Origin of the sequence: Pseudomonas sp. S4_EA_1b, assembly GCF_016307435.1 — a bacterium.
In the GTDB taxonomy this organism is placed as follows: domain Bacteria; phylum Pseudomonadota; class Gammaproteobacteria; order Pseudomonadales; family Pseudomonadaceae; genus Aquipseudomonas; species Aquipseudomonas rhodesiae.
This window is the reverse complement of sequence record NZ_JAEILC010000068.1, coordinates 1-55,580: the sequence shown is the minus strand read 5'-3', so window position 1 is coordinate 55,580 and position 55,580 is coordinate 1. Positions and strand designations below refer to the sequence as shown.

58 protein-coding genes and 3 pseudogenes (1 of these 61 running past the window's edge) are annotated in these 55,580 nt (G+C 62.4%); 25 read left to right on the top strand and 36 right to left on the bottom strand.

Annotated elements, in window-relative coordinates:
• The 6 genes in view from YA0848_RS21440 to dsbD are tightly spaced (at most 57 nt apart) and all read right to left on the bottom strand, a layout consistent with a single transcriptional unit that may run on beyond the window.
• On the bottom strand, positions 1-159 hold the start of the coding sequence (locus tag YA0848_RS21440) for a DsrE family protein (protein WP_031668797.1). Its footprint begins 165 nt before the window's first position; 159 of the gene's 324 nt are visible here — the first part of the coding sequence; it begins with the start codon at positions 157-159; its stop codon lies beyond the left edge, outside the window.
• A 36-nt stretch (positions 160-195) separates the two neighbouring features.
• On the bottom strand, positions 196-1,566 hold the full coding sequence (locus tag YA0848_RS21435) for a dihydrolipoyl dehydrogenase (RefSeq protein ID WP_023082234.1): 1,371 nt from the start codon (positions 1,564-1,566) through the stop codon (positions 196-198).
• Between the two features lie 57 nt (positions 1,567-1,623).
• Positions 1,624-2,424 (bottom strand): sulfite exporter TauE/SafE family protein, encoded by an 801-nt coding sequence (locus YA0848_RS21430; RefSeq protein WP_023082235.1) that lies wholly within the window; start codon positions 2,422-2,424, stop codon positions 1,624-1,626.
• Between the two features lie 49 nt (positions 2,425-2,473).
• Positions 2,474-3,277 (bottom strand): thiol:disulfide interchange protein DsbG, encoded by an 804-nt coding sequence (dsbG, locus tag YA0848_RS21425; protein WP_023082236.1) that lies wholly within the window; start codon positions 3,275-3,277, stop codon positions 2,474-2,476.
• A gap of 7 nt (positions 3,278-3,284) precedes the next feature.
• Positions 3,285-4,124 (bottom strand): TlpA disulfide reductase family protein, encoded by an 840-nt coding sequence (locus YA0848_RS21420; RefSeq protein ID WP_023082237.1) that lies wholly within the window; start codon positions 4,122-4,124, stop codon positions 3,285-3,287.
• Positions 4,121-5,989: a protein-disulfide reductase DsbD gene (gene dsbD / locus YA0848_RS21415; RefSeq protein WP_031668798.1), complete on the bottom strand. Its 1,869-nt coding sequence runs from the start codon at positions 5,987-5,989 to the stop codon at positions 4,121-4,123. The genes YA0848_RS21420 and dsbD overlap by 4 nt, the downstream gene beginning before the upstream one ends.
• Before the next feature lie 146 nt (positions 5,990-6,135).
• On the opposite strand from dsbD, the gene YA0848_RS21410 reads away from it, so the two are divergent.
• Positions 6,136-6,804 carry a response regulator gene (locus YA0848_RS21410; RefSeq protein ID WP_023082239.1) on the top strand — a complete coding sequence of 223 codons (669 nt, stop codon included), beginning with the start codon at positions 6,136-6,138 and terminating at the stop codon, positions 6,802-6,804.
• Positions 6,801-8,129: an ATP-binding protein gene (locus tag YA0848_RS21405; protein WP_023082240.1), complete on the top strand. Its 1,329-nt coding sequence runs from the start codon at positions 6,801-6,803 to the stop codon at positions 8,127-8,129. Before YA0848_RS21410 ends, YA0848_RS21405 begins: the two co-directional genes overlap by 4 nt.
• A 64-nt stretch (positions 8,130-8,193) precedes the next feature.
• Here the strand turns inward: YA0848_RS21405 and trxB are convergent, their stop codons facing one another.
• The 4 genes from trxB to YA0848_RS21385 form a co-directional block, all read right to left on the bottom strand.
• Positions 8,194-9,138: a thioredoxin-disulfide reductase gene (gene trxB / locus YA0848_RS21400; RefSeq protein ID WP_041106370.1), complete on the bottom strand. Its 945-nt coding sequence runs from the start codon at positions 9,136-9,138 to the stop codon at positions 8,194-8,196.
• Positions 9,139-9,179: 41 nt separating this feature from the next.
• Positions 9,180-9,698: a carboxymuconolactone decarboxylase family protein gene (locus tag YA0848_RS21395; RefSeq protein WP_023082242.1), complete on the bottom strand. Its 519-nt coding sequence runs from the start codon at positions 9,696-9,698 to the stop codon at positions 9,180-9,182.
• Between the two features lie 82 nt (positions 9,699-9,780).
• Positions 9,781-10,101 carry a thioredoxin gene (trxA, locus tag YA0848_RS21390; RefSeq protein WP_023082243.1) on the bottom strand — a complete coding sequence of 107 codons (321 nt, stop codon included), beginning with the start codon at positions 10,099-10,101 and terminating at the stop codon, positions 9,781-9,783.
• Positions 10,102-10,335: 234 nt separating this feature from the next.
• Entirely contained in the window at positions 10,336-10,722 is a 387-nt protein-coding gene (locus tag YA0848_RS21385; RefSeq protein WP_023082244.1) for a DUF1360 domain-containing protein, read from the bottom strand.
• A 122-nt stretch (positions 10,723-10,844) separates the two neighbouring features.
• Between YA0848_RS21385 and YA0848_RS21380 the strand changes: the two genes are divergently transcribed.
• Positions 10,845-11,540, top strand: coding sequence for an ArsR/SmtB family transcription factor (locus YA0848_RS21380; RefSeq protein ID WP_023082245.1), 696 nt, complete (start codon positions 10,845-10,847; stop codon positions 11,538-11,540).
• Between the two features lie 122 nt (positions 11,541-11,662).
• On the opposite strand, the gene YA0848_RS21375 is transcribed toward YA0848_RS21380, so the two are convergent.
• From YA0848_RS21375 to YA0848_RS21320, 12 genes are all read right to left on the bottom strand, one after another.
• On the bottom strand, positions 11,663-11,806 hold the full coding sequence (locus YA0848_RS21375) for a DUF2474 domain-containing protein (RefSeq protein WP_079279707.1): 144 nt from the start codon (positions 11,804-11,806) through the stop codon (positions 11,663-11,665).
• Positions 11,806-12,813 carry a cytochrome d ubiquinol oxidase subunit II gene (cydB, locus tag YA0848_RS21370; RefSeq protein WP_031668800.1) on the bottom strand — a complete coding sequence of 336 codons (1,008 nt, stop codon included), beginning with the start codon at positions 12,811-12,813 and terminating at the stop codon, positions 11,806-11,808. Before cydB ends, YA0848_RS21375 begins: the two co-directional genes overlap by 1 nt.
• A gap of 5 nt (positions 12,814-12,818) precedes the next feature.
• Positions 12,819-14,261: a cytochrome ubiquinol oxidase subunit I gene (locus YA0848_RS21365; RefSeq protein WP_023082247.1), complete on the bottom strand. Its 1,443-nt coding sequence runs from the start codon at positions 14,259-14,261 to the stop codon at positions 12,819-12,821.
• A gap of 104 nt (positions 14,262-14,365) precedes the next feature.
• Positions 14,366-15,601, bottom strand: a complete 1,236-nt coding sequence (locus tag YA0848_RS21360) for an MFS transporter (protein ID WP_023082248.1) — start codon at positions 15,599-15,601, stop codon at positions 14,366-14,368.
• Between the two features lie 145 nt (positions 15,602-15,746).
• Positions 15,747-16,646: an MBL fold metallo-hydrolase gene (locus tag YA0848_RS21355; RefSeq protein ID WP_023082249.1), complete on the bottom strand. Its 900-nt coding sequence runs from the start codon at positions 16,644-16,646 to the stop codon at positions 15,747-15,749.
• A gap of 82 nt (positions 16,647-16,728) precedes the next feature.
• Positions 16,729-17,757, bottom strand: coding sequence for an alcohol dehydrogenase (locus tag YA0848_RS21350; RefSeq protein WP_023082250.1), 1,029 nt, complete (start codon positions 17,755-17,757; stop codon positions 16,729-16,731).
• 45 nt (positions 17,758-17,802) lie between these two features.
• Complete coding sequence (locus YA0848_RS21345; RefSeq protein WP_023082251.1) at positions 17,803-18,981, bottom strand: MalY/PatB family protein; 1,179 nt, start codon at positions 18,979-18,981, stop codon at positions 17,803-17,805.
• 14 nt (positions 18,982-18,995) lie between these two features.
• Complete coding sequence (locus YA0848_RS21340; protein WP_023082252.1) at positions 18,996-20,144, bottom strand: flavin monoamine oxidase family protein; 1,149 nt, start codon at positions 20,142-20,144, stop codon at positions 18,996-18,998.
• A gap of 3 nt (positions 20,145-20,147) precedes the next feature.
• Positions 20,148-20,816 (bottom strand): cupin domain-containing protein, encoded by a 669-nt coding sequence (locus tag YA0848_RS21335; protein WP_023082253.1) that lies wholly within the window; start codon positions 20,814-20,816, stop codon positions 20,148-20,150.
• Positions 20,817-20,890: 74 nt separating this feature from the next.
• Positions 20,891-21,232 (bottom strand): carboxymuconolactone decarboxylase family protein, encoded by a 342-nt coding sequence (locus YA0848_RS21330; protein ID WP_198712314.1) that lies wholly within the window; start codon positions 21,230-21,232, stop codon positions 20,891-20,893.
• A gap of 69 nt (positions 21,233-21,301) precedes the next feature.
• Positions 21,302-21,583, bottom strand: a complete 282-nt coding sequence (locus YA0848_RS21325; RefSeq protein WP_023082255.1) for a hypothetical protein — start codon at positions 21,581-21,583, stop codon at positions 21,302-21,304.
• Positions 21,584-21,660: 77 nt separating this feature from the next.
• Positions 21,661-22,434, bottom strand: coding sequence for an SDR family NAD(P)-dependent oxidoreductase (locus YA0848_RS21320; RefSeq protein WP_023082256.1), 774 nt, complete (start codon positions 22,432-22,434; stop codon positions 21,661-21,663).
• A gap of 220 nt (positions 22,435-22,654) precedes the next feature.
• Between YA0848_RS21320 and gcvA the strand changes: the two genes are divergently transcribed.
• The 5 genes from gcvA to YA0848_RS21295 all read left to right on the top strand — a co-directional run bounded on the left by gcvA (position 22,655) and on the right by YA0848_RS21295 (position 26,659).
• Entirely contained in the window at positions 22,655-23,569 is a 915-nt protein-coding gene (gene gcvA / locus YA0848_RS21315) for a transcriptional regulator GcvA (protein ID WP_023082257.1), read from the top strand.
• A 35-nt stretch (positions 23,570-23,604) separates the two neighbouring features.
• Positions 23,605-24,444, top strand: coding sequence for an archaetidylserine decarboxylase (asd, locus tag YA0848_RS21310; protein ID WP_031668801.1), 840 nt, complete (start codon positions 23,605-23,607; stop codon positions 24,442-24,444).
• A gap of 227 nt (positions 24,445-24,671) precedes the next feature.
• Entirely contained in the window at positions 24,672-25,679 is a 1,008-nt protein-coding gene (gene tehA, locus YA0848_RS21305; protein WP_232925152.1) for a dicarboxylate transporter/tellurite-resistance protein TehA, read from the top strand.
• 136 nt (positions 25,680-25,815) lie between these two features.
• Positions 25,816-26,115 carry an ArsR/SmtB family transcription factor gene (locus tag YA0848_RS21300; protein ID WP_228381273.1) on the top strand — a complete coding sequence of 100 codons (300 nt, stop codon included), beginning with the start codon at positions 25,816-25,818 and terminating at the stop codon, positions 26,113-26,115.
• A gap of 19 nt (positions 26,116-26,134) precedes the next feature.
• On the top strand, positions 26,135-26,659 hold the full coding sequence (locus YA0848_RS21295) for a rhodanese family protein (protein WP_023082261.1): 525 nt from the start codon (positions 26,135-26,137) through the stop codon (positions 26,657-26,659).
• A gap of 77 nt (positions 26,660-26,736) precedes the next feature.
• Here the strand turns inward: YA0848_RS21295 and cueR are convergent.
• The 3 genes and pseudogenes from cueR to YA0848_RS21280 all read right to left on the bottom strand — a co-directional run bounded on the left by cueR (position 26,737) and on the right by YA0848_RS21280 (position 30,714).
• Positions 26,737-27,194: pseudogene (cueR, locus tag YA0848_RS21290) on the bottom strand (Cu(I)-responsive transcriptional regulator).
• Positions 27,195-27,196: 2 nt separating this feature from the next.
• The gene (locus YA0848_RS21285) at positions 27,197-29,641 is read right to left on the bottom strand and encodes a heavy metal translocating P-type ATPase (protein WP_023082264.1); all 2,445 of its coding nucleotides are present in this window, start codon (positions 29,639-29,641) and stop codon (positions 27,197-27,199) included.
• Positions 29,638-30,714: an MBL fold metallo-hydrolase gene (locus tag YA0848_RS21280; protein WP_023082265.1), complete on the bottom strand. Its 1,077-nt coding sequence runs from the start codon at positions 30,712-30,714 to the stop codon at positions 29,638-29,640. Before YA0848_RS21280 ends, YA0848_RS21285 begins: the two co-directional genes overlap by 4 nt.
• Before the next feature lie 252 nt (positions 30,715-30,966).
• On the opposite strand from YA0848_RS21280, the gene YA0848_RS21275 reads away from it, so the two are divergent.
• From YA0848_RS21275 to YA0848_RS21250, 6 genes are all read left to right on the top strand, one after another.
• Positions 30,967-31,239, top strand: a complete 273-nt coding sequence (locus YA0848_RS21275) for a hypothetical protein (protein ID WP_198712312.1) — start codon at positions 30,967-30,969, stop codon at positions 31,237-31,239.
• Complete coding sequence (locus YA0848_RS21270; RefSeq protein WP_023082266.1) at positions 31,236-32,690, top strand: TolC family protein; 1,455 nt, start codon at positions 31,236-31,238, stop codon at positions 32,688-32,690. Before YA0848_RS21275 ends, YA0848_RS21270 begins: the two co-directional genes overlap by 4 nt.
• A 41-nt stretch (positions 32,691-32,731) precedes the next feature.
• Entirely contained in the window at positions 32,732-34,135 is a 1,404-nt protein-coding gene (locus YA0848_RS21265) for a multicopper oxidase family protein (protein ID WP_031668804.1), read from the top strand.
• Positions 34,136-34,189: 54 nt separating this feature from the next.
• Positions 34,190-34,537 (top strand): copper-binding protein, encoded by a 348-nt coding sequence (locus tag YA0848_RS21260; protein ID WP_023082268.1) that lies wholly within the window; start codon positions 34,190-34,192, stop codon positions 34,535-34,537.
• 19 nt (positions 34,538-34,556) lie between these two features.
• Positions 34,557-34,925, top strand: coding sequence for an MAPEG family protein (locus tag YA0848_RS21255; RefSeq protein ID WP_023082269.1), 369 nt, complete (start codon positions 34,557-34,559; stop codon positions 34,923-34,925).
• A gap of 296 nt (positions 34,926-35,221) precedes the next feature.
• The gene (locus YA0848_RS21250; protein WP_198712313.1) at positions 35,222-36,925 is read left to right on the top strand and encodes a GMC oxidoreductase; all 1,704 of its coding nucleotides are present in this window, start codon (positions 35,222-35,224) and stop codon (positions 36,923-36,925) included.
• Positions 36,926-37,077: 152 nt separating this feature from the next.
• Here YA0848_RS21250 and YA0848_RS36710 read toward each other — a convergent pair.
• From YA0848_RS36710 to YA0848_RS36700, 3 genes and pseudogenes are all read right to left on the bottom strand, one after another.
• Positions 37,078-37,602: pseudogene (locus YA0848_RS36710) on the bottom strand (methyl-accepting chemotaxis protein); the annotation flags it as partial.
• Between the two features lie 351 nt (positions 37,603-37,953).
• Positions 37,954-38,655, bottom strand: a pseudogene (locus YA0848_RS36705) (PAS domain-containing protein); the annotation flags it as partial.
• Positions 38,656-38,968: 313 nt separating this feature from the next.
• Positions 38,969-39,385 (bottom strand): hypothetical protein, encoded by a 417-nt coding sequence (locus YA0848_RS36700; protein WP_442967208.1) that lies wholly within the window; start codon positions 39,383-39,385, stop codon positions 38,969-38,971.
• Between YA0848_RS36700 and YA0848_RS21240 the strand changes: the two genes are divergently transcribed.
• The 4 genes from YA0848_RS21240 to YA0848_RS21225 are packed head-to-tail and all read left to right on the top strand — an operon-like array spanning position 39,348 to position 43,305.
• On the top strand, positions 39,348-40,505 hold the full coding sequence (locus YA0848_RS21240) for a transposase (protein ID WP_442967207.1): 1,158 nt from the start codon (positions 39,348-39,350) through the stop codon (positions 40,503-40,505). The genes YA0848_RS36700 and YA0848_RS21240 overlap by 38 nt on opposite strands.
• A 2-nt stretch (positions 40,506-40,507) precedes the next feature.
• Entirely contained in the window at positions 40,508-41,416 is a 909-nt protein-coding gene (locus YA0848_RS21235) for a TniB family NTP-binding protein (protein WP_003465065.1), read from the top strand.
• Positions 41,413-42,630 carry a TniQ family protein gene (locus tag YA0848_RS21230; RefSeq protein WP_003465063.1) on the top strand — a complete coding sequence of 406 codons (1,218 nt, stop codon included), beginning with the start codon at positions 41,413-41,415 and terminating at the stop codon, positions 42,628-42,630. Before YA0848_RS21235 ends, YA0848_RS21230 begins: the two co-directional genes overlap by 4 nt.
• A 60-nt stretch (positions 42,631-42,690) precedes the next feature.
• Positions 42,691-43,305 carry a recombinase family protein gene (locus YA0848_RS21225; protein WP_000904941.1) on the top strand — a complete coding sequence of 205 codons (615 nt, stop codon included), beginning with the start codon at positions 42,691-42,693 and terminating at the stop codon, positions 43,303-43,305.
• A gap of 52 nt (positions 43,306-43,357) precedes the next feature.
• Here the strand turns inward: YA0848_RS21225 and merE are convergent, their stop codons facing one another.
• From merE to merT, 6 genes are read right to left on the bottom strand one after another with little or no spacing between them, the layout of a single operon-like run.
• Complete coding sequence (gene merE, locus YA0848_RS21220) at positions 43,358-43,594, bottom strand: broad-spectrum mercury transporter MerE (RefSeq protein WP_001087809.1); 237 nt, start codon at positions 43,592-43,594, stop codon at positions 43,358-43,360.
• A complete protein-coding gene (merD, locus tag YA0848_RS21215; RefSeq protein WP_003465059.1) occupies positions 43,591-43,956 on the bottom strand; it encodes a mercury resistance co-regulator MerD in 366 nt (121 codons plus the stop codon). The genes merE and merD overlap by 4 nt, the downstream gene beginning before the upstream one ends.
• Positions 43,957-43,972: 16 nt before the next feature.
• On the bottom strand, positions 43,973-45,619 hold the full coding sequence (gene merA / locus YA0848_RS21210) for a mercury(II) reductase (RefSeq protein ID WP_000136268.1): 1,647 nt from the start codon (positions 45,617-45,619) through the stop codon (positions 43,973-43,975).
• Positions 45,616-45,861, bottom strand: a complete 246-nt coding sequence (merF, locus tag YA0848_RS21205; protein ID WP_000654684.1) for a mercury resistance system transport protein MerF — start codon at positions 45,859-45,861, stop codon at positions 45,616-45,618. Before merF ends, merA begins: the two co-directional genes overlap by 4 nt.
• Positions 45,862-45,863: 2 nt before the next feature.
• A complete protein-coding gene (gene merP, locus YA0848_RS21200) occupies positions 45,864-46,139 on the bottom strand; it encodes a mercury resistance system periplasmic binding protein MerP (RefSeq protein ID WP_000735441.1) in 276 nt (91 codons plus the stop codon).
• Between the two features lie 15 nt (positions 46,140-46,154).
• Positions 46,155-46,505 (bottom strand): mercuric ion transporter MerT, encoded by a 351-nt coding sequence (gene merT, locus YA0848_RS21195; protein WP_001294667.1) that lies wholly within the window; start codon positions 46,503-46,505, stop codon positions 46,155-46,157.
• 71 nt (positions 46,506-46,576) lie between these two features.
• Between merT and merR the strand changes: the two genes are divergently transcribed.
• The 4 genes from merR to YA0848_RS21175 all read left to right on the top strand — a co-directional run bounded on the left by merR (position 46,577) and on the right by YA0848_RS21175 (position 50,413).
• A complete protein-coding gene (merR, locus tag YA0848_RS21190) occupies positions 46,577-47,011 on the top strand; it encodes an Hg(II)-responsive transcriptional regulator (RefSeq protein ID WP_000429838.1) in 435 nt (144 codons plus the stop codon).
• A gap of 217 nt (positions 47,012-47,228) precedes the next feature.
• Positions 47,229-47,804 (top strand): recombinase family protein, encoded by a 576-nt coding sequence (locus tag YA0848_RS21185; protein WP_023095638.1) that lies wholly within the window; start codon positions 47,229-47,231, stop codon positions 47,802-47,804.
• 4 nt (positions 47,805-47,808) lie between these two features.
• Complete coding sequence (locus YA0848_RS21180; RefSeq protein ID WP_196637347.1) at positions 47,809-49,446, top strand: DDE-type integrase/transposase/recombinase; 1,638 nt, start codon at positions 47,809-47,811, stop codon at positions 49,444-49,446.
• The gene (locus YA0848_RS21175) at positions 49,436-50,413 is read left to right on the top strand and encodes an ExeA family protein (protein ID WP_023095636.1); all 978 of its coding nucleotides are present in this window, start codon (positions 49,436-49,438) and stop codon (positions 50,411-50,413) included. The genes YA0848_RS21180 and YA0848_RS21175 overlap by 11 nt, the downstream gene beginning before the upstream one ends.
• A gap of 326 nt (positions 50,414-50,739) precedes the next feature.
• On the opposite strand, the gene YA0848_RS21170 is transcribed toward YA0848_RS21175, so the two are convergent.
• Positions 50,740-50,961 (bottom strand): BPSL0761 family protein, encoded by a 222-nt coding sequence (locus YA0848_RS21170; RefSeq protein WP_010792965.1) that lies wholly within the window; start codon positions 50,959-50,961, stop codon positions 50,740-50,742.
• 38 nt (positions 50,962-50,999) lie between these two features.
• Positions 51,000-52,001: a DNA-binding protein gene (locus YA0848_RS21165; protein WP_003111051.1), complete on the bottom strand. Its 1,002-nt coding sequence runs from the start codon at positions 51,999-52,001 to the stop codon at positions 51,000-51,002.
• A gap of 180 nt (positions 52,002-52,181) precedes the next feature.
• Between YA0848_RS21165 and YA0848_RS21160 the strand changes: the two genes are divergently transcribed.
• The 3 genes from YA0848_RS21160 (at position 52,182) to YA0848_RS21150 (ending at position 55,264) form a co-directional block, all read left to right on the top strand.
• Positions 52,182-53,153: a site-specific integrase gene (locus YA0848_RS21160; RefSeq protein ID WP_232925151.1), complete on the top strand. Its 972-nt coding sequence runs from the start codon at positions 52,182-52,184 to the stop codon at positions 53,151-53,153.
• Between the two features lie 29 nt (positions 53,154-53,182).
• On the top strand, positions 53,183-53,926 hold the full coding sequence (locus tag YA0848_RS21155; RefSeq protein ID WP_003111049.1) for a DUF5131 family protein: 744 nt from the start codon (positions 53,183-53,185) through the stop codon (positions 53,924-53,926).
• 78 nt (positions 53,927-54,004) lie between these two features.
• The gene (locus YA0848_RS21150) at positions 54,005-55,264 is read left to right on the top strand and encodes a three-Cys-motif partner protein TcmP (RefSeq protein ID WP_079868481.1); all 1,260 of its coding nucleotides are present in this window, start codon (positions 54,005-54,007) and stop codon (positions 55,262-55,264) included.
• Positions 55,265-55,580: the final 316 nt, after the last annotated feature.

Sequence of the window (55,580 nt, the reverse complement as noted above, 5' to 3'; positions counted from 1 at the left end):
CGCGGACTCGACAGCCTCTGCGTTAAGGACGATGCGTAGTTCGGTCTCGGGCGCGTCGCGCAGGAGATTGACTGCATTCTTGCGCGCGCGCTCCAGTGCTGGCGGAGTCGGCGCATGCAGAATCACTTTCAATGCTTGGTTCTGGATGTCTTGGCTCATGATGGTTCAGGCGTGATAGCGAGGAAAGAGGTTCGGTTACGGGTTTAGCTGCTGCAATGCCGACTTCAATGCGCTTTGCAGCATCTCCTCGATGGAGGGGTGGTAGAACGGCATTGCCAGTAGATCATTGACACTCTGCTTCGCCTGGATTGCCCAAGCCAGCAAGTGCGCCAGGTGTTCGCCCTGCGTGAGCAGCATGCTGGCCCCGAGCACGGCGCCGCTGTCCGGGGCGACGTAGATGCGCAGTAGGTTGTCTTGGGCGTCCAGTATTTTGGAGCGCCCGTTGCCCCCGCCTTGCGCCACGCCGATGATGGCGCCGCGCTGCTGTGCAGCCTCATGCGAAAGGCCGACCGAACACACGTCCGGGTCGGTGAACAGGATCGCGATCGGCACCCGGCGCGCGGGTACCGACCAGGCTTGACCGTGCAGGCCGGCCAGTGCGGCGTGCGCGGCCATTTGCCCCTCGTCCGCCGCCTCGTGCATCAGCGGTCGGTCGGGTTGGACATCGCCGGCGAAGTACACAGGCACGTCCGCTGCGCGCATGGTCTGCGGGTCGACGTGTGGACGTCCATGTTCATCCAGAGCAATCCCCGCAGCACCGAGGTGCAGTGCTTCAGTGTTGGGAGTGCGCCCGGTCACGACCAGAAGGCGATCGACGCAGGCGCTGTGATCGCCCTGGCGCATGCGTATCTGCTCGCCTGCGTCGTCGATCTCGACCGACCCGCCCAGCCACATCGGAAGCTCCTGGCTGAACCTCTGGCGGGCGGCAGCTTGCACCTCTGGATCGAGGATTCCGCCAATGGTCTCGCGCTGGTCGGCCGCGATCACCTGAACATCCAGGCGCGACAGCGCGAGGCCCAGTTCTAGACCGATCGCGCCCAGGCCCAGAATACCCATGCGCTTGGGCAGCACGTCCTGCTCGAACAGGGAATCGGTGGTCAGGATGCGGTCGGACACGCCCTCCAGGAAGCGCGGGATGATGGGGCGGGAGCCGGTTGCCACGATCACGGCGTCGGCCTCGACAACATAGGGGCCGGCCTGCAAGACACCGGGAGCAATGAAGCGCGCCTCGGCCATGATCAGCTGGTCTCCTGCCGCGTTGCGCGTCCGTTGCGCAGCACCGCTGGCCAGCGCGTCCCGCGTTTGCCTAGCGTGGAGCCACAATGCTTGCGGGCCATGTGGTTGCAACAGTGCGCTGCCTTCGGGCAGGCCTTTCGCGGTCGACCACCGCATGCCCGCATGCAGAGCTGCCTTGGACGGCATGCAGCCCACGCGGGCGCAGGTTGTCCCCAACGGCCCGCGATCGATGAGGACTACGTTCTTGCCCGCGGCCCTCGCTGCATGAAATGCCGTGATCCCCGCGGTGCCCGCGCCGATGATCGCGATATCCACTTTCAATGTCTGCATGATGTTCCCATACCAAAGTCAACCGCCACCGGAGCCGTCTCCAGGTGGCGCGTGTGCCTACGAAAAATTGCGGACGACCATCAAGGCCGCGACCAGCACGCATGTCAGGGCGAATCCGCGCTGCAGCTCCCTTGCTGGGATGCGCGGCGCGACCAGTCGCCCGATCCCCATGCCGCCAACCGCCGCGAGCGAGAACGCCCAGGCACCTTGGGTCATGGTGAACCCTTGTGCCCAGGCCATCGAGACGGTTGCCGCAGATATCAGCGCGATCACCATCAACGACGTCGCCACGATGCTATGCACGCGCAGCTCGCTGAAGTAGGTCAGTGCGGGCACGATGATGAAGCCGCCGCCCACTCCCAGCATGCCTGTGGACACGCCAGACACAGCGCCGATCGCGACGAGTGTCAGAAACATCCGCGAGGTCCAGACGAAGCGGCCTGTCTCGGCGGAAACCTGGCACGCCTTGCCAGGAGGCGCGGTTGCCCCGGGCTCCGAGGCGTGGCCTTGCGACGAGCGGAACATGCGGTGGGCCACGATCACCATGACGGCGGCGAATATTGCGGCAAGCCAGGTGTCCGGCAAATGGTGGGCCAGGCGTATTCCCAAGGGAGATGCGACGACCCCCGATGCCGCGAGGACGGCCGCAGCCTTGTAGCGAACAATGCCTTGGCGAAGGCCTTGCAGCGCCCCGACTGCTGCGGCAGCCCCCACCGCGATCAGCGCCACGGGAGCGGCCTGCCGCATGGCCATGCCCAATCCGAAGACCAGGGCCGGCACGGCCAGGATGCCGCCGCCGGCGCCGGTCAGGCCCAATAGCGCGCCGATGAGCACCCCCAGCAGCGCCCCGATCAGCATGGCGCCACCGTCCTGTTGCAGGTTGCCTTTCTCACCTTCGGCCGCGTCATCAGCGAGGACCGAGCACCTCGGCCATGGCCTCTGGGCGGGGCATGCCGTTGTACTTCTTGAGTGCACCGCTCTCATCGCGGACGACGATCCCCGGCGTTCCGCGGAACCCCAGCGTCAGCATGAGCATCTGGTGGTCTTCCAGAATCTTGCGCACGTCGGCCGGGACGGTCTTGGCCGGCGTGATGCCGCCCCGGTCGAACTTGTTCTCGTTCTCCAGCAGCGCCGCGGAGCGGTCAGGCGCACCAAGGATGGCGGCCGCCTTGTTCGGACTGTCCTGGCTGATGATGCCGACCAGCACGTGGCGCAACTGAACCTTGCCGGCATCCACCCAGGGCCGGGCGGCTTCCCAGAAACGATGGCAGTACGGGCAGTTGGCGTCGCTGAACGTGTAGATCACGCGAGGGGCGTCGGCCTTGCCATCGAGCACCCAGGTGGATGACTCCAACTGCGCCCACGCGCGGTCTCCCATGGGCTTGGCGACCAGCTCCTGTAGCTTGGCATCGTCGATCCGATCGCCCTTGGCGTCCAGCCGCGTGCCGACGATGACATGGCCGTCCTTGGTGAGGTAGGCCGCGATCGGCTGGTCGCCCGCGACTGCGGCAAAGGCGCGCACTTCTTTACCCGCGTCGAACTCCGTCATCACGGTCAGGCCCTGATCCTCCAGCGCCTTGACGGCGGGGGGCAGATTGGCGGGCGGAGTATTAGCGGGTGGCGTATTGGCGTTCTCCGCCTGGCTGCAACCCACCATCAGCATGAAGCAGAGCCCGAGAGGGATTCGATAGCGTGTGTGGTGTTGGAACATGGGGCTGTTACTCCTGGTTTGTGCTGTTGGGGCTGGACTCTTGCGCGTAGCGGCGCGTGATGGTGTTCTTGAGGCTGGCCATGGTCAGCTCGCCCATATGCGTATCCACCAAGCGCCCATCGCTATCGAAAAAGAGCGTGGTGGGCAGCCCGCGCGCGCCCATCACCCGCATCGTGTCGGATGCCGGGTCACGCAGCACGTGGTTGAACACCAGTCCTTCTTGTTCGAGAAAACTCTGGATGACCGAGGCCTGCTCGCCTTGGTTGACCATGACGAAGGCGATCCCCGGAAAAACTGACTGCGCTTGCTGTAGTACCGGCATTTCCCTTCGGCACGGGGGGCACCAGGTCGCCCACAAATTGACGACGACAGGCCGACCGGCATACGAATTCAGGGCAATCGGTTGTCCGTCGAGCATGGCCAGTTGCACATCTGGCAAGGGAGGTGCGGAACGCCGCAGCAGCTCGACCACGCCGCCCGCAGCCCCCCACGCCACGATCCCGGCAAAGACACCTGCGAAGACTGGCATCCGCAGCGCCCGGATCGAGCGCGTGCGCCAACCGGCGAACAGCAATGCCGCCAGTAGGCCGGCCCACCATAGGAATCCCCCATCACCGATCGAGATCATTGACCAGGGAGCCTGGGCATAGTCCTTCCACCAGCGCGCGATGTAGCCGAGCCTGGCAGCGATCAAACCTACGAGCAGCGCATCGAGAAGCAGGCTGCCTGCGGCTTTGTAGGGCGAGTCGGGCAACCGGCGCGCCAGCATGCGTGCCACGGTCCAGGCCAGCAAGGCGGAGACGGCGACGATCACCACGTCGATGGAAAACGGGCCAATCCCGATCATGGCGCCCCCGCGGCGTCGAGCCGTTCCAGGAAGCCACCTGCGTGGATTTCGCCGACGACGCGCTGTGCCCGACGTTCCTGGCCATCAGGCCCGACCAGAATCAGCGTGGGCGGCCCTTGCACCTGCCAATGCCTGAGCAGCGCCTGATCTTCCGCGTCGTTGCGGGTCACATCCGGGCGCACGATCTGCACCTGTGCCAGACGGGCGGCCACGGCCGGATTGCCGAAGACATTGCGCTCGATCACGTGGCAACTCACGCACCAGTCGGCATAGAAGTCGATCAACGTCCATTGGCCGCGCGCGCCGGCCTCGGCGATGCGGGCATCCACGTCCGCGGCGGATTTCGCCTGAACGTAGGTCATCTCGGCAGCGGCGGGCGCGGCGGCGGCTCCGCGCAGATGCGCCAGAGGCTGCAAGGCAGACTCTCCGCCTGACGCGGCACCGACGAGCATCAATACGGACCACAGCCCGGCGAACACGGCCACGGAACGCAGCGTCCAGGCCAGCCGATGCCGGGCCGCGACGGCCTGGCCCCAGGCAACCAGGCCGACCGCGATGGACAAGATCCACGCACCCCACAGCACCAGGCTCGCCGTGCCGGGCAGGAACCGGGCCAGCATCATGACCGCCATGCCAACCATGACGTAGCCGAAGATGATCCGCACCCGCTCCATCCACGCGCCGGGCCGCGGGAGGACCCGGGCACCGAACACGGCGATGGCCAGCAGCGGCAGGCCCATTCCCATGCCCAGCGCGAACAGTGCAAGCCCGCCATACAAGGCGCTGCCGGTCTGTCCGATATACAGCAGCGCACCCGCCAGGGGCGCGGTCATGCACGGCCCCACGAGCAACGCCGACAGAAAGCCCAGTGCCGCGGCCCCGGCGATGCGCCCGCCGGTCTTCCCTCTTCCAGCCGATTCGACGCGATTGACCAGGGCCGCCGGCAGGCGCAACTCGAACAGGCCGAACAGCGAGCTTGCCAGGATGAGGAACAGCGCGGCGAAGGCGCCCAACAGCCACGGGGATTGCAACGTGGCCTGGAGGTTGGCGCCGGCGAGTCCGGCCGCCACGCCCACGGCCGCATAGGTTCCCGCCATCGCCAAGACATAGGCCGAGGACAGGAGCAGCGCGCGCCGCGGATTGGCCTGGCTGCCGACGACCAGCGTCGAGACGATGGGGATCATCGGCAGTGTGCAGGGGGTGAACGCCAGCAGCAAGCCGAAACCGAAGAACAACAGGGTTCCGGCCACCGGCCCGAGCGTCGCGAGCTTCTGCGCCGCAGCCTGATCCTCGGCCATATCCAACGCGGCACCGGCATCGTCCGGTTTGGCGGTCGGCATCGTCGGCGATGACGCTTGAGGGCTGGCGACATCAGCCGCCGGCGACAAGGTTGTGCCGTTCGCAGGTGGAGACGGAATGCTCGCTACGGCGGGAAGCGTCACCGCGATTGTTTGGGGCGGATAGCAGATGCCCGCCTCGGCACACCCTTGCCAGTGCAGCGTCAGCGGGCCGGAAACCGTTGACGGCCAGCGAAGGCGGAGCGCATCGCCCGTATAGATTTCGGTGTCGCCAAAAAATTCATCATGCTTGGGCGTTCCAGCAGGCAGACTCAGGTCGATTTCTTGGCCCTGTCCATCGACCAACTTGATGGAGTGCCGATAGACGTAGTAGTCATCGGCGATACGTCCTTCCATCGAAAAGGCATCGCCCTGCTGTTGTACCGGGCGAAGCTGGAGCACCTCGGCGACGTCCAGAAACTGCGGATCATTGCTGGCCCAAGGGAGCAGGCTGGAATTCGCCCACGCAACGCCGATCGCAGAGCAACATATCAACAAGGCCGCGAGTACGCGCCGGTATAGGGACAAATCGAATCCTCCAAGCAAGGTCACTTGGAATGATGCGGCTGTCCGATTAAGCGAAACTAAAGTGGACGGGCACCCATTTCATTCGCTGACACACCCGTAACTCTTGGCCTAACATGCTATTTCGGTGAGAGTGAAATGGAGCAGCAATGCGGGTGTTACTGGTCGAGGATGATGAGCTGATCGGCAAGGGGATCGTGGCAGGCCTGCGCAAGCACGGCATTGAGGTTCATCACGCCTGTACCGCGCACGAAGCGGAGGCCATGCAGAAGGAAAACACCTTCCACGCCCTGGTGCTCGATCTCGGCCTTCCCGACCGCGATGGCATGGACCTGCTGGCCAGCATGCGGGCGTTTGAACCTCATCTTCCCGTGTTAATTCTCACCGCGCGCGACGCGATCGAGCACCGGCTGAAGGGCCTGCACGGCGGGGCGGACGACTACGTGGTCAAGCCATTCGATCTGCGCGAACTCGCGGCCAGACTGCATGCGCTGGTCAGGCGAACTCAGGGCCGCGCCGCCCAGGTCATCGTCGCCGGCCCCTTGCGCCTGGAGCCGGAGAGCGGGCTGGCTTGGCTTCATGGCGAGTCCGTCACGTTGTCGCGCCGGGAGGTCGATCTTCTCGCACACCTCGCCAGTGCGGATGGCCGCTGGGTGTCGCCGGACTTCCTCAATGAACGCATCTACGGGCTCTGCGAGGAAGTCAGCAGCAACGCCATCAACGTGCATATCCACAACATCCGGCGCAAGCTGGGAGCCGAAGCGATCGAGACCTCGCGCGGGCTGGGCTACCGCCTGGGATGGAGGCCTTCATCATGAGCCTGCGTCTTCGGGCGGTGTTGATCGCGAGCCTCTCGCTGATCCTGCTGTGGGTGGTCGCCGCCGCCCTGATGATGCGCGGTGTTCATTCCAATCTCGACCGGACCCTCGATGGACGCCTGGCCATGTCCGCGCGCATGGTTTCGGGGCTGCTCGAACGTGCGGCGCTGGCCCCGAACGCCGCCCCATCCGGCTTCACCGAGGCGGTGCGCGTCAGCGGCAAGGAAGGCATTGCATGCGAAATCCGGTCGCTGCAAGGTGAGGTTCTGGCAAGAACGACCACTGGGCCGCATTCGGAGTTCGAGTCCCTACCGGCCGGCTTCAGCACTCGGGAAGTATTGGGGCACCAGTGGCGGGTGTATGTCCTGCGTGCCAATGGCTACCAGATCACTACGGCAGATCGCGTCGATCAGCGGGACACCTTGATCAACGATCTGCTGTACGCCGCTGGCGTGCCATTTCTGATTGCCTTTCTGGGGGGGCTGGTTGCACTTTGGATCGGTATCGGGCGGGGGCTGGCGCCCTTGAAAGCCCTGTCGCAGCAACTACGCGACAAGCACGCGGACGACACGTCACCGATCGCGGTGGATCATTCGCCGTCGGAACTGCGACCGGTGCTGGACGCCATGAACGGCCTTCTGCGGCGCTTGGCGCGGGCGCTCTCGAACCAACGGGCATTCACGGATGCTGCAGCACACGAGCTGCGCACCCCGTTGACGGTGATCGACACCCATCTTCAAGTGGCGCGGGTCAGCGAGGGAGAAGACGTCGGGTCTTCGCTGGACAGTGCGGACCAAGGCGTGAAGCGCCTGCGGCGCACGTTGGACCAGATGATGGTGCTGGCACGCGCCGAAGCACCGATCCATGACGGTGACGAGTGCGCTTCGGTCATGGATGTAGTCCACGGCATCATCGAGCGTAGCGGCGACGATGCTGGCGGGCGGCTGACGCTGCTGACCGAGGGTAGTGACGCGGGCAGCCCCATTCCACGATCCATGCTGGAGATCGCGATCCGCAACCTGGTGGACAACGCATTGCGTTACTCGCCACCGGACAGCGCCGTCGAGTTGCGGGTACGCTTCGATGCCTCGGCGCGGGCCTGCCTGCTGGAAGTGGCGGACCGTGGTCCAGGCCTGAGCGCGGAGCAGACCACGCAAATCGGACAACGCTTTTGGCGCGGCGACCAGGGGCGTCAGCGCAGCGACGGTGCTGGCTTGGGTATTTCGATCGTCCGCGCCATCGTCGAACGCTTCGGCGGGCGGCTGGAGATGATGCCCAGAGACAACGGCGGCCTGGTCGCCGAGCTTCTCGTTCCGTTGCGCTGAGCAAACGGCTCCGGCAGAGCCGCCTCCCATAGCCAGGCGGTTCTACCGGACGTTCCCGATGCCTCTATGCCGGGCTCAGAAAACGCTCTGCATCGAGTGCCGCCATGCAACCGAAGCCAGCCGAGGTGATGGCTTGTCGGTAGTGCTGGTCGGCGACGTCGCCGGCGGCGAACACGCCTTCCACCGAGGTCTGGGTGGCGTTGCCGCCCAGGCCGGCGCGGATCTCCAGGTAGCCGTTGTTCATCGCCAGCTGGCCGTCGAACAGGCTGGTGTTGGGATGGTGGCCGATGGCGACGAAGAAGCCATGGGCCTCGATGTCCCGAGTGCTGCCGTCGATCACCGACTTCACCCGCACGCCGGTGACGCCGGCGTCATTGCCAAGCACCTCGTCCACCTGATGGTGCCAGACGGTCTCGATCCTGCCGGCCTCGACCTTGGCGAACAGCTTGTCCTGCATGATCTTCTCCGCGCGCAGGGTGTCGCGGCGATGCACCAGGTAGACCTTGCGGGCGATGTTGGACAGGTACAGCGCCTCTTCCACGGCGGTGTTACCGCCGCCGACCACAACCACGTCCTGGTCCTTGTAGAAGAATCCGTCGCAGGTGGCGCAGGCGGACACGCCGCGGCCCTTGAACGACTCCTCGGACGGGATGCCCAGGTACTTGGCGGTGGCGCCGGTGGCGATGACCAGCGCGTCGCAAGTGTACTCGGCGCTGTCGCCGACCAGTCGGAACGGCCGCTGCGACAGGTCGGCGGTATGGATATGGTCAAACACCACCTCGGTGTCGAAGCGCTCGGCATGGGCCTGCATACGCGCCATCAGGTCCGGGCCCATAAGGCCGTGGGCATCGCCGGGCCAGTTGTCCACCTCGGTGGTGGTCATCAGTTGGCCGCCCTGCTGCAGGCCGGTGATCACCAGGGGCTTCAGGTTGGCGCGGGCGGCGTAGACCGCGGCGGTCCAGCCAGCGGGACCGGAGCCGAGAATGATGAGTTGGCGATGTGTTTTCATGGCTGTAATAAGTGATCCATATAAGTGGCTGACCGAAGCACTCAGATTGCGAGAGCGACCAGAAAGCGGGACACCATGTTGTATGCAGCGACCGTCGCAACGGCTTCGACAGTCTGCTGCTCCCCAAAGAGTTCCTTGAGCTTCTCGATGACAACTTCATCCACTTCGACATTGCGGGTGGATTGGTCCGTCAGTTCGAGCAGCGCTCGCTCCTTGTTATCGAATAGCGAGGAAATACCATCGGCACGCAGGACATCGCATTTCTGCTGCGTGCCTCCGGCTTGCAGGTAGGCGGGCTGGTGAACATTCCACTCGAATTCGGCTCGGTTGAGCACCGCCACGCGACACATGATGAGTTCACGGTATTCGAGCGGGAGCTCAAACTCCGCTCGCACGCGACCGAGCAAGCCGTTCCAGCCCATTGCGAGCGGGAAGCTTTTGAGCAGTACGCGGTCAATGCCGATCAGCTCGCCATTCGGGCGACGCGCCCGCATGCTTTGCAGAAGCTCGGCTGGGGCTTCATCGCCGTCTTGCCACGGTTTCACTCTGACATGGGGCATTGGTGCTTCTCTCTTGGGAGTGCTCGGGATCTACATGCGTATGGCGGCCCGGGCGGTGATGCGAGCGGCCGGGCCACGACGGTCAACGAAGATGGTTGTTGATGAAGCGGATGACGTTGGGCTTCGGGGCAGCGCCGGTCAGCCGGTCAACCACCTGCCCATCCTTGAACAGCAACACGGTCGGGATGCTCTGCACGCCGTACCGGCCCGCCAATTCCGGCGAACCATCGATATCGACTTCACCGAACTGCGCGGTGCCTTGCATGTCCTGCGCCACGTCCTTGAAGACCGGGGACATCACCCTGCAGGGACCACACCATTCCGCCCAAAAGCGGACCGCGTATAGACCGGGCGATTGACCGAGCGCGGTATCGAAATTCTCGTTTGTCAGTTCTTGAAGCATGGGTTGGGGCTCCTGAGTTGCGAAAGAATCACCGGCACGGCCGGCGCGGGACACTTGGAAGAGAACCGCGGTGACGCGGCAGGGATGGACGTAACCGGCGGGTTGCGGGCACGGGCCGCGCCATTGCAACTGGAAGCCGGGGAGATATCTGCTGGCCGAATCATCATTGGGGGATGTCTGAAGCATGAAACCAACTCCTGAATTGCTGGCGCGGGATGCGGCTACGGCGGTCGGTTACTTGGGCGCAAACATCTCCTTGAGTTCCTTGTCGCGTACCTTCTTGGCCATCCCGGTGAGCAGCACCTTGAACATCAGCCCGCTGACCAACGTGGACAGCGTCAGGCTGAAGAACGCAGCGACGATCCAATCCACCAGCACCAAGCCACTGCTGGTGATGGTGGGGCGGAAGATGGCAATGCCCAGGAACACAACCCAGTGGCTGATGCAGAAGAAGCACTGGAACAAGTGGCCGGTCATATGGCCGACTTTTTGCGCCCAGTTGCGCAAGGGGGCGAACAACTCGCCCTGGGTGATGGAAACCGAAATGCTGCTGGTCGCCAGGGCGAGCACGAAGCAGGTCCATAGCGAATCCCATGTGGCAGGCGTAAGCACTGTGCCCATATTCAAAACTCCAGAACGGCTGATCCAAGGGGCCTTGTGCCAGCCGATTCGGTGGCCAAGAACAAGGAAATAAGCACATCACACTATCATTCAATCAATTGCTTGAATGATAGTGTGATGGTATGGTGATGTCAATGAACCCGCATTTGCATCCCGACGGCGTCAGCCGTCTCGACCCATTGGCCGAGGTCGCCAAGACCTTGGGGCATCCGCATCGCCTGGCGCTGCTGGAGCAGATCGTGCGTGGTGAGCGGTCGGTCGAGAAACTGGCCGAGCTGACCGGGATATCGGTGGCGAACGCTTCGCAGCACCTCCAGCACCTGAAGCGTGCTGGCTGTGTCCAGACCCGGCGGGATGGCAAGCACATGCTGTATCGCCTGGGGCCAGGGCCACTGGCCGCCGTCGTCTCGGCATTGCACGACTATGTGGCGTTCCAGCACGCCCGCATCCGCGAAGCCATTACGGACAGTCGGCAGCGGCCGCAGGAGATGGAGTCCGTCTCCATTGACAGCCTGCTTGACCGTCTGGAAGAAGGAGCGGTCGTGCTGCTGGATATCCGCGACGGTGGCGAGTTCGCACAGGCCCATCTGCCAGGTGCGATCAACATTCCGCTGGAGCAACTGGCGGATCGCGTCGGAGAACTGTCCCGAGGAACAGAGGTGGTGGCCTACTGCCGCGGCCCCTATTGCGTGTTGTCGATGCAGGCCGTCACCATCCTGCAAACCCTCGGTGTGCAGGCCACAGCGCTGGCCGGCGGCGTGCCGGAATGGCGGGCGGCAGGCTTGCCGCTACAAACCGCCGTTGATGCGGCACCGTAGTCCAGCTCAGCGCGCCGCCTTCCGCGCCGCGCCGTGGCGGCCAACTGTCCATCGGCAGAGCGACGTTTTGGAGTGGCCCGGCATAGTCTGAAGCATTGCGCTCCAATGCCGGCTCTCTACCGCTATGGCGTGCTTAAACCGACGGCCTGCATAACCTGTCGCAGAAGGTAGGACAAAACACCCAGGCTCAGCACGCTTGCCGACCAGATGGCAATCAGCCACAGCACGCGCTGCCATAAGGGTCTTTTTCCCTCGGATCTGGGCATCAGTGATACCCCTGTCCCAGCTTTACCTTGCCTCTGAAGACGTAGTAGCTCCACGCCGTGTAGACCAGAATGATCGGAATGATGAAAAGCGCGCCCACGAGCGTGAAACCCTGGCTTTGAGGTGGAGCGGCGGCTTGCCAGAGGGTGAGCGACCCCGGAACGATGTTGGGCCACAAGCTGATGATCAGGCCAGTGAATCCCAGGAAGATCATGGCCAAGGTCAGCAGGAAGGGCTTTGCGTGATCACCTCTCGACGCCGAGCGAAGCAGAAAGTAAAAGGCGGTCAACACCAGGATCGGAACGGGGAGGAACCAAAAGAAGTTGGGCAGGCTGAACCATCGATCGGCGATGCTTGGCTCGGCAAGTGGCGTCCACAGACTCACGATACCGATCGCCGCCAGAAGCAGGACGGCCAACGGTCGAGCAATCCGGTGCATTTTTTGTTGCAGAGGCCCCTCTGTTTTCAGAATGAGCCATGTGCAGCCAAGCAAAGCATATGCCGCGATCAGCGCCACCCCGGTAAACAGGGGGAACGGCGAAAGCCAGGCGAGCGAGTCGCCGGCAAATGCGCGATTCTGAACCGGAACGCCATTGATAAATGCGCCTAGCGTCACGCCCTGAAAAAAGGTGGCGATGAGAGATCCTCCAATGAAGGCTTTATCCCAAATATGGCGCTTGTGGTCCTTGGCCTTGAAGCGGAACTCGAAAGCCACGCCTCTAAAGACAAGTCCCAGCAGCATGAACATCAAGGGAAGATAAAAGGCGCTGAGAATCACCGAATACGCCAGCGGGAACGCTGCATAAAGACCCGCGCCCCCCAGCACCAGCCAGGTTTCGTTGCCATCCCAGACCGGAGCGACGCTGTTCATCATCGCGTCCCGTTCGGCCTTGTCCCGGACGAATGGAAAGAGGATGCCAATGCCGAGATCAAAGCCATCCATGACGACGTACATCATCACCCCAAAGACGATGATCACAGCCCATATGATCGACAGATCGACGCCCACCATCTTCATGCCCTCCCGTTGTGTTCGGCATTCATCGGATCGCCTTCCAGGCCGTTTTCCGCAGCAGATAGCGGTCGTGCGGGCGTGCGTGACGTGCCGGGGCCCCCGTGCTCCGCTCCCGCGCCTTCGCCCATCGCCGGCCCCTTGCGTACCAAGCGCAGAACGTAGCCTGTGCCGGCTCCGAACACAGCAAAGTAGACGATCACGAACAAGGCCAGAGACAATCCCAACTGGTTGGCGCTGTGCGCGGAAACGCCATCCGCGGTCCGCATCAATCCGTAGACTACCCAAGGTTGGCGCCCGACCTCGGTTGTGATCCAGCCCGCGAGAATCGCGATCAGCCCGGACGGCCCCATCCACAGGCAGAAACGCAGGAACGCTCGCGATTCATACAGCTTTTTATTCCAGCGCAAAAAGACACTCCAAAGACCTGCAAGTATCATCAATAAGCCCAAGGCCACCATGATTCGGAACGACCAGAATACGATCGTGGAGTTTGGACGATCCTCTGGCTTGAACTCCTTGAGCGCCGGAACCTGTTTGGACAAGGAATGGGTAAGGATCAGGCTCCCGAGATATGGCACTTTCACACTGAAGCGGGTTTCCTCGCGCTGCATATCGGGCCAGCCAAAAAGCGTCAGTGGCGTTGATTCCCCCGGGGTATTGGACCAGTGCCCTTCGATGGCGGCAATCTTTGCGGGTTGATGCTCCAGTGTGTTGAGTCCATGCAGGTCGCCGAGCAGAAGCTGCAATGGCGCCACGAAGACAGCCATCCACAGCGCCATGGAAAACATCTTTCGGATGGCGGGGTTCGTGCTGCCGCGCAGCAGGTGCCATGCCGCAGACGCACCGACAAAGAACGCCGTGGCAAGGAATGCGGCCGTCGACATGTGCGCCAAGCGGTACGGGAACGAAGGGTTGAATACAACCGCGAACCAATCTACTGGGATGACACGCCCATCCATCAGCTCGAAGCCCTGCGGGGTCTGCATCCAGCTATTGGAGGAAAGAATCCAGAAGGTCGACACCAGTGTGCCAATCGCCACCATGATCGTAGAGAAAAAATGCAAGCCGGGTCCGACGCGGTTCCATCCGAAGAGCATGACGCCCAGAAAGCCCGCTTCCAGGAAGAATGCGGTCAGCACCTCGTATGCCAGCAGAGGGCCAGTAACGGAACCTGCGAAATCCGAAAAGGCACTCCAGTTCGTACCGAACTGATAGGCCATTACCAGCCCAGACACAACGCCCATGCCGAAGTTGACGGCGAATATCTTCGACCAGAAGTGATAGAGATCCCGATAGGTCTGGGTTCCCGTCTTCAGCCACAGTCCTTCCAGAACGGCGAGATAACTGGCCAAGCCGATCGTGATGGCCGGGAATAGGATGTGGAAAGAAATGGTGAAGGCGAATTGGATTCGCGCGAGTTCCAGAGCGTCTAGGCCTAGCATGGCAAAACCTCAGTTCGTATCCTGAAATCAAAGAGCGCTGCCTTTACTCGGTATTCAAAGGCAGTCGCCGGGGTGCATGTCTGCATAGGGTGCCGCACACACATCTACCCTTGACCAACAGCGTTGTGCTTGTTCCCGCTTGGCGCGGCAAACAGAGCGACCAGAGCTATCGCGAGCGGAACGAACGACACCCACAAGACGGTGTACCAGTCGTAGGCCGCCAGAAGACTGCCTGAGGCAAAAGAGCCCACCGCCATGGTGCCGAATACGATGAAGTCGTTGAGAGACTGCACCCGTGTCTTTTCTTCAGGACGATGGCATTCCAGCACCAAAGCAGAGGCGCCGATGAAACCAAAATTCCAGCCTATGCCCAGTAGGACCAGGGTGAGCCAGAAATGGGCGACATCGACTCCCAGCAACCCCACGGCGGCGGACAGCCCGGTAAGCAGCAGGCCTGCAACGACGACACGACCAGCGCCGAAGCGCGTGATCAGTCGCCCTGTGAAAAAGCTAGGGGCATACATGGCAATGACGTGCCACTGCAGACCCAGATTGGAGCTTTCCTGCGAGTGTCCGCACATCTGCATCGCCAATGGCGCGGCCGTCATCAGGAAGTTCATCAGCATGTAGGAAACCGCGCCGCAAATGGCGGCGATGATGAACAACGGTTGGCGCGCGATGGTGCCCAGCGGCCGACCTCCCGCGACCTCCGCGGCGGAAGGCATGGGCAGGCGCACGCCGTACAGGACGATGGCCGATAGCGCCGCCACGATCGCCTGGGCGACGAACGTGGCTGCGAACATATGCGCTGGCCAAAGGTACATGGTGTGGGTGACCAACTGCGGTCCCACGACCCCCGCCACCACGCCACCTCCCATCACGAAGGACAACGCCCGTGCCCGCCGCGGTGCGGCGACACCATCCGCTGCTGCGAAGCGGAACGACAACACCACCGCCGCATAGGCGCCGCCAAAGAAGGTGGCCAGGCAGAACAGCCAGAACGATCCCAGCATGACTGCCAACGCTGCCAGCAGCCCGGTCAGCACCCCTCCGCCTGTGCCGGCAAGAAAAGCCGCACGACGGCCATGACGTCTGGCGATGGCTCCCGCCGGAAGGATGCAAGCGGCCATGCCGACCACGAAGATGGAAATCGGCAGCGTAGCCAGCGCCTTGCTCGGTGCCAGCATATGGCCAATGATCGCGCCCGTGGCATAGACCACCACCGAATTGGCTCCGGCCAACGCCTGAGCCACGGTGAGCCGGATGATGTTGCCGCGTTGATCGCGTTCGGAGAGTTCAAGCGTGGGGGTGTTCGATACGACGGCGTGGGGACTTGGCATGGGCGACTCGGGGGTAGATCAAGAATCCAGTCAATAGAAGTGGCGAAACACCGCCTTGTGCCAAGCGGCTGTACAAGGGGTGTTTCGCATGGTTCATGCAACGTGTCGCGGCATTCATGAACCTGGGGAATGCCGATGGGCGGGGCTAGAACGTATAGCTTTGCCCGTCTTCGGGAATCAGCACGCGCTTCGGGTCGAGTTGCTTCTCGGCGATGAACTCGGCCAGTTCCTTGCGTGATTGGGTGGCATGGCTCAGCGCATCCATATGGCTTGCAATGATGTAGGCGGTGGGTGCGGCCCTGCTCGCTTTGAGGAGATCTTCCTTGCCCATGATGATGGCGCCGTCCAGGCCCTTGAAGCGCACGTAGCCGGTGTTCAGGACGATGACTTCCGGCCTGTAGGTCGCCAGTGCGGTCTCAACGTGCCGGTTCCACACCGTATCGCCAGCGAGGTAGAGCGTTTTGAATCCAGGGCGCTGGAACACCACGCCGGACACTTTGCCGAGCTGTGGGCCGCGCACGGCCATGGCGGCATCGCTGCCATGCTGGCCGCTGGTTTTCGTCAGGCGCACGCCATTGAACTCGGTGCCCTCGCCGAATACACGGACATCGCGGAATCCGGCCTCCCGGATTTTTTCGGCATCCTCGGGATTCTGCGCAAAGATGGGTATGTCCTTGGGGATGTGCTTCTTTGCCGCTTCGTCCCAATGGTCGAAATGCAGGTGGGTGACGATGACCGCATCGGCTTCGATCACCTTGTCGATGCTGGTGGGGAGATCGACGCGCGGGTTGCGCAGGTGGTCGTTGAAGGCACCCGGCGCGGTGGGATAGGTTTCCTTCTCCGCCAGCATCGGGTCGATCAGGAAAGTGGTGTCGCCATAGCTGACCTTGACGGTCGCATTGCGGATTTGCTCGAAGCTGACGGGATGAGCGCCTTGGGCCGCCACTGTCCCTGATTCGGTCTGCGTGCCAAGTGCCGCGCAGGCTGAAAGGGAAACGGCGGCGATGATGCCAAAGAGTTTTGGTGCGAGAGATCGTAAAGACATGGAAGCCTCCGGTGGATATCGTTCGGGAAAAGGCTCGCAGAGCCTATCTGGCAAGCATTAATTGAAACTTTGGGCGCATGCCTCAGTGGGACTGATTCATGGTCAGCACCATGCGGAACTTGACGTCGCCGGATTTCATCCGCACGTAGGCGTCCTGGGCGTCTTCCAGGGGCATGGTTTCGATCCAGGGGCGCACGTCCGCCAGAACGCTGAAACTCAGGGTCTTCTCGTTGTCGTAAGGCGTGCCGGTGATCGAGCCCAGGATGCTGCGCTGCCCGCCGACCAGCAGGCCGGCGGGCACCAGCAGGGGCTCCTTGCCGGGGTTGAGCACGACAAGCCGCCCTTCGGGCGCCAGGCCAGCCAGCAGCGCCGATACCGTCTCCGCGTGGTCGATCATCGTGACGATGGCGCGCGCGCCACCCATGCTCTTGAGCCTGGCTGCCGCGTCTTCCTCACGGGTGTCGATGTAGAGGTGAGCCCCCAGCGTCAGCGCGTCTTCCGCGATGTCGCGGCCTCGTCCGATGGCGATGACCTTGAACCCCATCCTTCGTGCGTACTGAAGCGCCATGTGCCCCAGGCCGCCGATGCCCAGGATGGCCACCGTATCGCCAGCCTCTGCGCCGCATTTCTTGAGCGCGTTGAAGGTGGCGATGCCTGCGCACAGGATCGGGGCGGCTTCATCGGCGTCGAGTTCGTCTGGAATCGAAACCAATCCCGTGGCGCGTGCCAGCATCATCTCGGCGTAGCCGCCATCGCAGGTGGCGCCGAGGACGGGCTGGTTCTGGCAGAGCTGGAAGCGGCCCTGGCGGCACTGGACGCACTCGCCACAATGACCACCCAAGCGGCCCACGCCCACGCGCTGCCCCACTTTCCAGTTGGACGGGGTGTGCTCGCCGAGCGCCGCGATGCGCCCGACCACTTCATGACCAGGTACGCGCGGCGGTTGCAGCGTGGGATCGGCGCGTTCGATGTCGCCGGTATCGGCACCGCAGATACCGCAGGCTTCGACCTCGATCAGTACCTCTCCGACGCCGGGCGCAGGCGTCGGGCGCTCCGCCAGTTCAAGGACGCCAGGCCGGGTTACTTGCATCGCACGATAGGTAGTCTTCATGGTCATTGCTCCAAACTTTGTTGTCGTTGAAATAGGCAGGCGGCTTCAGGAAAGGGCCGAGGCCAGGCGGTGCAGTGCCTCGTCGACCACGCTGCGAGGGCAGGCCAGGTTGATGCGCATGAAACCTTCACCGGGTGCGCCGAACTTGTGTCCGGGGTCGAGCCAGAGTCGGGCGCGCCGCAGCAGGAAGTCATGCAGTTCGACCGGTGGCATGCCGAGTGCTCTGAAGTCCACCCACGCCAGGTAGAGCGCGTCGGTCGGCGTGATGGTCAGGGGCAGCCCCAGCGCGGTGACCTGCGCGGCAAAGTAGCGCTGGTTGCCGCGCACGTAGTCGAGCATGGCGTCGACCCACGGCTCGCCATGCCGGTACGCCGCCTCACAGGCCGCCGTGCCCATCGTGTTGACGAGGAACACGCCGTTGCGCTCGCACTGCGTCCAAAAACGCTGCCGGTGGCGTGCGTTGGGAATGAAGATGTTGGCGCAGGACAGGCCGGCGATGTTGAACGTCTTGCTGGGCGCGGTGCAGACGATGGTGTTGAGCGCGACCCCGTCATCCAGCATCGCCAGCGGTACATGCCGTCGGCCCTCGCCGAACACCAGGTCCTGATGCACTTCGTCGGAGACGATCAGGATGCCATGACGCTCGCAGATCGCCGCCATCGACAGCAGTTCCTCGCGCGTCCAGACATTGCCGGTCGGGTTGTGCGGGTTGCACAAAATGAACAGCCGGGTGTTCGGCTGGATGGCGGCCTCGAAGACCTCGGGATCGTAGCGATAGCGTCCAGCTTCCAGCGTCAGCGGCGCCAGGGCCAAGCGACGGCCGTTGTTGACCACATCGTGCAGGAAGTGGAAGTAGACGGGGGTCTGTACCAGCACGTGGTCGCCCGGCTGTGTGAACGCCTGAACCGCCATGTTGAGCGCGCTGATGACGCCCGGGGACTGCACCAGCCATTCCGGGCGGGCCTGCCAGCCGAAGCGGCGCATTTGCCAGTCCACGGCGGCTTCACGGTAGCTGTCCGGCGTACCGCCGTAACCGAGTACCCCCATCTCCACCTGCTCGCGCAGGGCATCGAGGATCGGCGGCGCCACCCGGAAATCCATGTCGGCCACCCACATCGGTAGCGGGTCGGCGGCCCGCTGTTCGGGCGTGAGGAACTGGCGACCATGCTCCCATTTCATGGAGTTGGTGCCGCGCCTGTCGATGACCTCGTCGAAATCGAACATCAATGCTTCCTTTCTCAATTCAGGATGGACGCCGCCGTGTGGGGGGACAACAGCGCTTCGACCCCGAGGCGTGCCGCCTCGACGGCCCCGGCCACGTAGCCGGGGAAATGCGGCGACCACTCACTGGCAATGCCGACGAGCCGGCCTTCCCAGGTGCCATCGTGTGGTGTCCTGGGAGGCGGGGTCGGGTGGTCGACATCCGGGTGCGCGTCGGCGGCGACCGCGGTGCGCGGGTCGCTGGTCCAATCCTTCAGGAATTCTGCCTTGGGCCGTGCCGCCTGCTCGCCAAACAACCGGACAAACTGGGCCCGGCAATGGGAAAGCAGGACCGCCTCCGGCGTTTGCTGCCTGATCTGCGCGCTCACACCCAGGAACCCGAACAGCGCGGCATCGCCACCCTCGGCCGAGGCGTCGTGGATCTCGCCCATCGGCCCGACGGCGCTGCGCGCCTCGCCGGACAGCCCTTGCTCGCGCCAGAACGGCGTGTCGTAGACGGCGACGTACTTGGCATGCGGCGCCATCCAGGTCCCGCATGCCTGCCACTGCCGTTGCAGCGCGTCGGGCAGGGTCGGTGCGAAGTCGATGGTGTTGGCCGCCAGCCGAGGCGGTATCGCCAGCAGGACATGGGCGACATGGCGGGAAACGACTTGCCCCAACGCATCCCGGGTTTGGACCTCGATCCGTTCGCCCTGGTGCTGAAGGTGCGTGACCTGGTGGCCGGCCAGGAGCCTGTCAGCAGGCAGGCGGGCGCGGATGGCGTCGACCAACGCGGCCATGCCGCCCGCCAGGCGCAGCGCGGGCGGCGCGGAGACGAACCCATCGACGCGGCTCGGTGCATGTGTCCTGGAGCGCTCGATCAACATGTCGCCGTTTTCATGCTGCACGACGGTCTCCAGGCCAAGCTGCGCCACAAGCTGTTGCAGCTCCGGGTGCATGGCCGGCCAGTACCATGTTGCCCCCATATCGAAGCGCCCGGCGATGGGCAGCTTCCCAATCGCTTCCTCGTGGGGACGAGATGCGTCCGGCCAGGAAACGATGCGGCCACCGAAGGTCTCGCGAGCCTCCAGCACCACATAGTCCCGAATGCCGCGGGCCTCCAGCAGTATGGCGGCATAAAGGCCGCTGAGGCCGCCGCCGATGATGGCAATGCGTGTGGGCTGCATCCGTTAGACCCCCTGCACCGCAGCGGCCAAGTGTCCGGTCTTGAGATAGACGGTGGCGCCGTGCGTGCCAGCGGTGATCTCGGGGCGCTCACCGACAGGCAGACGCACCCAGCTTCCACGCTCGCAAGACTGGCCATCGGTGATGACTTCGCCGGTCAGCACCAGCAGCTCGATGCCATCGGCCGAGTCGGTCAGCAACGCTTCAAGGGGTGCCAGGCGTTGCACGCTGACACGCTCGAAAGCATCCGAGAACAGCGGGCAGACCTCGCGGCCATCCCGGCGCTGCCATGCGGCCGGGTCGTGCGTGTTGATGCGCACGTTGCGCTGCTCGCCAGGCTGCATCTGCCAGAGCTTGACGAAGATGTCTGCGCCCTCGTGGCTGGACGGGGCATGGCTGGAGCCGGGTGGATTGCGCAAGTACCAGCCTGCCGGATAGTGCCGGTCGTCTTCGGAAAAGACCCCCGACAGAACCAGAATCTCCTCCCCGCCCGGATGAGGGTGATGCGGGAAGCGCGAATCGGGTGCGTAGCGCACGATACTGGTGGCCCGGGCTTTCTCCGCGCCGATGCGATCGAGCATCATGCGCTCGACGCCTCCCTGGGGGGAGGCGACCCATTGGTACTGCTCGGGCGTCACGATGGCTCGGCGCGAGAAATCTGCGTTGATGCGCATGGGCAGGGCTCCTGTCGCGGCGGGAACGACGTACAGGCCCGGTCTGCGGGCCTGCCTTCCGTTCGCCGATGGGTTTACTGTTTGGGCAGTTGCGCGTGGGCGTCGAGCACGCGAGCCGTGTAGGTCAGTGCAGCGCCGGCATTCAGTGCGATAGCGATGCCCAGAGCCTCGGAGATTTCCTCCAGGGTCGCGCCGTGCTCGACTGCCTTCTGCGTATGGACCGCAATGCAGCCATCGCAACGGGTCGTCACCGCCACGGCCAGCGCGATCAGTTCGTGGATCTTTGGCGTCAGGTGCCCGCCTTGTTCGACGACTCCGCTGAGGGCGCCAAGCGCCTGCATCACCGCCGGGCTCTGCTGGGCGTATTCGCCCACCCGTTCCATCAGCATGCCGCGATAGGCATTCCAGTCTTGCATCATGAGATCAACCTTTCCTTGACAGAAAAATGCCGGATGCGCTGTTTGCGCACCCGGCGACGAGGGACATTAAGCAATCTGGTAGATGCGCACGTCGGGGTCGGCATCGAGCAGCGGTTTGAGGCCACCGACCACGTCCGCGGTGAACAGCGCACTCTGCAGATAGGCGCTCGCGTTCTCCTGGGTATCGAAGCCATGCAGTACCTGCACGTCTTCGTTGCGCACCAGCAGTTCCTTGGACTCGGCACCGGGAACGGTGTCGAGGAACGGCCCCTTGTACTTCTGGTAGATGCCAGCCGCCGCAGCCCGGTTGGCTTCGGCGATCTTGAGGGTGATTTGCAAATAGACCATGTGCATTTCTCCTTGCTAGGTTGGTTGACAGAAACGAGCGCAGGTGGGGCAAGCGCCAGGGGCTTGCCCGCCGTGCATCAATTGCGGCCGGCCATCACGCCGCCATCCACGTCCCAGATGGCGCCCGTGACCCAGCCCGCCTTGTCCGAGAGCAGGAAGGCAACCACTTCGGCGACGTCCTGCGGGGTGCCCACGCGGCCGATCGGGTGAAAGCTGTTGAAGCCTTGCAGCGCGTCATGCACTTCGGCTTTCGGGATGAACCCCTCGTAGATGGGCGTCTGCACCACCGCCGGCGACACCGCATTGACGCGGATGTGCTTGGGTGCCAGTTCCATCGCCAGGTGCTGGGTCAGCGAATGCAGACCCGCTTTGGCCATCGAGTAGGCCGACGAGGGGGTGGCCGCGATGGCCTGCTTCGCCCACATCGAACCGATGTTGACGATGGCGCCGGGACGGTCCTTGGCGACGAGGTTGGCGGCGACCTTCTGCGTGATGAAGAAGGTGGCCTTGTTCAACTTCATGTACTGGTCGTAGTCAGCGTCGGAGTGCTCCAGGAAGGGCTTGGGGAAGAACACACCGGCGGCGTTGACCAGCAGGTCGATGTCCGCATGTTGTTCGTCGATGGCCTTGAGCAGCGCGGCCAGCCCTGCGTCGCTGGAGAGGTCGGCCGTCACTGCGGCGACCGGGCCGAGGCTCGACAGTTCCTCGCGCGCTTCCTCGGTCTTCGTCGGGCGATTGCCGACGATCACCACGCTGCCGCCCTGGGCCAGCACCACCCGGGCCGTCTGCATGCCCATGCCGCTGGTGCCCCCGACGACCAGGAGCTTCTTTCCGTCGAATTGATGACTCATGTGAAAACCTCTTTGACTGTTGCCCCGCCGAGGTGGCAGGTTCGGAGATGGGGCTGAAACGGGAAGAAAAACTTCTACTGCCACGTTGTCTTTTCGGTGCCCAACGGCCATCGCGAGCTAGGCAGCGTCTGGCCTGTTCTATAAGTGATATTTTTTCTTGGTTTCCTTGTCTCGACAAATCATTTAAAGTGTTCATATCTAAAAGAAAAACTTTAATGAAATGAAATCGCCTGCCCACCTCAACGCATTGCGAGCATTCGAGGAGACTGCCCGCCACCAGAGCTTTTCCGCTGCGGCGGCCGAACTGAACGTGACGCCTGCTGCCGTCGGCCAACTCGTTCGCGCGCTCGAAGAATGGCTGGGCACACCGCTGTTCCATCGCGGCAACCGCGGACGATCCAGGCTGGTTGCCACCGAAGTGGCGCAGCGCGCCCTGCCCGACATCCGAGCAGGCTTCGATCGGTTGGGCCTCGGGCTGGAACGGCTCAAGGAAGGGTCGGCCAGCGGCGTGCTGACCGTTGCGGTGAGCCCGGCTTTCGCCGCCAAGTGGCTGCTGCCGCGCATCGAGCGCTTTCATAGCGCATGGCCTGATACCGATGTGCGCTTGGATACCAACCTCAAGCCCGTGGATTTCATCGCGCAAGGGGTGGATATCGGCGTGCGCTATGGCCTGGGGATGTGGCCAGACCTGGTGGCCGACAAGCTGATGGACGAGGAGGTCTACCCCGTATGTTCGCCCGAGTTGCTGCGTCGGAACCGGGACTTGCGCGCGCCCGCCGATCTGTTACGGGAGACCTTGATCCACGACCTGTCGATGGACGGTCATGCGGGCTTCCCCACCTGGGAGACCTGGATGGAGAAAGTCGGCGTGACGGGGGCCGCCACACGGCGCGCCATGAAGATCAACAATTCCGCGGCGGTTCTGCAGGCCGCGATCGAGGCGCAAGGCGTCGCGCTCGCGCGCAGCGTGATGGCGCGCGACGACGTGGCGAGCGGGCGCCTGGTCCGGCTGTTCCCCGAGATCAGCGTCATGTCTGCGATGGCCTACTACATCGTCTATCGGCCCGGGTGCGCGAGCCTGCCGCGACTGGTGGCCTTCCGCGACTGGCTGCTCACGGAGGTGGCGGCCATATGACCGGGCATGCGCCAGACACCGGCATGAAGCCCCGCTTGTCCGAACGTGTGTTCGTCCGAGCGCAGCATCTTCTGCCCAAGCGCTTCATCACCCGCATGCTCGGCGTACTCGCGCACAAGCGCGCGGGCGCACTGACGCAATGGGTGATTCGGCGTTTCATCGCCCACTACGACGTCGATATGGCGGACGCGGCGTCGAGTGACCCTGGAGCCTACGAGACCTTCAACGCCTTTTTCACTCGTGCGCTGCGGCCCGGCGTGCGTCCGGTGGCGACGGCGCAATTGATCTGCCCGGTCGATGGAGCGATCAGTCAGTTCGGCCGCATCGAACGTGGCCAGCTACTCCAGGCCAAGGGCAAATCCTTCAGCATCGGCGCCTTGCTGGCTGGCGATCAGGTGCTGGCACGCAGGTTCGAGCGTGGGGCTTTCGCGACCCTCTACCTCAGCCCGCGCGACTATCACCGCGTCCATATGCCGTGCGACGGGCATCTGCTTTCGATGAGCTACGTGCCAGGCGAGTTGTTTTCGGTCAACCCGGCCACGACGCGCGGCGTCGACGCGCTGTTCGCGCGCAACGAGCGTGTGGTGTGCCACTTCGACTCGCCGCATGGCCCCTTCGCTATGGTGCTGGTGGGCGCCGCCATCGTCGGCAGCATCGTGACGGTCTGGCACGGCGTGGTCAGGCCACCCCACGGCCGCAGCGTGCGGCACTGGAGCTATCCCGACCGTCGCATCAGCCTGAAGCAAGGCGAGGAGATGGGGCGCTTCCTGCTGGGCTCGACCGTGGTGCTGTTGTTTCCGCCGGGGCCGATGCGGTTCAACCCCGAATGGGCTCCCGCGCGCCCGGTGCGCCTGGGAGAGGTGATGGCCGATTGAAGCAGAAGCTGCCTCGGCGGCTTTCCCGGCGGCCGGCACCAGCAGCTCGGCGGATCAGCAGCTGCGCACGAGTGTTCAAAGCTACCGGGAAATGATTTCTTTTGGCGGGAGAAACTTTATCTCGTTTGTCCAGCGAGGGAGGTCGGCGAACAATAAACGCCAGCTTGAATAGGAACGTCGAAGGGAGCGCGCGCGGTTGGCAGCTGTCTCCGTTCATGGCGGCCCGCATGCTCTTTCGGGTTTGTGTGGCATTTCAGGGGGCAAGAATTCCTTCGGTGATTCGGCATATGGGTATAAGACAGGCGCAAATCCCGGCGTCGTACTTCGGGGTCGTCCTGGGTCTGGCAGGTCTCGGGCAGGCTTGGCGTATCGCGGCGCAGCGATGGAGTTTGCCGGGCGCTGTGGGTGAGACGGTCATTGCGATCGCGGGTCTGGTCTGGTTCGTCCTGATCATTGGCTATCTGTGGCAGGCAATCAGGCGCTTCGAGGTCGTGAAAGCCGAGTTCCTTCACCCGGTGCAAGGAGGCACGCCTGCCTTGCTGGCGGTTTCCACTTTGCTTATCGCCATCGCGGTCCTCCCGTACTCAAGCATCCTGGCATGGCTTCTGACGATCGCGGGGATCGCGTGGCACCTGGGCTTCTGCCTTTGGCACACCGGCTTGCTCTGGCAAGGCGGGAGAAACACGGTAGACATGGTGCCGACCCTGTATTTGCCGACCGTCGCCGGCAATTTCGTCAGTGCGGCAGCATTGGGGGCGCTAGGTCAGCCGGATTGGGGATGGCTGTTCCTGGGAGCGGGACTGTTCTCATGGCTGGCGCTCGAATCGCTGGTCATCCATCGGCTTTGGCATTCGTCCTCAGTGCCCACGCCTCAGCGCCCCCTGATCGGCATCCAGTTCGCGCCGCCCGTCGTCTGCGCGATGGCGTGGCTGGCATTGTCTCCGGGAAGCACGGACCACTGGTTGCTCATGCTATGGGGCTATGGGCTCTTTCAGCTGCTGCTCGGCCTGCGCCTGGGCCCCTGGCTGGGGGCGCAGCCCTTCATTCCCACTTACTGGGCCTACACGTTCGGCGTAGCCGCAGCGACGGTCACAGGCCTGCACCTGGCACAGTCGGGTGTTGGTGCGGCGCAAGTCCTGGCGCTGCCGGTGTTTGTCGCGGCCAACCTGTTCATCGGCTATCTGGCCCTACGCACTGCTCGCTTGTTTGCCGGGAAGCCCAAGTCCCGCAAGTAACCCTCCGGCGGCACATGCCCGCCGACCATCGTAAGAAAAAGGCACCGCAAGCCCGGTGAGAACGGAGGGGTATTGCTATTACATAAGAATGTGCTAATTTAGCGAAATACGAAATAAAGCGTCCATGGTTGCAAAGATGAGAGACAAGCAGTTCTTTCAGGAGGGGGCCGCTCAGGCGGCCGTCCTGCTGCGAACGGTGGGCAATGAGCATCGCTTGCTGTTGCTGTGCCTGCTGATCGAGCACGGCGAAATGTCGGTAGGCGCGCTGCATGAGCACGTACCCCTGAGCCAATCCGCGTTGTCTCAGCATCTGGCCAAGATGCGCGAGGAAGGCCTGGTCACGTTCCGCCGGGAGGCGCAGACGCTGTACTACCGGATCGACAACCCGGATGTAGCCACCCTCATCTCCACGCTCAAGACCATCTTCTGTCCCTGACCACCCGGAGTTATCTGCCATGTCCTTGAAGCCCATTTCTCCCCAAGCAGCCCGCGACCTTCTCAGCCAAGGGGCTGTCCTGATCGACATTCGCGGCGCGGACGAGCATGCGCGCGAGCACATTGCTGCCGCCCGCCACGTGCCCATGGAGCATCTGAAAGGCGCGTCCCCCCTGGACGCTGCCGGCGGCGTGATCTTCCATTGCCGATCCGGCAATCGGACGCAGGTCAACGCCCAGACGTTGAGCGCGTGCGCGGCCTGCGACGCCTATGTGCTGGAAGGCGGGCTCGATGCCTGGAAGAAGGCCGGGCTCCCTGTGGTCGCAGATGCGTCCCAGCCGATGGAGTTGCAGCGGCAGGTGCAGATCACGGCGGGCACCTTGATCGTGCTGGGAGCAGTCCTGGGCGCGACGGTCTCGCCGTGGTTCCACGTGTTGTCGGGCTTTGTCGGAGCCGGCTTTATATTTGCCGGGGTATCCGGTTTCTGCGGCATGGCTCGGGTCTTGATGCGCATGCCGTGGAATCGCCGGGCGGTAGGCGGTTGACACGGTAAGGCAGGCGCCAAGCCTCCAGTGCTTGGCGCGGGCGACCTGATCCTGGGGGGTGCGAGACCCCGGGAAATCTAAGGAACAAGCTGGTGGCGCTTGCCGCGGCGGCTACGGTCGCCGCCGCCTTTTTCGGGGTTCCCGGTGGTTTCAGATGCCGGCGATTCGATGATCGGGCAGTCCGGCCGGTCGTCGCCGTGGCACGAGCGCACGAGGTATTCGAGCATGGCCTTCATCTCCTGAAGCTCCCGCACTTTCTGATCCAGCTCGGCGATGTGCGATTCCGCCAGTCCTTGACCTGGCGGCTGGATCGTTTGCGGTTCTGCCAGAGATCGAGCAAGGCACTGATCTGGTCCAGCGAGAAACCCAGGTCGCGGGAATGGCGGATGAAGCGCAGCTTGCTGACGTCCTTGTCGCCATACTGGCGGTAGCCGGCATCGGTGCGGCTGGCCGGGGGCAGCAGACCGATGTCTTCGTAGTGCCGGATCATCTTCGCCGAGACGCCCGAGGCGGTAGAGGCTTCACCGATGTTCATCGTCAGGCTCCTTCTTCTTGATTCTGGCCGCTGCCGTTGGTGCCGGTCGCAGCACCGCGCCAGCGCCGCAGCATCAGGGCATTGGTGACCACACTCACGCTGCTGAAGGCCATGGCCGCGCCTGCAATCACCGGGCTGAGCATACCCAGCGCGGCCAGCGGAATACCCAGCACGTTGTACGCGAAGGCCCAGAATAGCCCCTGCTTGATCTTCGAGTAGGTGCGACGGGAGACGTCGAACGAATCGGCCACCAGACGCGGATCGCCGCGCATGAGGGTGATGCCTGCCGCTTCCATCGCCACATCGGTGCCGGTCGACATCGACAGGCCGACGTTTGCCGCCACAAGGGACGGAGCGTCGTTCAAGCCGTCACCGACCATCGCCACGATGCGGCCCTGCTGGCGCAGCTCCTGCACGATGCCCGCCTTGTCGCCCGGCAGCAGTTCCGCGCGGACGTCATCGATGCCCAGTTCACGGCCCACGGCGCGCGCGCTGCCCTGGTTGTCGCCCGTCAGCATCACCGTGCGGATGCCCAGCTCGCGCAGCCGTGCCACGGCAGCGTAGGACGAGGGCTTGATCGTGTCGCCAAAGGCCAGCAGCCCCAGCACGCGGACCAGGTCGCCGTCCCGCTCCAGCAGCCAAGAGATGGTTCGCCCTTCGCCTTCGAGGCGCAGCGCCTCGGCCAGCAGCGCGCCCGGGTTGGCGCCTTCCTCGTTCATCAGCCGCGTGCTGCCCAGCAGGATGTGCTGGCCGCCCACGACGGCCTGCACGCCCCGGCCGGGCAGGGCCTGCGCCTCTCGTGCGGACTCGACCGCCACGCCTTGCGCCCGGGCCTTCTCCATCACCGCATGCGCGAGCGGGTGGTCGCTGGTCTGCTGGAGCGCGGCGGCGAGCTGCAGCACTTCATCGGGATGCACGTCTCCCATCGCTTCGATGGCAACCAGCGACGGCTTGCCTTCGGTCAGCGTGCCGGTCTTGTCGAAGGCCACGGTGGTGACCGAGTGCGCCACTTCCAGCGCCTCGGCATCCTTGATCAGAATGCCCTGACGGGCAGCCACACCGGTGCCGGCCATGATCGCCGTGGGCGTGGCCAGGCCGAGTGCGCAAGGGCAGGCGATGACGAGCACCGCCACCGCGCTGATCAATGCCTGTTCCACGTCGCCGCCGTTGTACAGGAGCCAGCCGACGAAGGTCAGCAACGCCACCCCGAGGACGACCGGCACGAAGACCGCACTCACCCGGTCGACAACACGCTGGATCGGCGCTTTGGCTGCCTGCGCCGACTCCACCATGCGGATGATCCGGGCCAGCGTGGTTTCAGCGCCGATGGCCGCCGTGCGGACTTGCAGCACGCCTTCCTCGTTGACCGAGCCGCCGGTCACCTTGTCGCCGACCGCCTTGGGCACCGGCAGGCTCTCGCCGGTGATGAGCGATTCGTTCAGGTGGCTGCGTCCGTCGATCACCTCGCCATCGACCGGCATCCGTTCACCGGGGCGCACGACGACGACGTCGCCCACCGCCACCTGTTCCACCGGCGTAGAGACTTCAACCCCATCGACCAGAACCCGCGCAACCGTGGGCCGCAGGGCATTGAGCGCGCGGATGGCATCGGCGGTCTGCCGCTTGGCGCGGGCTTCGAGCCATTTGCCGAGCAGCACCAGCGTGATGACCGCGGCCGAGGCCTCGAAATACAGGTGGGGCATGCCGTGGCCCGAATGCTTCCATTGCAGATAGACCGACAGCCCGTAGGCCGCGCTCGTGCCCAGCGCGACCAGCAGATCCATGTTGCCAGTCCTGGCCTTCACGGCCTTCCAGCCGGCACGGTAGAAGCGCGCGCCCAGCCAGAACTGTACCGGCGTGGCCAACGCCATCTGGGTCCAGCCATCGAGCATCCAGTCCAGGCCGAACAATTGCAGCGCCATGGGCAGCACCAGCGGCAGCGTCAGCAACGCGCCCACGAGAACCGGCCACCATTCGGGAAGGCGCTTGGCGGTCTGGGGAGTGGCAGCGCCCTCGACCGGCTTGGCGACATAGCCGGCCTTGTCGATGGCGGCCGCCAGCGTCGCGAACGACACCCCGGAGAGCGCAGTGACGGTGGCCTTCTCGGTCGCGAGGTTCACCGACGCGGCGGACACGCCGGGGACCTGCAGCAGCGCTTTCTCGACGCGCGACACGCAGGACGCGCAGGTCATGCCTTCGATCTGAAGCTGGATCTCGTCGGCGCGAACTTCGTAGCCGGCCTTGCGGACAGCGCCCGCCAGTGCCGCTGCATCCACGCCGGAGGCGCGAACGGTGGCTTCTTCGGTGGCGAGGTTCACGGTGGCACTTTCCACGCCGGGCAACGTGTTCAGCGCTTTTTCGACGCGCGAAACGCAGCTCGCGCAGGTCATTCCTTCGATGGGGAGCTTGAACTCCATCGGAACTGTGGCAGTGAGAGAGGTGGTCATGAGAGAACTCTGTTATGAAATTGCATAGAGGCTTGGGGCTGCGAATCACGCCACCAGGCCGGTGTGGGATCGGGATGAAGCATGTCCATCGGCGCTCCGATGAGCGGGGTCAGCACTCCGATTCCGCGGGTCTGCGCCATGGCGGAAATCTGCTCGAAAGGGTCCTGCCAGCTATGGCCTCCCAGATCGAACGTTCCGTTGTGGATTGGCAGCAGGCGCTTGCCACGCAGGTCGATATGGGCCTGCACCGTCTGCGGTGGCCACATATGGACGTGGGGCCAGTGGGCGTCGTAGGCCCCGGCCTCCATCAGCGTTAGATCGAACGGTCCCAGGCGCTCGCCGATGGTCTTGAAACCGTCGAAATAGCCCGAGTCCCCGCTGAAGAAGATGCGGACATCGCCATCGGCCAGCACCCAGGAGGCCCAGAGTGTGCGGTCGCCATCGAACAGCCCTCGACCGGAAAAATGCTGGGCCGGAGTCGCCGTGCATTGCAGCCCGCCCGCCGTGTCCCCGACCGTGGCCGACTGCCACCAGCCCAGCTGCACCACTTTGCGCGCGTCAATGCCCCAGCTGATGAGCCGGTCGCCAACACCCAGCGGCGTCAGGAAGTGCCGCACCTTGGGCGCAAGGGCAAGGATGCTGTTGCGGTCCAGATGATCGTAGTGGTCATGGGACAGGACGACGCCCTCGATGTCCGGGAGCGCGTCCAAACCAATCGGAGGGGCATGAAAGCGCCTGGGGCCTGCCCACTGAACGAACGACGCTCGCTCGACAAACACCGGGTCCGTCAGCCACAAGCCGCTGCGCAGCTTGAGCAGGATGGTCGAATGCCCCAAGCGGAACAAGGTGCGCGCAGGCGCCGCAAGAATCTCCGCGCGGGTCAGCGCATGGATCGGTAGCGGCTGTGCGGGCCAGCGGCCAGTAGGGCCTGGTGGGCGGTTGATGAAGCGCAGCGTCATGCGCAAGCTCTTCCAGAAGCCCCGCTTGGGCCACTTCACAGAAGCAGCAGCCGAATCAGCCTGCGGCGCTGAGACTCTGTCGTTGAGGGGCTTGAACGCCAGGGGTGTACCCATGGGATCTCCGAGTTTGTTTTCCAATATGCCGTCAGCTTGATCCTTCCCATCATGGGAGAGTCAAGCGGAAATGAAACATTTTTTTTACGGGATCAGGTTATTTCGGATGGGTGTTGACTCTCCCACGATGGGAAGGGTGACAGTGCTGCCATTGACGCACCGCACCACTCCCGGAAGACAACACCCATGACCCGACCCGTCTCTCGTTGGCCCGCTCATGCAGGCACCGCGGTGGCCCTGCTTCTTGCGGCCGTGGCAGCCCATGCAGAAGCGCCGCAGCAGACCTCGTCGCCCACCGTGCCGCCACTGGCCTATACACCGGCTTTCGCCACCTACCAGCGGTTTGCAGATCAGCCCATCACGCCCTGGCGCGAAGCGAACGACACCGTGGGCCGCATTGGCGGCTGGCGCGGCTATGCCAAAGAAGCCTCAGAGGAGACGCCATCCACGGCACCTGCGGCCACCGCTCCGGTGCTGCCCCCACACGGTGGCGGGCATGAGGCACATACAGGGGCCCAGCCATGAGCAGCAGCATCCACTCCACGTCCCATCGACGTTCCCGCGCTCGCTTCTCACTCGCCGCCTTGGCCTTGGCGGCGCTCTCCGGCTGCGCCAGCGTGGACCTGGCGCAAAACCTGTCGCGCACCAATGACGAGGCCGCCAGCTTCACCGGCGGGCGTCTGGCCCTGGCTCGCTCGGATGAAGACCATGCGCAGCGCCGCCAAGTGGCTTCCGATCTGCTGGCTCAGCCGCTTGGCCAGCCGCAGGCGGTGGAACTGGCGCTGGCCAATAGCCCGGCGTTGCAGGCCCTGCTGGCACAGCATGGCGCCGACGCGGCCCGCTCCGCGCAGGGGGGGCGCATCGCCAATCCGGTGTTCGGCTTCGAGCGGCTGCGCACAGGCAGCGAACTGGAATTCGGCCGCTTGTTGTCCTTCGGACTACTGGATTTGCTGACCCTTCCTGCGCGAAAGGAACTGGCTGACCGCCAGATCGAGCAGTCGCGCCTGCGCCTGACTTCCGACGTGGTGGATCAGATCACGCTGGTGCGCCAAGCCTGGGTGCGCGCGGTGGCCGCACAGCAAAGCCTGCAATATGCCGGTCAGGTGTACGAGAGCGCAGAGGCCAGTGCCGAATTGGCGCGGCGTATGCAGGCCGTGGGCAACTTCAGCAAGCTGGAGCGCGCCCGCCAGCAAGCGTTCTACGCCGACGCGGGCACCCAGCTCGCATCCGCACGCCATGCCGCCATGGCAGCGCGGGAGGAACTGGTACGCCAACTGGGCCTGACTGACGTCCAAGCGCAGGAGTTGACGCTGCCTGAACGCCTGCCCGAACTGCCCAAGCAGCCATTGCAGCCGGAGGAAGTAGGCCAAACCGCCAGCCGCGCGCGCCTGGACGTGCGGCTGGCCCAGGCCGAACTCGATGCCTCGGCACGTTCACGGGGCCTGACTGGCATCACCAGCGTGACGGATATGGAACTTGGCGTGACCCGCAACACCACGTTCGACAACGCCGATGGACACAAGGCCACCGGGCGAGGCTACGAAATCTCCGTGCGCCTGCCGTTGTTCGACTGGGGTGACTTGCAGCGCGATGCCTCCAAGGCCCAGGTGCTGGCATCGGCCCAGCGCCTGGATGCCACGCTGCGCGCGGCGGGATCGAACGTGCGAGAGAGCTATTCGGCCTACCGCTCGACCTACGACATCGCGCGGCACCAGCGCGACGAAGTCGTGCCGCTGCGCAAGACCATCTCGGAGGAGAACCTGCTTCGCTACAACGGCATGTTGATCGGTGTTTTCGACCTGCTGGCCGACGCACGTGACCAGGTCGGTGCGGTGATGTCGACCATCACGGCCGAGCAGCAGTTCTGGTTGGCCGATGCAGCACTGCAAGCGGCACTGATCGGCAGGCCCATGGCTAGCGCCGTAGCGGCCGGAGGCAACCCGCAGCCGGCCAGCAGCGACGATGCCGGGCACTAAGCCGGCCAACTCTTCGACAGATTCCACACAAAGACACAGCCATGAACTCCAGAAGGCAATTTCTTGCAATGGCGGGCGGCACGGTGGCGGTAGCCAGCGTCAGCCGCGTCGCCATGGCGGCGCTGCCCGAGCCGGTCACGCAGACCTCGGCCGACACCATGCCGCCACTCACGCCCAACACGGGCCTCCCTTACAACCCCGTCGTCACGCTCAACGGCTGGACTTGCCCTTGGCGCATGAACAACGGCGTCAAGGAGTTCCACTTGGTGGCAGAACCCGTGGTGCGCGAGATGGCTCCCGGCTTCAAGGCTCACCTCTGGGGCTACAACGGCCAGTCCCCCGGGCCGACCATCGAGGTGGTCGAAGGCGACCGCGTGCGCATCTTCGTCACCAACCGCCTGCCCGAGCACACCAGCGTGCATTGGCACGGCCAGCGGTTGCCCAATGGCATGGACGGGGTGGCGGGCCTGACGCAGAAGGCCATTCCGCCGGGCAAGACCTTCGTCTACGAGTTCACGGCGCGCCGCCCCGGCACCTTCATGTATCACCCGCATGCAGACGAGATGGTGCAGATGGCGATGGGCATGATGGGCTTCTGGGTAACGCACCCCAAGGCCAAGCACCCCTTGATCGACGAGGTGCAGCGCGACTTCTGCTTCTTGCTCAACGCCTACGACATCGAGCCGGGGGCTTACACGCCCAAAGTCATGACCATGCTGGACTTCAATCTCTGGTCGTGGAACAGCCGCATCTTCCCTGGCATCGACTCGCTGAACGTGCGATTGGGCGATAAGGTGCGCATCCGCGTCGGCAATCTGACCATGACCAACCACCCGATCCACCTGCATGGCCACGAGTTCATGGTCACGGGTACGGACGGCGGACCGATCCCGAAAGCCGCGCGCTGGCCCGAGGTGACCACCGACGTGGCCGTGGGGCAGATGCGCCAGTTCGAGTTCGTCGCCGACGAAGAAGGGGACTGGTCGTTCCACTGTCACAAGAGCCACCACACCATGAACGCCATGGGGCACAGCGTGCCCACCATGATCGGGGTGGATCACAGCGGCGTGGCCGGCAAGATCGCCAAGCTGATCCCCGACTACATGGTGATGGGCGAGCGCGGCATGGCCGACATGACCGAGATGGAAATGCCCATCCCCGATAACACCGCGCTCATGATGACCGGCGACGGCCCGTTCGGATCGGTCGAGATGGGCGGCATGTTCAGCGTGCTCAAGGTGCGGCGCGACCAGAAGCCCGGCGACTATGGCAATCCGGGCTGGTACCAACAGCCGCCGGGCACGGTCGCCACCGAGTACCAAGGGACGATGACCGAGCCGGTGCGCTCGTCTTCCACCGGAGGCAGCTCCATGCCCCGTGCATCCAAGTCCACGTCGCAAGTCGAGGTGCAGGTACGCAAGCCGGCCAGCCACGCGGGCCATTGATTGTCTGACCACTCTGCGCACAGCGATTTACCGTTTCATTCCAAGGAAAACTCTATGAAATCGAAAGCCATTTTTGCCGTGACGCTCGGCGCGATGCTGAGCGTCACGGCCGCGGCTTGGACACCCGGAGCCTTTGCCCAGGCGGCCCCTGCGAACCAAGCTGCTGCACCTGCCAGTGCAGACCTCACCGACGGCGAGATCCGCAAGGTGGACAAGACCACCGGCAAGATCACCATCAAGCACGGGCGGATCAAGCACCTCGATATGCCCGCCATGACCATGGTGTTCCAGGCACGTGATGCCACCTTACTGGACAAGGTTCAGGCGGGAGACAAGGTGCGATTCGGTGCGGACAAAGATGGCGAGAAGCTCATCGTCACGGACATCCAGCCCATCCGCTGATTAGGCAAAGGAAATACACATGCTTCCCATCACCTCCACCGTTGCCGCCTTCGCAGCCATCGGTCTCATCGCACTGAGCGTTCCCGTGTCCCTGCGTCGCATGGCGGTCAAGCAGCCCCTGGGGCCGGGCGATGACCCGGCGCTGCTGCGCCGCATCCGCGCGCAGGGCAACTTCACCGAATACGTGCCAATCGTGCTCATCCTGCTCGCGCTCGCAGAGTATCGGGGGGTGCCGCAGGGCTTTGTCTTCGCTATCGCAGGGCCGCTGGTGATCGGGCGTGTCGCCCATGCAGTCGGCATGCTTGGCGGGATCATGCCCCTTCGTCGCATGGGCATGATGGCCACCTTCGTATCGCTGCTGGCCGGTGTGGCCGCGCAATTCGTTTGACACCTTCCCACGCCTCTTGACATTCCCACGATAGTAAGGTCGATAGTTCCGGCGTTCTAACACCAAACGCACCGGAGACATTCCATGACCCCCTTTGAAGTCAAAGACACGACCTGTAGTTGATGAACAACGAGGCGACACGCCCGCGAAATCCTCAACAAGGCTGGCACCAATCAGCCTAGCCGATGCTGCGGTGCTACCGGAATCGCGCGCAGGCCGCGAACCAGGCGATCGCCATATGGGCCGTTGCACATTGCAAACAGGTCCTTGAACTCATTCAATTTCATGGGGACGAAATGGACAGTAAATCTGAGACAGACGATGAGATAAACCTGAGTCGAAGAGAGGCGATAGTGCTGATTGGTGGGGCGCTGTCGACGCTTGCATACGCGAGATCGGCCGGCGCGCAAACCGTGGCTGCAACCGAAGAATCTACCGAGAATTCCCTGGATGCAGTCCCGGCAAGCAAAGTTGAAATAATCGTCATCGGCAGTGGTTTCGGTGGATCGATTGCAGCCAAGCGACTTGCCGAAGCGGGGCGAGACGTCGTAATGCTTGAGCGCGGCCCCTGGCGCGATACGGTGCCGAATCGATCAGTCGGCATGACGGATCTGACACCGCTGCCGCAAGGAGCAAAGGCTTTTTCCCACGGTCTGAGATCGATTCGGTCCCATCTGTTCCAGGGACAATGGGTTCTGAACACAAAGGGCTTTGTTGAAGCGTACCTAGGCAACGGCATCAACGTGATCTGCTCATCCAACGTGGGTGGTGGCAGCCACATCTATGCCGGGATGCTGGCAAAACCCTCCAACCCAGCGTACTGGGACGGTCGCCATCCCCAGATCTCGCAAGCTGGCATGGACAAATACTATTCCGAGATCATCGCGCTGCTACAGACCCGGGCGGCCACGGAAGAAGACAAGAGTCCGAACCGCATCAGTGAGACAAATTACGGTGGAGAGCTGTCCACCGCAGGGCTTGCGAGTCCACTCATCGGTGTGCTCTTTCCGAAGCAACCAGGCAGCGCATCGAAAGTCACAGATGCCAATGGCATTGATCGCTGGGAATGCGACTACCGCAACAACAGTGTGCTGGGGTCCCCGTCCGGTGCCAAAACGACACTGGACTTTGCCGCGATTTGGCCCGCCATGCAGCGCGGACTGAAGGTCCGTGACCTGTGCGAAGTGCAGACCATCCGCAAGTTGAGCGAAGCGAGCGCTGAGGGAATGCGCTATGAAATCCTTTATCGCAACCACCGGGAAGGACGTGACGAAAAGGTATTCGCCAAGCACGTCGTCCTCGCCGCCGGATGCCTGAACACAGTTCGACTGCTGTTCAAAAGCCGAGATGTCGACGGCGCGCTGGATGGAATGCCACGGCTCGGTATGAGCTTCGGCACCAATGGCGGATACTTCGCCTTCTGGAAAGAAAACAGTTCCAAAGATCTCTCCGAGGGGTTGCCGTTGGCCGGGCCATTCCGGTCGAAAGACTCCCCCAGCAAGTCGGTGCAGGTGCTGCGCGCCGCCATCCAGGGCATCGATGATATTCCCATGCCGGCCATACTCCGCCGCTGGTTGCGTCGGAATTCATTCATCGTCGCCTTGGGCAAGGACAACAATAACGGCGCGATGACGATGGAGAGCGGGAAATTCCAAATCACCTACGACAAGAATGAGAGCAGCGTCTATCATGAGATCGACTACGAAGTTGAAACAATTCAACGTGCAACAGGCACAAAAATCTACGCCCCTGCATCACCGCTCACCGTGCAGCCGCTAGGTGGTGCATGTCTGGGTACGTCAAACGCCGATGGCGTGATCGATGCTAATGGCGAAGTTTTCGATAACCCGGGCCTCTATGTGGTCGATGCCGCAGCGCTGCCGGAATCGACCGGCAGGCCGCCAAGCCTGACGATCGCGGTATGGGCCGCCAATGTTGCGGATCGGCTGCTGGCGTCGTTACAGGGGGAACCGCAGAATTCGGAAAAAATCGTACGCTAAGCTAACGGTGTTCTCGTGACAGCTCTTTGACTAGGCTTTCTAAGGCCATTCTGATAGCCCTGACTTCCTGAAAAGCCATGGCTAAAATTTGTGCGGCTAAAAGGGATAACCGATGGTAAAGTAAGTTATCCCTGTCGAGATACTGAAAAGCGTTATCCTCGTTTTTCCCAAAACTGTTTTGCCAGTTCGCTCAGAGCGCTAGTTAACTGAGCGACAGATTTCGCACTTTGCAAATTATTCTGCCCGGTCTGTACATTGGTATCAGCAGCATCGCGTATATTGTTAATACTGCGGTTGATGTCTTCACTTACTGCTCCCTGCTGCTCGACCGCAGTCGCTATTTGCGCGTTCATGTCGGTAATTTCGTTAACACGTTGGCCAATTCCATCAAGAGCTGTAGCTGCTTCCTCTGCGTGAGCTACACTCGTGTGCGCTTGCCGACTACTTTGCTCCATGACTGTAACAGCGGATTGCGCTCGCTCTTGTAGAGCGCTGATCATGCTTTGAATATCCGTTGTCGATTGCTGGGTGCGAGCAGCAAGACTGCGAACCTCATCGGCGACAACAGCAAAACCACGCCCCTGCTCACCAGCACGCGCGGCCTCAATTGCTGCGTTGAGTGCCAACAAATTCGTTTGCTCGGCGATCCCTCGTATAACGTCAAGAACTTTTGATATCTCGTTACTTTGACCTTCAAGCTCATGAATAACCTGAGCGGCTTGCCTAATTTCACCTTCAAGGGCAATGATTGACTGGCTTGTGTGGGCTACCAGACGCTGGCCAGATGCCGTCTCAGTGTCTGCTCTTCCGGCCGCATCTGCAGCATGCTGTGCATTGCTCGCAACCTCTTGAATGCTTGCCGCCATTTGGTTTACTGCCGTTGCTATTTGATCTGTCTCTGCCTGCTGCTCAACTGTAAGTACATTGCTTGACTCAATATCCTTTAGTAGGCTTTGGGTGTGTTCGCTAAGCCGATTTGATGCATCACCTATGCGACCTACTACGGCGCCTGTTTCAGCTTGCATCATTCGTAAAGCAAACTCTATTTGGCCAAACTCATCGGTGCGCCCAGTGTAGAGGGATTGACTTAATGGGTTATTGGAAATATTCCTGGCTCTTTCAACCAGTCTTCCAAGAGGAGAGAGAATAGCCAAAACACTAACAGAGCTTAAGCTTCCTGACATTAAAGTAGCTAACAATAAGCTGCTTATTGATGTATCAGTAAGCATGCCGGCAGCCATTGCGCTTGATATAATACTACCCCATATGAGCAAGAGTATTTTCACGGAAAAGCTAGCAGCCCATTTCGGCCTCGCGGCCTTCCCGCTTCTCAATTGAGCATATAATTTTTCCGCAGCCAAAACCTGCTCAGGTTCAGGCTTGGTCCTTACAGACTGGTATTCAACAATCGAACCATTCTTAGCTATTGGCGTTACATAAGCACTTACCCAATAGTGGTCGCCATTTTTACAGCGATTTTTTACTAGCCCCATCCATGAGCGGCCAGATTTTAATGTACTCCACATATGCTCAAATGCAGCAGGCGGCATATCTGGGTGTCTTACGATGTTGTGAGGCTGGCCTAATAGTTCTTCCTCAGTGAAACCACTGATTTTAATGAAGTCAGGATTAACGTACGTGATATGGCTTTGAGGGGAGGTAGTCGAAAGAATATTGGCATCTTTTGGGAGTTCTAAGTTTCGACCCGTCACTGGTAAATTCTGGCGCATAAGAGCCTCAAGGGTTGGCTGTTTTATTTTATTGTGTTCGACATTAAGCCCAATTTCTTTAGCGTTACGATAAAGCTAGCATGGAAACGATAGGTGCAAGCAAGTTAAGGGTTGCATCGCGCATGTCAATCTAGGCTATACCCTAACTGGATGTCAGGCAAGGCTGTCGTTTTCAGAAGACGACCGCACCATCTGACTGGATGTAACGCCTGGTGTGCATACGGCTCCTGACAGCCCAATATCAGGAGTCGTCTGCACCAATCTCGACTATGCTCAATACTCGTGTGCACCAAAGCGAGGTTTGGGCATGACATCAGACACTCCACCGATTGCCGCGCAAGGCGTGGCCACCCTGCCCGACGAGGCATGGGCGCAAGCCCGGCACCGGACGGAAATCATCGGGCCACTGGCAGCGCTTGAGGTGGTCGGGCATGAAGCCGCCGATGAGGCAGCCCAAGCGCTGGGCCTGTCCCGGCGACAGGTATATGTCCTGATCCGTCGCGCCCGGCAGGGTACTGGCCTGGTAACAGACCTGACGCCCGGCCGATCCGGCGGCGGCAAAGGCAAGGGGCGCTTGCCGGAACCGGTCGAGCGCATCATCCGCGAGCTGCTGCAAAAGCGCTTCCTGACCAAGCAGAAACGCAGCCTGGCGGCGTTCCACCGCGGCGGGTGGCATTCCGCCAGAAGTCACCATGCCGCTGGAACAGGTGCAGATCGACCACACCGTCATCGACCTGATCGTGGTCGACGAGCGCGACCGGCAACCGATTGGCCGCCCATATTTGACCCTCGCCATCGACGTGTTCACGCGCTGCGTACTCGGCATGGTGGTCACGCTGGAAGCGCCGTCCGCCGTCTCGGTCGGCCTATGCCTCGCGCATGCCGCCTGCGACAAGCGGCCCTGGCTGGAAGGGCTGAATGTGGAAATGGACTGGCCGATGAGCGGCAAGCCCAGGCTGCTCTATCTGGACAACGCGGCCGAGTTCAAAAGCGAAGCGCTGCGCCGTGGCTGCGAACAGCATGGCATCCGGCTGGACTATCGCCCACCAGGCCAGCCGCACTACGGCGGCATCGTGGAACGGATCATCGGCACGGCGATGCAGATGATCCACGACGAATTACCGGGGACGACCTTCTCCAATCCCGGCCAGCGCGGCGAGTACGATTCCGAGAAGATGGCCACCCTGACGCTGCGCGAGCTGGAGCGCTGGCTCGCGTTGGCGGTAGGCACCTATCACGGCTCCGTGCACAACGGCCTGCTCCAGCCGCCGGCCGCGCGCTGGGCCGAGGCCGTGGAGCGCGTTGGCGTCCCGGCCGTCGTTACCCGCCCCACCGCGTTTTTGGTCGATTTCCTGCCGGTGATCCGCCGCACCCTGACCCGCACCGGCTTTGTCATCGACCACATCCACTACTACGCCGACGCCCTCAAGCCGTGGATTGCCCGGCGCGAGCGCTTGCCCGCCTTCCTGATCCGGCGCGATCCGCGCGACATCAGCCGCATCTGGGTACTGGAACCGGAAGGTCAGCACTATCTGGAGATCCACTACCGCACCTTGTCCCATCCGGCCGTCACCCTCTGGGAACAACGCCAGGCGCTGGCCAAATTGCGTCAGCTCGGGCGCGAGCAGGTGGACGAGTCGGCGCTGTTCCGCATGATCGGGCAGATGCGCGAGATCGTGACCACCGCCCAGAAGGCCACGCGCAAGGCGCGGCGCGACGCTGATCGCCGCCAGCACCTCAAGACGTCGGAGCCACCGGCCAAGCCCATACCGCCGGATGTGGACATGGCTGACCCGCAGGCAGACAACCTGCCGCCGGCCAAACCGTTCGATCAGATCGAGGAGTGGTAGCCGTGGACGAATATCCCGTCATTGACCTGTCCCACCTGCTGCCAGCGGCACAGGGTTTGGCCAGGCTGCCGGCAGACGAGCGCATCCAGCGCATTCGCGCCGACCGCTGGATCGGCTACCCGCGCGCGGTCGAGGCGCTGAACCGGCTGGAAACTCTGTATGCGTGGCCGAACAAGCAACGCATGCCAAACCTGCTGCTGGTCGGCCCCACCAACAACGGCAAGTCGATGATCGTCGAGAAATTCCGGCGGGCGCACCCGGTCGGCACCGACGCTGACCAAGAACATATCCCGGTGCTGGTCGTGCAGATGCCGTCAGAGCCATCGGTGATCCGCTTCTATGTCGCGCTGCTGGCTGCGATGGGCGCGCCGCTGCGCCCGCGCCCACGGCTGCCGGAAATGGAGCAACTGGCGCTGGCCCTGCTGCGCAAGGTCGGCGTGCGCATGCTGGTGATCGACGAACTGCACAATGTACTGGCTGGCAACAGCGTTAACCGGCGCGAGTTCCTCAACCTGCTGCGCTTCCTCGGCAACGAGCTGCGTATCCCCCTGGTCGGGGTCGGCACGCGCGAGGCGTACCTGGCCATCCGTTCGGACGATCAGTTGGAAAACCGCTTCGAGCCGATGCTGCTGCCGCCGTGGGAGGCCAATGAGGACTGCTGCTCGCTGCTGGCCAGCTTCGCGGCGTCACTCCCGCTACGGCGGCCATCCCCGATTGCCACGCTGGACATGGCCCGCTACCTGCTCACCCGGAGCGAAGGCACCATCGGCGAGCTTGCACATCTGCTGGTGGCGGCGGCCGTCGCCGCCGTGGAGAGTGGCGAGGAAGCGATCAACCACCGCACGCTCAGCATGGCCGACTACATCGGCCCCAGTGAGCGGCGGCGACAGTTCGAGCGGGAACTGATGTGAAGTCCGCGCCGCGCTGGCCGCTGCATCCGGCACCCAAGGAAGGCGAAGCCCTGTCCTCATGGCTCAACCGGGTCGCCGCCTGCTACCAGATGGACGTGCACGAGCTGCTGGCCCACGATCTTGGTCACAGCCAACTTGATGACCTGGATACCGCACCATCCTTGTCGTTGCTGACGGCGCTCTGCCAGCGCAGTGGCGTCGAGCTGGAGCGGTTGCGCAGCATGAGTCTTGCAGGCTGGGTGCCGTGGCTGCTCGACAGTCTCGACGATTCGGTACCAGCAGCCTTGGAAACCTATACATTCCAATGCGCGGTGCTCCTGCCCAAGCGCACCCGCAAGGTGCGGTCCATCACTCGCTGGCGTGCCTGGCTACCGAGCCAGACGATTCGCCGGGCGTGTCCGCAGTGTCTGAACGATCCAACGAATCAAGCTGTGCTACTCGTCTGGCAGCTCCCCTTGATGCTGAGCTGCCCGCAGCATGGCTGCTGGCTGGAGTCCTACTGGGGCATGCCCGGCCGGTATCTTCAGTGGGAAATCGCCGATGCTGCGCCGCGCCCTGCCGATGACGCAATCGCCTGCATGGACCGGCGCACCTGGCAGGCGCTGACGACGGGTTTTGTGGAGCTGCCGCGTCGGCGTGTCCACGCCGGCTTGTGGTTCCGGCTGCTGCGCACCCTGCTTGATGAGCTGAACACGCCGCTCTCGCACTGCGGCAGTTGCTCGGCGAGCATCCGCCATGTCTGGGAGCGCTGCGGCCATCCGCTGCGCGCCGGGCAGAGTCTGTGGCGTCCCTACGAGATTCTGGCCCCGGCGGTGCAGTGGCAGATGCTGGAGGCGGCGGCCACCGCCATCACGCTGATCGAGTCAAAGGCGCTGATCCCGCGCGGGGAACAGGCCGCGCTGTTTCAGACGGAGCCGCACACTGGTTTCACCAACGGCCTGCCGGCGAAGGTGCCGAAGCCGGAACCCATCAACCACTGGCAACGAGCAGCCCAGGCCATCGATGAGGCCATCATTGAAGCGCGACACAACCCGGAGACGGCCCGCTTGCTGTTCACACTGGCGTCCTACGGGCGACGCGACCCCGAATCCCTGGAACGTTTGCGCGCCACGTTCACCAAGGAGGGCATCCCGCCGGAGTTTTTGTCACATTACGAGCCTGAATGGCCGTTTGCAGGTCTTAGACTAAATGACGGGTTAAGTGACAGTTTTTGACGGCGAGAACTTTCTGGCTCACACTGTCACATAATCGAACGTATATGTGACAGGTACGACATGCTGATAGGCTACATGCGGGTATCGAAGGCGGACGGCTCCCAGGCTACCGATTTGCAGCGCGACGCGCTGATTGCCGCCGGGGTCGATCCAGTACATCTTTACGAGGACCAGGCATCCGGCATGCGCGAGGATCGGCCCGGCTTGACGAGCTGCCTGAAGGCGTTGCGAACTGGCGACACACTGGTCGTGTGGAAACTGGATCGGCTCGGACGCGACCTGCGACATCTCATCAACACCGTGCACGACCTGACTGGGCGCGGCATCGGCTTGAAGGTATTAACCGGGCACGGCGCGGCCATCGACACCACGACCGCCGCCGGCAAGCTGGTCTTTGGCATCTTCGCCGCCCTGGCCGAGTTCGAGCGCGAGTTGATCGCGGAGCGCACGATTGCCGGCCTAGCCTCGGCCCGCGCGCGCGGGCGGAAAGGCGGCCGGCCGTTCAAGATGACCGCCGCCAAGCTGCGGCTGGCGATGGCGGCAATGGGTCAGCCAGAGACCAAGGTCGGCGACCTGTGCCAGGAACTTGGCGTCACGCGGCAGACCCTGTATCGGCATGTTTCACCCAAGGGTGAGCTACGTCCAGATGGCGAGAAGCTACTCAGCCGAATTTGATGCCGGCATGAGGCAACGTAGCGACAGCGTGGTTTGTCTCAATGGGAAGCGCTCATGATCGATCTTTGAAGGCCCGCAGCAGTCGTGTCACAGACAGGACGAACAAACCGGTCAGCGTGAGGGCTGCGATACCCCAGTACTCTCCGATGAACGCGCCGGCCGTCGTGCCGGCCAGCACAATGGCGAGAATCGGCAAATGGCAGGGACAGGTGAGCACGGCCAGCGCGCCCCACAGGTAGCCGGTGATCGGTTTGTGCGTCTCGGACGGCAAGCGCTCGGGGCTGTTCATGGCAGACTCTCCGCGTGCTGTGCCGGCTCGGTCGGCATGGTGGCCAACTGCACCTCCAGATCGGCCAACGCTTCGCGCCGACGCTCGACGAACTGGCGCAGAACGGCAAGCTGCGCGGCCGCTTCATCGCCGTCCGCAGCATCCAGCGCCCGGCACAGCCGCGCCAGCGCGTCCAGGCCGATGCCCGCCTCGAAGGCCGCCCGCACGAAGCACAGCCGTTGCAAGGCGGCATCATCGAACAGGCCATAGCCGCCCGGGGTGCACGCCACCGGACGCAGCAATCCGCGCAGCAGGTAGTCGCGCACGATATGCACGCTCACCCCGGCATCAAGGGCCAGCCGGGACACGGTGTAGGCGCTCATTGAAAACCTCCTTTTTTTATCCAGCGCAGCAGGAAAGCTGCTTCACGTCCTTGTTGAAGGTCTGCGCCGCAAGCTTCAACCCCTCGACCATTGTCAGGTAGGGGAACAACTGGTCGGCCAGTTCCTGCACCGTCATGCGGTTGCGGATGGCGAGCACCGCCGTCTGGATCAGTTCGCCCGCTTCCGGGGCCACCGCCTGCACGCCGATGAGCCGTCCGCTACCTTCCTCGATGACCAGCTTGATGAAGCCGCGTGTGTCGAAGTTGGCAAGCGCTCGCGGAACGTTGTCGAGTGTCAGCGTGCGACTGTCGGTCTCGATGCCATCGTGGTGCGCTTCCGCCTCGCTGTAGCCCACGGTGGCGACTTGCGGGTCGGTGAACACCACTGCCGGCATCGCGGTCAGATTGAGGGCTGCGTCGCCGCCGGTCATGTTGATCGCGGCACGGGTGCCGGCGGCCGCTGCCACGTAGACGAACTGCGGCTGGTCGGTGCAGTCGCCGGCCGCGTAGATGTTCGGGTTGCTCGTGCGCATGCCTTGGTCGATAACGATGGCCCCTTGCGCATTGACAGTGACCCCCGCCGCGTCCAGCGCGAGGCTGCGCGTATTCGGTGCCCGACCGGTGGCAACCAGCAACTTGTCAGCGCGCAATTCACCGTGTCCGGTGGTCAGCACGAATTCGCCGTTCACATGGGCGACCTGGCTGGCTTGCGTGTGCTCCAGCACCTCGATGCCCTCGGCGCGGAAAGCGGCTGTCACGGCCTCGCCGATGGCCGGGTCTTCCCGGAAGAACAAGGTGCTGCGTGCCAGGATCGTGACCTGGCTGCCGAGCCGGGCAAAGGCTTGCGCCAGTTCCAACGCCACCACCGACGAACCGATCACGGCCAGGCGTGCGGGAATGGTGTCGCTGACAAGCGCTTCGGTGGAAGTCCAGTAGGGTGACTCTTTCAGGCCCGGAATCGGCGGCACGGCCGGACTGGCACCGGTGGCGACCAGGCAGCGGTCGAACGTTACCTCGCGCTCGCCACCCTCGTTCAAACGGACGACCAGGCTCTGGTCGTCCTTGAAACGCGCTTCACCGTGCAAAACGGTGATGGCTGGATTGCCGTCCAGGATGCCTTCGTATTTGGCGTGCCGCAGTTCATCGACACGGGCCTGCTGCTGGGCCAGCAGTTTGCTGCGGTCAATCGCAGGCACAGTTGCCGCAATACCGCCGTCGAACGGACTTTCCCGGCGCAGATGGGCAATATGGGCAGCGCGGATCATGATCTTGGACGGCACACAGCCGATATTGACGCAGGTGCCGCCGATGGTGCCGCGTTCGATCAGCGTGACCGTCGCGCCTTGCTCGACGGCCTTCAGCGCCGCCGCCATCGCGGCCCCGCCGCTGCCAATGATGGCGATATGCAAACCGGCGCCCTCAAGTGCATCACGGATTTTTGGTTCATCTTTGAAATCACCAACCCGGATCGAGCCTTGATAACCCAATGCGGCGATGGCGGCCAGCAGTTGGTTGTGGCTCACGGCGGTGTCTGCCATGACTTGCGCGCGGCTTTCTGGATAGGACACCACAGCGGCATTCACGCCGGGAATCTTTTCCAAAGCATCTTTGACATGGGTGGCGCAGGATGTGCAGGTCATGCCATTCACGGTGATTTCGGTCATTTTTTTACTCCATTGAATTTCGGGGTGCAGCAGGCATCGGCTTGGCGTTTTCGTTGGATGGCGTAGATGGTCAAGCCGATGAAAATCGCCAGCGCAGGCAGCAGCACATAGTCCAGATAGCCGGTCAGCGCGGACAAGCCGACCACACCGAGCAAAATGACCAGAACAGGGGTGAAGCAACACAGCGCCACGAGGGTTGTGCCAATGATGCTGACCCGCAGCAGTGTCTTCGGGTCTTTCATGATCAGTTCTTGACTGATGATGGGTAGCCCGCATCCTCGGTAGCCTTGGTCAGTTTCTGCACGCTGGTCTTGGCATCATCGAAGGTGACCACCGCTTCGCGCGTCTCGAAGGTCACGTCAACTTTACTGACGCCATCGACCTTGGAAATCGCCTTCTTGACAGTGATCGGACAGGCCGAGCAGGTCATGCCCGGTACGGACAGCGTAACGGTCTGGGTGGCGGCCCACACGGGGGCAACAACGGCAGCGAGGGCAAGGGCGGAAAGCAGCTTTTTCATGGTGAACTCCTGTGATCAATAGAAAAATGGCACGACGTAGGGAAATCCGAGCGCGACCAAAACCAGCACGGCCACGCCCCAGAAAATGAGCTTGTAAGTAGCTCGCACTTGGGGAATCGCGCAAACCTCACCCGGTTTGCAGGCGGCTGACGGCCGGTAGATGCGCCGCCAGGCGAAGAACAACGCCACCAGCGCCACGCCGATAAAGATGGGGCGATAGGGTTCCAACACCGTCAAGTTGCCGATCCAAGCGCCGCTGAACCCCAAGGCGATCAGAACCAGCGGCCCGAGGCAGCAAGCCGAGGCGAGGATGGCGGCCAGCCCGCCAGTGAAGAGCGCGCCGCGCCCGTTTTGAGGTTCAGACATACGTTTGTCCTTTCGAATCTGAATTGGATAGCTTAAGCTTACTTCCGTAGTTATGTACGGAGTCAAGCGATATGGAAAACAATTTGGAGAACCTGACCATTGGCGTTTTCGCCAGGACGGCCGGGGTCAATGTGGAGACCATCCGGTTCTATCAGCGCAAGGGCTTGCTCCCGGAACCGGACAAGCCTTACGGCAGCATTCGCCGCTATGGCGAGACGGATGTAACGCGGGTGCGCTTCGTGAAATCAGCCCAGCGGTTGGGCTTCAGCCTGGATGAGATCGCCGAGCTGCTGCGGCTGGAGGATGGCACCCATTGCGAGGAAGCCAGCAGCCTGGCCGAGCACAAGCTCAAGGACGTGCGCGAGAGGATGGCTGACCTGGCGCGCATGGAGGCCGTGCTGTCTGATTTGGTGTGCGCCTGCCATGCGCGGAAGGGGAACGTTTCCTGCCCGCTGATTGCGTCACTGCAAGGGAAGAAAGAACCGCGCAGTGCGGACGCGGTGTAGCCCGAGGGAACTACGCCTTAGCGTGCTTTATTTTCCGTTTTCTGAGGCGACTCCAACGTCAGAAAAGACCGTGCGGTCGACTTTTGATATTTCGTGCTGTCGCCTTCTGAAAGTGACATCGGTCGGCCCCGGAAACCGCATACCTTTGGTCCAATAACGAGCTCCCACTTTCAAAATTCACCTACGCTGACCCTTTCGCGAGTTTCTGGACGAAATCATGCTGATTGGGTACGTACGCATCTCCACCGACGATCAACTGCTGGACCTGCAACGCGATGCGATGGCCAAGGCGGGGTGCGAGCGAGTGTTCGAAGACACTGCCAGCGGCGCCAAGGCCGATCGGGTCGGCCTGGCCGCGCTTCTCGCCAATCTACGGCGGGGCGACACGGTGGTGGTCTGGCGGCTGGACCGGCTTGGCCGCTCGATCAAGGACCTGATCTACCTGGTCGAGCAATTGGAGGATGCCGGCGTGGGTCTGAAGAGCCTGCAGGAGAACATCGACACCACATCCACCGGAGGGCGTTTGGTTTTCCACCTCTTTGCCGCGCTGGCCGAGTTCGAGCGCAACCTGATCCGTGAACGCACCCATGCGGGACTATCTGCAGCACGTGCTCGCGGTCGGCTGGGCGGCCGCAAAAAGCGCCTGGATCCCGCCAAACGCAAAGTCGCCCTGAAGCTCTATCACGAGCGCCAATACACCGTGGTGGAGATCTGCCGGATGATGGGAATCGGCCGCTCGACGCTCTACAACTACATCACCGAGGCGGAACGGAATGCCCGCCAGCAGGCGTAAGGCCATTCCGATCGATTCGCTGCTGCAACTGCGGCAGCGCCTGGATCACTTGCCGAAGAAGAGCCCGGAGCGGGCCCGTCAGGTGGCCCTTGTAGCTGAACTGTACGGCGTTTCCTCCAGTACGGTCTATCGTGCCCTGGCTCTCCTGCACAGACCTCGGGCAGCCCACCGCTCCGACCAGGGCAAGCCTCGCGTCCTGCCCCAGGCGGAACTGGAGCGCTACTGCGAACTGATTGCGGCGTTGAAGCTGCGCACCACCAACAAGCAGGGGCGGCATCTATCTACACGCCGCGCCATTGAACTGCTGGAAGAGTACGGTGTAGAGACCGGGCAAGGGCTCGTAAAAGTCCCCTGCGGAGTATTGACCCGAAGTACCGTCAATGAGTACCTCAATCGTTGGAGGATTGGCCAATCCCAACTACTGAGACAGCCTGTAGCAGTACGGTTCCAGGCCGATCACAGCAACGATTGTTGGCAGTTCGACATGTCGCCCTCCGACCTCAAGCATATCGAGCAGCCGCGCTGGATCGATCCCGCCAAGGGCGAACCCACCCTGATGCTGTTCAGCGTGGTGGATGACCGCAGTGGCGTGGCCTACCAGGAATACCACTGCGTCTATGGTGAGGATGCGGAGACGGCGCTTCGTTTTCTGTTCAATGCGATGGCGCCGAAAGCGGACCCGAGCTTTCCCTTTCAGGGCCGGCCCAAGCTGATCTATCTGGACAATGGTCCGGTGGCCAAGCGCCGCGTTTTCCAGAACGTCATGCGGGCGCTGGGCATCGAGTGGCAGACACACATCCCTGCCGGCAAGGATGGAACGCGCACCACGGCCCGCTCGAAAGGCAAGGTCGAGCGGCCCTTTCGCACCGTGAAGGAAGCCCACGAGACCCTGTACCACTTCCACAAGCCGGAAACCGAAGCCCAAGCCAACGAGTGGCTGTTGCGCTACCTGGTGCGCACCTACAACCAGCAGGCGCATCGTGCCGAGCCCCATTCACGGATCGAGGACTGGATCGCCCATGTGCCAACAGAGGGAATCCGTGAAATGTGCTCATGGGACCAGTTCTGCCGCTTTGCTCGGGAGCCCGAGCGGCGCAAGGTCGGGCCTGATGCTCGGATCACCATCGACGGTACCGCGTACGAGCTGGAGCCCGAGATGGCCGGCGACTACGTCGTGCTGCTCTGGGGGCTGTTCGACGATGAGCTTCATGCCGAATTCGATGGCGAGCGGTTCGGTCCTTACTACCCGGTGTCCGGACCCATTCCATTGCACCGCTACCGGGCTTTCAAGCGCAGCAAGGCAGACGAGCGTTCAGCTCGTATCCGTACCCTCGCGGACCAGTTGGGGCTGCCGATCGCGGCGCTTTCCGGGGAGGATGTACGACTAGAGCCCAGTTCTGCCACCTCGACGCTCCCCATCCGGCCCTTCGATTTCGAGCCCCAGGAATCCCGATTCCCCAGCAGCATTGCGGCCAAGCTGGCTATCGCCGAGGAACTGGCAATGCCGCTGGCCAAGCTTTCAATGGATGACCGCGCCTACATCGACCAGGTGCTGAGCGAGACCCTGGCGCGGCGGGTGGTACTGGAGCGCGTACGGGACTATTTCCGTCACCGGAAACCAGGAGAAGAGCATGCGAGCTGAAGTGATGCAGCACTACGGGCTGAGCACCCCCTTGAATCAGGCGGGCTATTTCGAAACCGCCCATCATCAGCAGTTGATGAGGGACATCCGCGGCGCCATCTTCGAAGGCCGCCTGATCGCCCTGTGTGGCGTAATCGGCAGCGGCAAGACGGTGATGCTGCGCCGCTTGCAGCAACTGCTGGAGGAGGAAAAGAAAGTCACGGTGTCCAGATCGATGGCCATCGAGAAGCACAACATCAAGCTGGCCACCTTCATCGCCGCGCTCTTCTATGACCTTTCCACCCAGAAACAGGTACGCATTCCCACCCAGATCGAAAAACGGGATCGCGAACTGTACGAGCTGGTGAAGAAGAGCAAGCGCCCCGTGGCCCTGTTCGTTGATGAAGCCCATGACCTCAATGGCCATACCCTGACCGGTCTGAAGCGACTGCTCGAACTGGTCGAAGACGACAGTGGCCGGCGACGTTTGTCCATTGTTCTGGCCGGCCATCCCAAGCTGCGTAACGATCTACGTCGTCCCACGATGGAAGAGATTGGCTACCGCACCGACATTTTCTCGCTCGACGGCATTGCCGGGAGTCAGCGTGAGTATCTTCATTGGTTGTTGGACACCTGCACAGAAGGACGTGCCAGGGCTGAAGAAATCGTAACCGAAGAAGCCCTCGACCTACTGGCCAGCCGGTTGCGCACGCCCCTGCAGATCCAGTTACATCTTGGACTGGCTCTGGAGGCCGGTTACCAGACCGGCGAAAAGCCTATTTCGGCAGAGCTCGTCCAGTCCGTACTCTCTCGGCAACTGGATGACTTGGAACCCACGCTCACACGCCACGGCTACAACGCGAAAAGCCTGGCAGAGCAGTTCGATGCCAAACCTGCCGAGGTTCGTGCGTTGTTCAGCAATACGTTAGATCCGGCACGAGCGGCTGAGCTTCGGGAGAAGATGCAATCGGCCGGGCTTCCCGTGTGACCCGTCCCGTTTCAGTCGCAGATAATCCTGGTTGGCCGCGATGGTTTGCAGGTTGGTGCAGATCATTGCAGGCTCATTCGCACTTAATCCTGGTTTGCGGGGCGGGATAGTCGCAAATAATCTCGGTCGGAAACGGCACTGATTGCAGGTCGGGACCTGTTCAATTGCAGGTCGCTACAACTAAGCGGCCTACGTCGCGAGCGCATGGTCAACGCCATGTTCGACGAGGAGCCTGATTCCACGAAGGATGAGTTCGGCTTGGTGCGGCGTGACGAATTCTGGGGCGATGGCTGAGCCTGAGCGCAGATATCAGGAGTGGTAGCCGTTCAGTCTTCAATCGAAGAGCTGAAGACAGGCTCGAAAATCGAACCCGCCGCTTGCTCCTCATTCCGGCCGGCCTGCAGCATGTCGCCCTTGCTCGGGTAGTGACACAGCAGCCGCCGAGCCTCATTGCGGATGGACTCCGACAAGGTGGTGTCACGAGAGAGCTCGACGAGAAACTCCTGGGCCTGCACCACCGAGCGGGTACGTTCGTAGGGTAGCGTCATCTGAACCTCCACTCCGCTTCTGACCTCAGTGTGCCGGATCATGAGCTACTTGCGCCACCGCTGCTCGTGGGCGGTGCCTGCCCGAGCAATTTCAGTTGCGCGGTGGCTTTAGCCAGACGCTCCTGCAGGCTCTGGGTTTGCTGTGCCTGAATCGAGGAGGCTTCACCAAGCCGGGTCACCTCATCCTGCAGAGCGTGGCAGCGCTGCTCCAGGGCTTCATTCGTACGTTCAATGCTGGTCAGCGTGTTCTGGGCGACCTCCAGAGCCTGAGCCTTCTGCGTCAGTAGCTTCTGCTGCGCATGCTGATCCTTCTGCTGCTGCCGCGCCTCGGCAAGCAGGCGCGCATTGTCGCGGTTCAGGTGGGTCAGCTCGTCCTGCTTGACGATCAGGGTCTGCTGTAGCTGTCGCAGTTCCAGTTGCAGTTGTTGTACCTGCGACTCGTGCCGGCGCTGCTCTTGCTCACGCTGCTCCTTGCTGGCCTGGCGATAGTGCTCCAGGGCATCACGGGCATGCTGATGCTTGTCCTCCAGCGAGCGAATCTGCCCGTCGCGGTCTTGCAGGCGCGCTTCCTGGTCGTGGTTGGCTTGCTGCAGGCGGGCATTCTCGACCTCGGCCTGTTGGCGCAGCTGTTGTTCCTGCAGCAGTGCTTGCTGGGCAGCCTGGAACTGCTCCGTGAGCCCAGCGCACTGACCTTCCAGCTGCTGGATACGGCTTTCGGCCTGCCGAATCTGGTTCTGGTAATCGAGTCGTTCCCGTGCCAGTTGCTCGCGCTCCTGGGCCACGTCGGCCTGCGCTTCCTCCTTGAGCTGATCCGCCAACTGGGCCACCAGGTTGGCCAGCTGCTCGCTGAGCGGCAATGCGGCCGCGTTCCGGCCGCGGTCGGCGTCTTCGAGTTCTTTCAGGTAGCGATGGATGGTGGTTTTCGAGCCGGTATTGCCCAGCTCGACCCGTATTGCGTCGATGCTGGGATTCTCACCCCGCGCCAGGATGGCCTGGCGGGCTTTCTGAACCAGCGCCTTGTTGATGCCGCCGCGGGCCATGGTCTGCTCCTACGATTTCATAATGGATTACATACCATGTATTTACATACTAAATTGTCATGAAGTAAAGCAGGATTTGAAGGCTTGTTTCAGATAAAATAACCGATGATTATTCAATATGATTGGCAAAAACGGCTGCTTCGCGGTCGTTTCCCAGTACACAAAGGGCACGCACGGGCGATGAAGGACGTCGAGCGCTACCTGCAAGCCGGCACGCGGGAAAACACCCGGCGTAGCTACCAGTCGGCCGTCGAACATTTCGAGGTGACCTGGGGCGGCTTCTTGCCGGCCACGAGTGACTCCATCGTGCGTTACCTGGTGGACTACGCCGACACGCTGAGCCTCAACACGCTAAAGCAGCGCCTCGCCGCCCTCGCGCAGTGGCATATCAGGCACGGCTTCCCCGATCCCACCAAGACCCCGACCGTACACCAGGTACTGAAGGGAATTCGCACCCTGCACCCGAGCCAGACAAAGCAGGCCGCGCCGCTGCAATTACAGCATCTGGAGCATGCGGTTGAGTGGTTGGAGCAGGAGGCTATGTGTCTGTTTCAAGCCGAAGACCTGGCGGGATATTTGCGCTGTCGGCGGGATACGGCATTGCTACTAATCGGCTTCTGGCGAGGCTTTCGTAGCGATGAACTGTGCCGCTTGCAGGTGGAGCACATTCAAGCCGAAGCCGGTGCTGGCATGACGCTGTTTTTGCCTTGGAGCAAGGGTGACCGGGACAACCTCGGCACGACTCATTACGTACCAGCCTTGAAGTGCCTCTGCCCAGTACAGGCCTATCTCGACTGGATCGGTGCAGCAGGGATTGCTCGAGGGATGGTTTTTCGTCGGCTGGACCGTTGGGGCAACTTGAACGAGGCTGGCTTGAATCCTGGCAGTCTGATCGTCCTACTGCGGCAGATACTCCAGCGTGCGGGGATCCAGGCTGACCTTTATACCAGCCACTCATTGCGTCGAGGCTTCGCCACCTGGGCCACGGCCAATGGCTGGGACATTAAGGCGTTAATGACCTACGTGGGGTGGAAGGACATCAAATCGGCGATGCGCTACATCGACCCTGCCATCTCCTTTGGCGGCCTCGCTGCGAGGCCTGCTCTCGAACTAAATGCCAGCACTTTGACTCAAGTGCCAGCTTCTCACTAACATCGACGCACGACAGGAGTGACGGTGCAATGAGTACGCAGACCAGCATCGAATGGACGGAAATGACCTGGAACCCGGTGGTGGGTTGCACCAAGGTGTCGCCGGGCTGCAAACACTGCTATGCCGAGAACATGGCGCGTCGCTTGCAGGCCATGGGCACGCCCGGCTACGAGAACGGCTTTCGCCTCAGCCTGCGCCCAGAGAAACTGCAGGAGCCTCTGCAGCGCAAGAAGCCGACCATCTACTTTGTCAATTCCATGTCTGACCTGTTCCATGAGCAGGTGCCGGACACCTACATCGACCAGGTGTTCGCGGTTATCCACCAGGCCTCACAGCACACCTTCCAGATCCTCACTAAGCGGGCCGAGCGCCTGGCCGACTATTTCAGCCAGCGCACACCGCCGGCCAACGCTTGGCTGGGGGTCTCGGTCGAGGACCGGGAGTACGGCGTGCCCAGAATCGACTGCCTGCGTGGCATCAACGCCGCGATCCGTTTCCTCTCCGCGGAACCCTTACTAGAAGACTTGGGTGAACTGAACCTGACTGACATCCATTGGGTCATCGTCGGCGGCGAGTCCGGCGCCAAGGCCCGGCCAATGAAGCAGGAGTGGGTGGATAACATCCACCGCCAGTGCGATGCCTTTGGCGCTGCTTTCTTTTTCAAACAATGGGGCGGCTGGGGCTCCGATGGCGTGAAGCGTTCAAAGAAAGCTAATGGCCGGCTGCTGAAGGGCCAGACCTGGGATGAAATTCCGCTGCTGACCCTCGCCTGATACCAAAACAAGGACGACCCGATGGCCAAGGATGACTAGAAGTACCGCTGGGACTGGGCAACCCAAACCTTTCCCACCATCGATCCACACAGCAAGATCAAGCACCAGATCATCGACGACTACATCCAGGCCTACATCGATGTCCTGATGCGGAATCAGCAAATGCCACTGCTTGGCCTATCAATTGTCGATGGCTTCAGCGGTGGAGGTATATATAACGACAGCGCAGGCGGTCACCACTTCGGCTCCCCGGTGATCGCCCTGGAAGCAATCCAGGAGTCGGAAGTGCGCAACAACGTGGGGCGCATCAAGCATCGACCGATCTGCTCGCAGCATCACTTTGTGGATGTGAAGCCGAAGAATACTGCTTGCTTGCACGCCGTCCTGGCCAGCCGCGGACATCAGGCCCGCATTGGACAGGACATTCACCTGCATACCGCCGAGTTCACCAAAGCTCTTCCGGCCATTGCGCAAAGCCTCAAGGCCTTTGGAAAAAGCGAGCGCGTTCTGTTTCTGCTCGATCAGTACGGCTACGGAGACGTGCCATTCGGCCAGATCAAATGGATCTTCCAGCACCTCAGCAATGCTGAGGTCCTGCTGACCTTCAATGTCGACTTTCTAATCACGTACCTAGCGGACCGCCACGCCAACCGCAAGGCTATTGCCAGTATCGGTCTAGAACAGTATGTCCCCTGGGAACAGCTACGGCACTTAAAAGCACATAGCTCCCAGGATTGGCAGTACCTGATCCAGCGCTATCTGTCGGACGGGATCAAGCAGGAAAGCGGCGCGCAGTTCATGACGGTGTTCTTCATTCGCCCACACGGCACCAACCCCATGGCCTACTGGTTCATCCACCTGGCGAACAGCTACCGCGCCAACGACGTGATGAAAGCCATACACTGGAAGTACGGCAACAATTTCTCCCACCTGTTATCACCGTCCTGCTTCTTTGGTTACGACGCTAACCGGGATGTGGGGGTGACCGGCCAGCCGGACCTACTCTGCGAAGGAGAACACCAGTTCGACCAAGTGACTGATACCCGGATTCGTGGGGAACTGTCCGAGCTGCTACCCAAACAGGTATTCGAAGTCGAGCGTCGTCCCTTCATCCAGCTCATGACGGAGCTCACCAACTTCACCATGGCAGACGAAAGTCGCGTGAAGCTGGCCCTGGATGTCGCGGTGGCCAACGGCGATATCCAGGCAGTGGACAAGGAAGGCAAGAGCAGGCGGCGCAAAGGCACGAGCATCAAGTCCACCGATATCCTGATCGCGCCGCCGCAGAAGACGTTTTTCTTCTTTCCCCAACAGAAGAAGACGTCCAGGGACACATGACCATCAACACCGCTGCCGCCAACAGTGTTAGATCTGATCCTGGCCTTGTCGACCGAAACGCTGGTCAAGCGCTCCACTGCGGTTAAGGCCTGGCCCCTTCTCTGGGCCTGGCTGCCAGTCTTGATTGCAAGCTCCAACGAGTGCGGCGATAAGAAGGGAGTTTCAAGCGGGCAAGCCCAAAAACTGCATAGTGCGTGATGTGCAAGTGAAAATCATTGTCACTTGCCACGGAGCTGACTAAAACCTGCCCAGTTGGCACCTCCCTCTCCGAAGTTAACTATCGATTAAGTATTTGATTTAAAAAGAAAATATAGGT

Excerpts from the sequence above, each read along its gene's own strand:
- YA0848_RS21350 (WP_023082250.1), bottom strand. The coding sequence starts at position 17,757 with ATGAAGACTACCTATCGTGCGATGCAAGTAACCCGGCCTGGCGTCCTT.
- merT (WP_001294667.1), bottom strand. The coding sequence starts at position 46,505 with ATGTCTGAACCTCAAAACGGGCGCGGCGCGCTCTTCACTGGCGGGCTG.
- YA0848_RS21335 (WP_023082253.1), bottom strand. The coding sequence starts at position 20,816 with ATGCGCATCAACGCAGATTTCTCGCGCCGAGCCATCGTGACGCCCGAG.
- merP (WP_000735441.1), bottom strand. The coding sequence starts at position 46,139 with ATGAAAAAGCTGCTTTCCGCCCTTGCCCTCGCTGCCGTTGTTGCCCCC.
- YA0848_RS21260 (WP_023082268.1), top strand. The coding sequence starts at position 34,190 with ATGAAATCGAAAGCCATTTTTGCCGTGACGCTCGGCGCGATGCTGAGC.
- tehA (WP_232925152.1), top strand. The coding sequence starts at position 24,672 with ATGCTCTTTCGGGTTTGTGTGGCATTTCAGGGGGCAAGAATTCCTTCG.
- YA0848_RS21240 (WP_442967207.1), top strand. The coding sequence starts at position 39,348 with ATGCCGCTGGAACAGGTGCAGATCGACCACACCGTCATCGACCTGATC.
- YA0848_RS21155 (WP_003111049.1), top strand. The coding sequence starts at position 53,183 with ATGAGTACGCAGACCAGCATCGAATGGACGGAAATGACCTGGAACCCG.
- YA0848_RS21270 (WP_023082266.1), top strand. The coding sequence starts at position 31,236 with ATGAGCAGCAGCATCCACTCCACGTCCCATCGACGTTCCCGCGCTCGC.
- YA0848_RS21265 (WP_031668804.1), top strand. The coding sequence starts at position 32,732 with ATGAACTCCAGAAGGCAATTTCTTGCAATGGCGGGCGGCACGGTGGCG.
- YA0848_RS21340 (WP_023082252.1), bottom strand. The coding sequence starts at position 20,144 with ATGCAGCCCACACGCATTGCCATCATCGGCGGCGGCCTCAGCGGCCTT.
- YA0848_RS21430 (WP_023082235.1), bottom strand. The coding sequence starts at position 2,424 with ATGCTGATCGGGGCGCTGCTGGGGGTGCTCATCGGCGCGCTATTGGGC.
- YA0848_RS21300 (WP_228381273.1), top strand. The coding sequence starts at position 25,816 with ATGAGAGACAAGCAGTTCTTTCAGGAGGGGGCCGCTCAGGCGGCCGTC.
- YA0848_RS21355 (WP_023082249.1), bottom strand. The coding sequence starts at position 16,646 with ATGTCTTTACGATCTCTCGCACCAAAACTCTTTGGCATCATCGCCGCC.
- merD (WP_003465059.1), bottom strand. The coding sequence starts at position 43,956 with ATGAGCGCCTACACCGTGTCCCGGCTGGCCCTTGATGCCGGGGTGAGC.
- YA0848_RS21405 (WP_023082240.1), top strand. The coding sequence starts at position 6,801 with ATGAGCCTGCGTCTTCGGGCGGTGTTGATCGCGAGCCTCTCGCTGATC.
- dsbG (WP_023082236.1), bottom strand. The coding sequence starts at position 3,277 with ATGTTCCAACACCACACACGCTATCGAATCCCTCTCGGGCTCTGCTTC.
- YA0848_RS21225 (WP_000904941.1), top strand. The coding sequence starts at position 42,691 with ATGCTGATAGGCTACATGCGGGTATCGAAGGCGGACGGCTCCCAGGCT.
- YA0848_RS21280 (WP_023082265.1), bottom strand. The coding sequence starts at position 30,714 with ATGGGTACACCCCTGGCGTTCAAGCCCCTCAACGACAGAGTCTCAGCG.
- YA0848_RS21420 (WP_023082237.1), bottom strand. The coding sequence starts at position 4,124 with ATGATCGGGATTGGCCCGTTTTCCATCGACGTGGTGATCGTCGCCGTC.
- YA0848_RS21295 (WP_023082261.1), top strand. The coding sequence starts at position 26,135 with ATGTCCTTGAAGCCCATTTCTCCCCAAGCAGCCCGCGACCTTCTCAGC.
- YA0848_RS21380 (WP_023082245.1), top strand. The coding sequence starts at position 10,845 with ATGGTGATGTCAATGAACCCGCATTTGCATCCCGACGGCGTCAGCCGT.
- YA0848_RS21360 (WP_023082248.1), bottom strand. The coding sequence starts at position 15,601 with ATGCCAAGTCCCCACGCCGTCGTATCGAACACCCCCACGCTTGAACTC.
- YA0848_RS21395 (WP_023082242.1), bottom strand. The coding sequence starts at position 9,698 with ATGCCCCATGTCAGAGTGAAACCGTGGCAAGACGGCGATGAAGCCCCA.
- YA0848_RS21330 (WP_198712314.1), bottom strand. The coding sequence starts at position 21,232 with ATGCAAGACTGGAATGCCTATCGCGGCATGCTGATGGAACGGGTGGGC.
- YA0848_RS21285 (WP_023082264.1), bottom strand. The coding sequence starts at position 29,641 with ATGACCACCTCTCTCACTGCCACAGTTCCGATGGAGTTCAAGCTCCCC.
- trxB (WP_041106370.1), bottom strand. The coding sequence starts at position 9,138 with ATGAAAACACATCGCCAACTCATCATTCTCGGCTCCGGTCCCGCTGGC.
- YA0848_RS21185 (WP_023095638.1), top strand. The coding sequence starts at position 47,229 with ATGCTGATTGGGTACGTACGCATCTCCACCGACGATCAACTGCTGGAC.
- merA (WP_000136268.1), bottom strand. The coding sequence starts at position 45,619 with ATGACCGAAATCACCGTGAATGGCATGACCTGCACATCCTGCGCCACC.
- YA0848_RS21160 (WP_232925151.1), top strand. The coding sequence starts at position 52,182 with ATGAAGGACGTCGAGCGCTACCTGCAAGCCGGCACGCGGGAAAACACC.
- YA0848_RS21320 (WP_023082256.1), bottom strand. The coding sequence starts at position 22,434 with ATGAGTCATCAATTCGACGGAAAGAAGCTCCTGGTCGTCGGGGGCACC.
- YA0848_RS21165 (WP_003111051.1), bottom strand. The coding sequence starts at position 52,001 with ATGGCCCGCGGCGGCATCAACAAGGCGCTGGTTCAGAAAGCCCGCCAG.
- YA0848_RS21345 (WP_023082251.1), bottom strand. The coding sequence starts at position 18,981 with ATGTTCGATTTCGACGAGGTCATCGACAGGCGCGGCACCAACTCCATG.
- merE (WP_001087809.1), bottom strand. The coding sequence starts at position 43,594 with ATGAACAGCCCCGAGCGCTTGCCGTCCGAGACGCACAAACCGATCACC.
- YA0848_RS36700 (WP_442967208.1), bottom strand. The coding sequence starts at position 39,385 with ATGACGGTGTGGTCGATCTGCACCTGTTCCAGCGGCATGGTGACTTCT.
- YA0848_RS21170 (WP_010792965.1), bottom strand. The coding sequence starts at position 50,961 with ATGACGCTACCCTACGAACGTACCCGCTCGGTGGTGCAGGCCCAGGAG.
- merF (WP_000654684.1), bottom strand. The coding sequence starts at position 45,861 with ATGAAAGACCCGAAGACACTGCTGCGGGTCAGCATCATTGGCACAACC.
- YA0848_RS21435 (WP_023082234.1), bottom strand. The coding sequence starts at position 1,566 with ATGCAGACATTGAAAGTGGATATCGCGATCATCGGCGCGGGCACCGCG.
- merR (WP_000429838.1), top strand. The coding sequence starts at position 46,577 with ATGGAAAACAATTTGGAGAACCTGACCATTGGCGTTTTCGCCAGGACG.
- YA0848_RS21410 (WP_023082239.1), top strand. The coding sequence starts at position 6,136 with ATGCGGGTGTTACTGGTCGAGGATGATGAGCTGATCGGCAAGGGGATC.
- YA0848_RS21375 (WP_079279707.1), bottom strand. The coding sequence starts at position 11,806 with ATGCCCAGATCCGAGGGAAAAAGACCCTTATGGCAGCGCGTGCTGTGG.
- YA0848_RS21325 (WP_023082255.1), bottom strand. The coding sequence starts at position 21,583 with ATGGTCTATTTGCAAATCACCCTCAAGATCGCCGAAGCCAACCGGGCT.
- trxA (WP_023082243.1), bottom strand. The coding sequence starts at position 10,101 with ATGCTTCAAGAACTGACAAACGAGAATTTCGATACCGCGCTCGGTCAA.
- gcvA (WP_023082257.1), top strand. The coding sequence starts at position 22,655 with ATGAAATCGCCTGCCCACCTCAACGCATTGCGAGCATTCGAGGAGACT.
- YA0848_RS21365 (WP_023082247.1), bottom strand. The coding sequence starts at position 14,261 with ATGCTAGGCCTAGACGCTCTGGAACTCGCGCGAATCCAATTCGCCTTC.
- YA0848_RS21175 (WP_023095636.1), top strand. The coding sequence starts at position 49,436 with ATGCGAGCTGAAGTGATGCAGCACTACGGGCTGAGCACCCCCTTGAAT.
- YA0848_RS21250 (WP_198712313.1), top strand. The coding sequence starts at position 35,222 with ATGGACAGTAAATCTGAGACAGACGATGAGATAAACCTGAGTCGAAGA.
- YA0848_RS21385 (WP_023082244.1), bottom strand. The coding sequence starts at position 10,722 with ATGGGCACAGTGCTTACGCCTGCCACATGGGATTCGCTATGGACCTGC.
- YA0848_RS21255 (WP_023082269.1), top strand. The coding sequence starts at position 34,557 with ATGCTTCCCATCACCTCCACCGTTGCCGCCTTCGCAGCCATCGGTCTC.